General features: G+C 63.5%; 56 protein-coding genes and 1 tRNA gene (1 of these 57 running past the window's edge). 24 read left to right on the top strand and 33 right to left on the bottom strand.

The annotated features are described in order from the left end of the window. The 8 genes from RBB31_RS17725 to fabD all read right to left on the bottom strand — a co-directional run. Nucleotides 1–1003 carry the 5' portion of a glycoside hydrolase TIM-barrel-like domain-containing protein gene (locus tag RBB31_RS17725; RefSeq protein WP_306130587.1) on the bottom strand. Its footprint begins 1469 nt before the window's first position, so the window shows 1003 of its 2472 coding nt (coding positions 1–1003); it begins with the start codon at nt 1001–1003; the stop codon falls past the left edge of the window. After that, nucleotides 897–1289, bottom strand: coding sequence for a hypothetical protein (locus tag RBB31_RS17720; RefSeq protein ID WP_306130586.1), 393 nt, complete (start codon nt 1287–1289; stop codon nt 897–899). The genes RBB31_RS17725 and RBB31_RS17720 overlap by 107 nt, the downstream gene beginning before the upstream one ends. 115 nt (nt 1290–1404) lie before the next feature. Then, nucleotides 1405–2574, bottom strand: coding sequence for an endolytic transglycosylase MltG (gene mltG / locus RBB31_RS17715; protein ID WP_306130610.1), 1170 nt, complete (start codon nt 2572–2574; stop codon nt 1405–1407). Then, entirely contained in the window at nt 2574–3833 is a 1260-nt protein-coding gene (gene fabF / locus RBB31_RS17710) for a beta-ketoacyl-ACP synthase II (RefSeq protein ID WP_306130585.1), read from the bottom strand. The genes mltG and fabF overlap by 1 nt, the downstream gene beginning before the upstream one ends. A 120-nt stretch (nt 3834–3953) precedes the next feature. Then, a complete protein-coding gene (locus RBB31_RS17705) occupies nt 3954–4697 on the bottom strand; it encodes a 1-(5-phosphoribosyl)-5-[(5-phosphoribosylamino)methylideneamino] imidazole-4-carboxamide isomerase (RefSeq protein WP_306130584.1) in 744 nt (247 codons plus the stop codon). A 191-nt stretch (nt 4698–4888) separates the two neighbouring features. Further along, nucleotides 4889–5122 (bottom strand): acyl carrier protein, encoded by a 234-nt coding sequence (locus tag RBB31_RS17700; protein ID WP_057794165.1) that lies wholly within the window; start codon nt 5120–5122, stop codon nt 4889–4891. A 229-nt stretch (nt 5123–5351) separates the two neighbouring features. Beyond that, on the bottom strand, nt 5352–6089 hold the full coding sequence (fabG, locus tag RBB31_RS17695) for a 3-oxoacyl-[acyl-carrier-protein] reductase (RefSeq protein WP_306130583.1): 738 nt from the start codon (nt 6087–6089) through the stop codon (nt 5352–5354). A gap of 79 nt (nt 6090–6168) precedes the next feature. After that, nucleotides 6169–7113 (bottom strand): ACP S-malonyltransferase, encoded by a 945-nt coding sequence (fabD, locus tag RBB31_RS17690; protein ID WP_306130582.1) that lies wholly within the window; start codon nt 7111–7113, stop codon nt 6169–6171. Nucleotides 7114–7288: 175 nt separating this feature from the next. Between fabD and RBB31_RS17685 the strand changes: the two genes are divergently transcribed. Then, nucleotides 7289–8563 carry a cytochrome b/b6 domain-containing protein gene (locus RBB31_RS17685; RefSeq protein ID WP_306130581.1) on the top strand — a complete coding sequence of 425 codons (1275 nt, stop codon included), beginning with the start codon at nt 7289–7291 and terminating at the stop codon, nt 8561–8563. A gap of 126 nt (nt 8564–8689) precedes the next feature. Here RBB31_RS17685 and RBB31_RS17680 read toward each other — a convergent pair whose 3' ends face one another. After that, the gene (locus tag RBB31_RS17680) at nt 8690–9268 is read right to left on the bottom strand and encodes a YceI family protein (protein WP_306130580.1); all 579 of its coding nucleotides are present in this window, start codon (nt 9266–9268) and stop codon (nt 8690–8692) included. A gap of 133 nt (nt 9269–9401) precedes the next feature. Further along, entirely contained in the window at nt 9402–9887 is a 486-nt protein-coding gene (locus tag RBB31_RS17675; RefSeq protein ID WP_306130579.1) for a hypothetical protein, read from the bottom strand. 258 nt (nt 9888–10145) lie between these two features. Between RBB31_RS17675 and rpsF the strand changes: the two genes are divergently transcribed. From rpsF to rplI, 3 genes are read left to right on the top strand one after another with little or no spacing between them, the layout of a single operon-like run. Further along, on the top strand, nt 10146–10502 hold the full coding sequence (gene rpsF / locus RBB31_RS17670; protein WP_306130578.1) for a 30S ribosomal protein S6: 357 nt from the start codon (nt 10146–10148) through the stop codon (nt 10500–10502). Between the two features lie 25 nt (nt 10503–10527). After that, nucleotides 10528–10755 carry a 30S ribosomal protein S18 gene (gene rpsR / locus RBB31_RS17665; protein ID WP_057794178.1) on the top strand — a complete coding sequence of 76 codons (228 nt, stop codon included), beginning with the start codon at nt 10528–10530 and terminating at the stop codon, nt 10753–10755. A gap of 12 nt (nt 10756–10767) precedes the next feature. Next, the gene (gene rplI / locus RBB31_RS17660) at nt 10768–11412 is read left to right on the top strand and encodes a 50S ribosomal protein L9 (RefSeq protein ID WP_306130577.1); all 645 of its coding nucleotides are present in this window, start codon (nt 10768–10770) and stop codon (nt 11410–11412) included. Nucleotides 11413–11876: 464 nt separating this feature from the next. Here the strand turns inward: rplI and tig are convergent, their stop codons facing one another. The 4 genes from tig to RBB31_RS17640 all read right to left on the bottom strand — a co-directional run bounded on the left by tig (nt 11877) and on the right by RBB31_RS17640 (nt 15117). Further along, complete coding sequence (gene tig / locus RBB31_RS17655) at nt 11877–13205, bottom strand: trigger factor (protein WP_306130576.1); 1329 nt, start codon at nt 13203–13205, stop codon at nt 11877–11879. A 234-nt stretch (nt 13206–13439) separates the two neighbouring features. Next, complete coding sequence (locus RBB31_RS17650; protein ID WP_306130575.1) at nt 13440–14069, bottom strand: SCO family protein; 630 nt, start codon at nt 14067–14069, stop codon at nt 13440–13442. Further along, the gene (locus RBB31_RS17645; RefSeq protein WP_306130574.1) at nt 14069–14638 is read right to left on the bottom strand and encodes a hypothetical protein; all 570 of its coding nucleotides are present in this window, start codon (nt 14636–14638) and stop codon (nt 14069–14071) included. Before RBB31_RS17645 ends, RBB31_RS17650 begins: the two co-directional genes overlap by 1 nt. Before the next feature lie 11 nt (nt 14639–14649). Further along, nucleotides 14650–15117, bottom strand: coding sequence for a hypothetical protein (locus RBB31_RS17640; RefSeq protein WP_306130573.1), 468 nt, complete (start codon nt 15115–15117; stop codon nt 14650–14652). Between the two features lie 358 nt (nt 15118–15475). Between RBB31_RS17640 and RBB31_RS17635 the strand changes: the two genes are divergently transcribed. The 6 genes from RBB31_RS17635 (at nt 15476) to RBB31_RS17610 (ending at nt 19781) form a co-directional block, all read left to right on the top strand. Further along, nucleotides 15476–16684: a site-specific integrase gene (locus RBB31_RS17635; RefSeq protein WP_306130572.1), complete on the top strand. Its 1209-nt coding sequence runs from the start codon at nt 15476–15478 to the stop codon at nt 16682–16684. After that, on the top strand, nt 16677–17357 hold the full coding sequence (locus RBB31_RS17630; RefSeq protein WP_306130571.1) for a hypothetical protein: 681 nt from the start codon (nt 16677–16679) through the stop codon (nt 17355–17357). Before RBB31_RS17635 ends, RBB31_RS17630 begins: the two co-directional genes overlap by 8 nt. A gap of 146 nt (nt 17358–17503) precedes the next feature. Further along, nucleotides 17504–17677, top strand: coding sequence for an AlpA family transcriptional regulator (locus tag RBB31_RS17625; RefSeq protein ID WP_306130570.1), 174 nt, complete (start codon nt 17504–17506; stop codon nt 17675–17677). 112 nt (nt 17678–17789) lie between these two features. Continuing rightward, the gene (locus tag RBB31_RS17620; RefSeq protein WP_306130569.1) at nt 17790–18098 is read left to right on the top strand and encodes a hypothetical protein; all 309 of its coding nucleotides are present in this window, start codon (nt 17790–17792) and stop codon (nt 18096–18098) included. A gap of 94 nt (nt 18099–18192) precedes the next feature. Further along, nucleotides 18193–18630, top strand: a complete 438-nt coding sequence (locus tag RBB31_RS17615; protein WP_306130568.1) for a hypothetical protein — start codon at nt 18193–18195, stop codon at nt 18628–18630. Continuing rightward, a complete protein-coding gene (locus tag RBB31_RS17610) occupies nt 18627–19781 on the top strand; it encodes a helicase RepA family protein (RefSeq protein WP_306130567.1) in 1155 nt (384 codons plus the stop codon). Before RBB31_RS17615 ends, RBB31_RS17610 begins: the two co-directional genes overlap by 4 nt. A gap of 124 nt (nt 19782–19905) precedes the next feature. On the opposite strand, the gene RBB31_RS17605 is transcribed toward RBB31_RS17610, so the two are convergent. After that, the gene (locus tag RBB31_RS17605; protein ID WP_306130566.1) at nt 19906–21021 is read right to left on the bottom strand and encodes a hypothetical protein; all 1116 of its coding nucleotides are present in this window, start codon (nt 21019–21021) and stop codon (nt 19906–19908) included. A 997-nt stretch (nt 21022–22018) separates the two neighbouring features. Between RBB31_RS17605 and RBB31_RS17600 the strand changes: the two genes are divergently transcribed. Then, a complete protein-coding gene (locus RBB31_RS17600; RefSeq protein WP_306130565.1) occupies nt 22019–22603 on the top strand; it encodes a hypothetical protein in 585 nt (194 codons plus the stop codon). A gap of 587 nt (nt 22604–23190) precedes the next feature. Here the strand turns inward: RBB31_RS17600 and RBB31_RS17595 are convergent. Next, a tRNA-Thr gene (locus tag RBB31_RS17595) sits at nt 23191–23266 on the bottom strand. A gap of 136 nt (nt 23267–23402) precedes the next feature. On the opposite strand from RBB31_RS17595, the gene RBB31_RS17590 reads away from it, so the two are divergent. Further along, nucleotides 23403–24278, top strand: coding sequence for a hypothetical protein (locus RBB31_RS17590; RefSeq protein ID WP_306130564.1), 876 nt, complete (start codon nt 23403–23405; stop codon nt 24276–24278). Between the two features lie 147 nt (nt 24279–24425). Here the strand turns inward: RBB31_RS17590 and RBB31_RS17585 are convergent, their stop codons facing one another. From RBB31_RS17585 to RBB31_RS17570, 4 genes are all read right to left on the bottom strand, one after another. Beyond that, a complete protein-coding gene (locus tag RBB31_RS17585) occupies nt 24426–25940 on the bottom strand; it encodes a tripartite tricarboxylate transporter permease (protein ID WP_306130563.1) in 1515 nt (504 codons plus the stop codon). Between the two features lie 19 nt (nt 25941–25959). After that, complete coding sequence (locus RBB31_RS17580) at nt 25960–26466, bottom strand: tripartite tricarboxylate transporter TctB family protein (protein ID WP_306130562.1); 507 nt, start codon at nt 26464–26466, stop codon at nt 25960–25962. Between the two features lie 77 nt (nt 26467–26543). After that, on the bottom strand, nt 26544–27512 hold the full coding sequence (locus tag RBB31_RS17575) for a tripartite tricarboxylate transporter substrate binding protein (RefSeq protein WP_306130561.1): 969 nt from the start codon (nt 27510–27512) through the stop codon (nt 26544–26546). Between the two features lie 137 nt (nt 27513–27649). Further along, nucleotides 27650–28840, bottom strand: a complete 1191-nt coding sequence (locus RBB31_RS17570; protein ID WP_306130560.1) for an alanine--glyoxylate aminotransferase family protein — start codon at nt 28838–28840, stop codon at nt 27650–27652. A 122-nt stretch (nt 28841–28962) separates the two neighbouring features. Here RBB31_RS17570 and RBB31_RS17565 point away from each other — a divergent pair, with 122 nt between their 5' ends. Both RBB31_RS17565 and RBB31_RS17560 read left to right on the top strand, forming a co-directional pair. Next, a complete protein-coding gene (locus RBB31_RS17565; protein ID WP_306130559.1) occupies nt 28963–31863 on the top strand; it encodes an FAD-binding and (Fe-S)-binding domain-containing protein in 2901 nt (966 codons plus the stop codon). Further along, complete coding sequence (locus tag RBB31_RS17560) at nt 31860–32546, top strand: GntR family transcriptional regulator (protein WP_306130558.1); 687 nt, start codon at nt 31860–31862, stop codon at nt 32544–32546. Before RBB31_RS17565 ends, RBB31_RS17560 begins: the two co-directional genes overlap by 4 nt. A 55-nt stretch (nt 32547–32601) precedes the next feature. On the opposite strand, the gene RBB31_RS17555 is transcribed toward RBB31_RS17560, so the two are convergent. Beyond that, a complete protein-coding gene (locus RBB31_RS17555; RefSeq protein ID WP_306130557.1) occupies nt 32602–32874 on the bottom strand; it encodes a DUF2312 domain-containing protein in 273 nt (90 codons plus the stop codon). Nucleotides 32875–33020: 146 nt separating this feature from the next. Here RBB31_RS17555 and RBB31_RS17550 point away from each other — a divergent pair, with 146 nt between their 5' ends. Beyond that, complete coding sequence (locus tag RBB31_RS17550; protein WP_306130556.1) at nt 33021–33236, top strand: hypothetical protein; 216 nt, start codon at nt 33021–33023, stop codon at nt 33234–33236. Here the strand turns inward: RBB31_RS17550 and RBB31_RS17545 are convergent. The 7 genes from RBB31_RS17545 to RBB31_RS17515 form a co-directional block, all read right to left on the bottom strand. Further along, nucleotides 33229–35277: an enoyl-CoA hydratase/isomerase family protein gene (locus RBB31_RS17545; protein ID WP_306130555.1), complete on the bottom strand. Its 2049-nt coding sequence runs from the start codon at nt 35275–35277 to the stop codon at nt 33229–33231. The two genes, RBB31_RS17550 and RBB31_RS17545, sit on opposite strands and share 8 nt — an antisense overlap. 94 nt (nt 35278–35371) lie before the next feature. Further along, entirely contained in the window at nt 35372–35581 is a 210-nt protein-coding gene (locus RBB31_RS17540) for a hypothetical protein (protein ID WP_306130554.1), read from the bottom strand. 292 nt (nt 35582–35873) lie between these two features. Beyond that, nucleotides 35874–37073: a FliM/FliN family flagellar motor switch protein gene (locus RBB31_RS17535; protein WP_306130553.1), complete on the bottom strand. Its 1200-nt coding sequence runs from the start codon at nt 37071–37073 to the stop codon at nt 35874–35876. Nucleotides 37074–37213: 140 nt separating this feature from the next. Next, nucleotides 37214–39907 carry a sensor histidine kinase gene (locus RBB31_RS17530; protein WP_306130552.1) on the bottom strand — a complete coding sequence of 898 codons (2694 nt, stop codon included), beginning with the start codon at nt 39905–39907 and terminating at the stop codon, nt 37214–37216. Continuing rightward, nucleotides 39908–40207: a hypothetical protein gene (locus RBB31_RS17525; protein WP_306130551.1), complete on the bottom strand. Its 300-nt coding sequence runs from the start codon at nt 40205–40207 to the stop codon at nt 39908–39910. It abuts the gene before it with no gap. Then, entirely contained in the window at nt 40204–40572 is a 369-nt protein-coding gene (locus tag RBB31_RS17520) for a response regulator transcription factor (RefSeq protein WP_057794204.1), read from the bottom strand. Before RBB31_RS17520 ends, RBB31_RS17525 begins: the two co-directional genes overlap by 4 nt. A gap of 83 nt (nt 40573–40655) precedes the next feature. After that, the gene (locus tag RBB31_RS17515) at nt 40656–41963 is read right to left on the bottom strand and encodes a helix-turn-helix domain-containing protein (protein WP_306130550.1); all 1308 of its coding nucleotides are present in this window, start codon (nt 41961–41963) and stop codon (nt 40656–40658) included. A gap of 216 nt (nt 41964–42179) precedes the next feature. Here RBB31_RS17515 and RBB31_RS17510 point away from each other — a divergent pair, with 216 nt between their 5' ends. From RBB31_RS17510 to RBB31_RS17480, 7 genes are all read left to right on the top strand, one after another. After that, nucleotides 42180–43532 carry a substrate-binding protein gene (locus RBB31_RS17510; protein ID WP_306130549.1) on the top strand — a complete coding sequence of 451 codons (1353 nt, stop codon included), beginning with the start codon at nt 42180–42182 and terminating at the stop codon, nt 43530–43532. A 134-nt stretch (nt 43533–43666) separates the two neighbouring features. After that, entirely contained in the window at nt 43667–44698 is a 1032-nt protein-coding gene (locus RBB31_RS17505) for a branched-chain amino acid ABC transporter permease (RefSeq protein WP_306130548.1), read from the top strand. 3 nt (nt 44699–44701) lie between these two features. Then, nucleotides 44702–45901, top strand: a complete 1200-nt coding sequence (locus RBB31_RS17500) for a branched-chain amino acid ABC transporter permease (protein WP_306130547.1) — start codon at nt 44702–44704, stop codon at nt 45899–45901. A gap of 12 nt (nt 45902–45913) precedes the next feature. Beyond that, entirely contained in the window at nt 45914–46669 is a 756-nt protein-coding gene (locus RBB31_RS17495) for an ABC transporter ATP-binding protein (protein ID WP_306130546.1), read from the top strand. A 115-nt stretch (nt 46670–46784) separates the two neighbouring features. Continuing rightward, nucleotides 46785–47540: an ABC transporter ATP-binding protein gene (locus tag RBB31_RS17490; protein WP_306130545.1), complete on the top strand. Its 756-nt coding sequence runs from the start codon at nt 46785–46787 to the stop codon at nt 47538–47540. 165 nt (nt 47541–47705) lie between these two features. Continuing rightward, complete coding sequence (acs, locus tag RBB31_RS17485; RefSeq protein WP_306130544.1) at nt 47706–49655, top strand: acetate--CoA ligase; 1950 nt, start codon at nt 47706–47708, stop codon at nt 49653–49655. A gap of 103 nt (nt 49656–49758) precedes the next feature. Then, nucleotides 49759–50310 carry a hypothetical protein gene (locus RBB31_RS17480; protein ID WP_306130543.1) on the top strand — a complete coding sequence of 184 codons (552 nt, stop codon included), beginning with the start codon at nt 49759–49761 and terminating at the stop codon, nt 50308–50310. Between the two features lie 61 nt (nt 50311–50371). On the opposite strand, the gene RBB31_RS17475 is transcribed toward RBB31_RS17480, so the two are convergent. Continuing rightward, complete coding sequence (locus RBB31_RS17475; protein ID WP_306130542.1) at nt 50372–51358, bottom strand: DMT family transporter; 987 nt, start codon at nt 51356–51358, stop codon at nt 50372–50374. Between the two features lie 109 nt (nt 51359–51467). On the opposite strand from RBB31_RS17475, the gene RBB31_RS17470 reads away from it, so the two are divergent. Both RBB31_RS17470 and RBB31_RS17465 read left to right on the top strand, forming a co-directional pair. Beyond that, nucleotides 51468–52514: a DMT family transporter gene (locus RBB31_RS17470; protein ID WP_306130541.1), complete on the top strand. Its 1047-nt coding sequence runs from the start codon at nt 51468–51470 to the stop codon at nt 52512–52514. 57 nt (nt 52515–52571) lie between these two features. Next, nucleotides 52572–52835: a glycine zipper 2TM domain-containing protein gene (locus RBB31_RS17465; protein ID WP_306130540.1), complete on the top strand. Its 264-nt coding sequence runs from the start codon at nt 52572–52574 to the stop codon at nt 52833–52835. A 72-nt stretch (nt 52836–52907) separates the two neighbouring features. Here the strand turns inward: RBB31_RS17465 and queF are convergent, their stop codons facing one another. From queF to queC, 4 genes are read right to left on the bottom strand one after another with little or no spacing between them, the layout of a single operon-like run. Beyond that, a complete protein-coding gene (gene queF, locus RBB31_RS17460) occupies nt 52908–53372 on the bottom strand; it encodes a preQ(1) synthase (protein WP_306130539.1) in 465 nt (154 codons plus the stop codon). Nucleotides 53373–53383: 11 nt separating this feature from the next. Further along, the gene (queE, locus tag RBB31_RS17455; protein ID WP_306130538.1) at nt 53384–54112 is read right to left on the bottom strand and encodes a 7-carboxy-7-deazaguanine synthase QueE; all 729 of its coding nucleotides are present in this window, start codon (nt 54110–54112) and stop codon (nt 53384–53386) included. Then, nucleotides 54109–54465 (bottom strand): 6-carboxytetrahydropterin synthase QueD, encoded by a 357-nt coding sequence (gene queD / locus RBB31_RS17450; protein WP_306130537.1) that lies wholly within the window; start codon nt 54463–54465, stop codon nt 54109–54111. Before queD ends, queE begins: the two co-directional genes overlap by 4 nt. Continuing rightward, nucleotides 54465–55157, bottom strand: coding sequence for a 7-cyano-7-deazaguanine synthase QueC (queC, locus tag RBB31_RS17445; RefSeq protein WP_306130536.1), 693 nt, complete (start codon nt 55155–55157; stop codon nt 54465–54467). Before queC ends, queD begins: the two co-directional genes overlap by 1 nt. Nucleotides 55158–55331 lie beyond the last annotated feature (174 nt).

The following is a 55331-nucleotide window of genomic DNA, read 5'->3' as shown; positions in this document are numbered from 1 at the left end:
CGTCGAACCCATAGCGGAGCATCAGCGGTTGCATGCCGCTGCGGGCTTCGGACACCTGATCGACCGTGTAGCCCCGCACCAACCCGTGGGCGCGGGACGTGTCACAGGAGTCGAGGCCGGCGCGACGACAGATTTCCTCGATAACCGAGGCCAGCGTGCGTGCCGAGATGCGCCCGTTCAGCCAGTGACCGCGGGTATAGTTCTCTCCGTCGCTCCAGAGCGCGCGATTGTTGGGGAAATGGGGATAGGGCCGCATGTCCCAGGCCCAGGCATAGGCGTGATCCATATCCAGCATCGCGCCGTCGTAGACATCCGATTGCGGGTTGTTGGCGGGATCGTTCCAGTACCCTAGGAAAGCGCGCAGGTATTGCTGCTGGATCAGTTCGTCGCGACGCCCATCCGAGAAATGCGGCAGCGTGGATTCCGAGGATTTCGGATCGAGAAACTTGTTGGGCTGGTTGGTGCCCTTGTCCACGGCGGCACACCCGTACTCATCCACCCAGGCTCCGTCGAACTGGGGTCCGCGCAGGCTTTCGGGGTCATGGGCAGAGAACACCTGTGCGGTCGCGCCATTGGGCCACATCAGGCGTTTGCGCGTGGCCTGCCAGACCGGGCGGCGGTCGGGCGGCGAACAGGCCAGGATCCCGCTTTCGCCAAAGATCATCACGTCACGCACCTGATCGAAGGTCTCGCCCACCAGCGCCAGGCGCTTGCACCGTCCTTCGTCCAGCGGCCGCGCGCCTTCGACCTGGGCCCGTACCCATTCGGCCCCGGCCCGCGTCTTGCCTGCGCCGCGCCCGCCCAGGATCACCCAGGCGCGCCAGTCACCTTCGGGCGGGCGCTGGTGGTCCATGGCCCAGAACTCGAACAGGTAGGGCAGCGCCAGAACTTCGCCGTCACTCAGGCTGTCCAGAAACTCTTTCTGCGTCTCGGGCCCTTCGGAGACGAGCCAGTCGACATCCGATACTTTCCCGGGCTTCGTCGAGATCGACGGCGTATCCATCCGCGACGCCAAGCTCTTTTTCTCTTCGTTTTTCAAGTTGTGCCTCCGCTTCTATCGCGATCTTCAGCCATTGCCGGATGTCCGACGTGGCCCGTCTGGCGTCTTTCAGCTCACAGAATTGGCCCTGCCTGATCTGGACGTAGATCGCCTCCAGGTCGGCACGCATCGCCGACAGCTGCTTCTCGAGCGCGTCTATCGACAGCGAGACCTGGGAAGGGGTCCGATCGTGCGTGATCAATGGCATGCGGGCCGGCACCTCGAAGTTTTTGCATCGCGGAAGTTTCATCTCAAAAGGCAAACAGGCGACCGATGGTCGTGCCACGGGTCGCCTGCAGTTTCAGAGATCTCGGTTAAGCATTCGTCGCGGCACCGCGCGGTGCCGGCGGGTCCGCTTTGTGTGGCTACTGGTTGGCGCGCTCCGCCTCCAGCGCGCGATACGCCGCGACGTTGCGGTTATGCTCTTCCAGCGTTTCCGCGAAGAGGTGGCCGTCGCGCGGATCCAGCGTGCGGGCCACGAAGAACACATAGTCCGTGTTCTCGGGGTTTACCGCCGCCTCGATGCTGGCACGGCCCGGGTTGGCGATGGGCGTGGGCGGCAACCCGTCGATAACATAGGTGTTATAGGGCGTCTCGGCGCGCAGCTCGCTCTGGCGCAGGCCCCGGCCCAGCACGCCCTCGCCGTTCGTGATGCCATAGATCACCGTCGGGTCGGTCTGAAGACGCATCCCCTGCTGAAGACGGTTGGTAAAGACGCTGGCCACCTGCCCGCGCTCGGTGGGCACGCCGGTTTCCTTTTCGATGATCGAGGCGAGGATCAGTGCCTCTTCGGGCGTTTGCACGGCAATGTCCGACGCGCGGTTCTGCCAGGCTTCGGTCAGGATCAAGTCCTGCGCCTCGCGCATCCGGTCAAGGATGCTGAGACGCGTGTCGCCAACGCTGAATTCATAGCTGTTCGGCGCCAGGCTGCCCTCGGCCGGCACGGCCTCGACCTCGCCTTCCAGCGCATCCACCGCGTTCAGCGCGTCGACCACCTGCCAACTTGTGACGCCTTCGGCCACGGCCACGCGGTAGCGCGTGTCGGCCTGCTGGCGCACCTCGGTGAACTCGGCCGGCGGCGTGACCTCCTCGGCTTGCGGATTGAAGGCCGCAACCTCGACAAAGCGGTTCGTCGCCGGGTCCAGCTCGCGCACTTCGACCTCGCTGGCGTTGACGCCGATCCGATACACAACCTCGGTGCCACAGGTGCTGGCACCGCCGCGGGTCACGATATCGGCGATCTCGCCCATGCTCGATCCTTCGGGAATCAGCCAACTGCCCGCTTTCAGAAGCTCGGTCTTGTCGGAGTAGTCCGTACCGATGCGAAAGATCCGCTCGCTGGTGATCGCGCCCTGCTCGGCCAAGTCAGAGGAGATACCGCGCATGGAACTGCCGCGCGGCACCTGCAGGCAAATCGGATCTTCCAGCGGCCCGGTCGCCTGGTACTCGTTCTGGCCCCACAGGATCACTCCACCCAGCAGGAAGACCACCACCACCAGAAACGTCAGGAAATTCGAGGCAACGTGCCGCCACATCAGCGCACGGCCCCGATGCACAGACACGCATTGGTGCCGCCAAAGCCGAAACTGTTTGAAATCGCTATCTTGATCTCGCGCTCTTGCTTGGCGTTGGCAGCCAGATTCATCGGGGTTTCCACCGCCGGGTTGTCCAGGTTGATCGTGGGCGGTGCGACCTGGTCGCGGATGGCCAGGATCGAGAATATGCCCTCGATCGCACCTGCCGCGCCCAGAAGGTGCCCGGTCGAGGATTTGGTCGAACTCATCGTCGCCTTCGAAGCCGCGTCGCCAAGCAATTTCTCAACCGCCTTCAGCTCGATCGTGTCAGCCATGGTGCTGGTGCCGTGAGCGTTGATGTAATCGACGTCAGCAGGCTCGATCCCGGCGTTGCGCAGTGCACCCTGCATGGCGCGGAAGCCGCCATCGCCATCCTCGGCGGGCGCGGTGATGTGATAGGCGTCGCCCGACAGGCCATAACCCAGCACCTCGGCATAGATCTTGGCGCCGCGCGCCTTGGCGTGCTCGTACTCCTCCAGCACGACCATGCCCGCACCCTCGCCCATTACGAACCCGTCGCGATCCGCGTCATAGGGGCGGCTGGCAGCCTGCGGGTTGTCGGCGCGCTTGGTCGACAACGCCTTGCAAGCGTTGAACCCGGCGATGCCGATTTCGCAGATCGCCGCCTCGGCGCCGCCGGCAATCATCACGTCGGCGTCGCCATGCACGATCAGACGCGAGGCATCGCCGATGGCATGCGCCCCGGTCGAACAAGCGGTAACAACTGCATGGTTCGGCCCCTTGAAGCCGTAGCGGATGCTGACCTGCCCGCTAATGAGATTGATCAGCGCGCCCGGGATAAAGAACGGCGACACCCGCCGCACGCCACGGTCGCGAATGAGCAGCGTCGTTTCCTCGATCGAACGCAGCCCGCCGATGCCGGACCCGATCATCACGCCAGTGCGCAACCGGCTTTCCTCGTCCTCGGGAAGCCAGTCGGCATCGCGGACCGCCTGTTCCGCCGCCGCCACGCCGTAGAGAATGAAATCATCCACCTTCCGGCGTTCCTTGGGCTCCATGTAATCGTCCGAGTTGAACGTGCCGTCGCTGCCATCGCCCAGCGGCACTTCGCAGGCGTATTTCGTGGCCACGTTCACAGGGTCGAACCGCGTGATGGTGCCCGCCCCGGACTTGCCCGCCAGGATGCGGCTCCAGCTTTCTTCCACGCCAGACGCAAGCGGGGTCACCAGACCCAGACCTGTCACGACCACTCGACGCATGATACCTGCCCTCTTCTCCTACCTTCGACGCTGCTCATACCGTGCCTTGCCTACCGGGGGCAAGGCTAACGGCAACGGAGCGCGGTGATCCGCGCCTCTTTTTCCGGCGTCATCCGGTGCTTATTGGAATGCCGCGATCGGCTCACGTTCGCCCTGCGCCACCTCCAACGCCGCTTCCAGCGACACATCGCGCGATAACAGGGCCCGCCCGATGATGGTGCCCGAAATGTTCGGCACGTATTTCAGTCGGGACACATCGTCGACGCTGCGCACGGTGCCGCGGGCGATGACGGAATGACGGGTGAGCCCGGCCAGCCCGCTGATGACGCCCAGCGTTCCGTCACTGTCCTCGATATCGGCGTCGATATCGGTCAGGATGATGCCCGCCAGCGGCGCATCGTCGAAGGCGGCGATATAGCTTTCGGGCGTAAAGGCGCTTTTCGTGCGCCAGCCTTCGGTCATGACCGACCCTTGGAAGATATCGACAGCCAGCACGATCTGGTCGGGATAGAACTTCGCCAGTTCGCGCAGCGTGTCGGGGTCATAGGCAGCCATGGTGCCAACAACGATCCGGCCCGCGCCCTTGTCGATCCATTTCTCCACGCCGTCACGTGACCGGAAACCACCGCCAAGTTGCACGGGGATACCGACAGAGCGAATGATCTCCTCGATCAGGGCGCTGTTGTCGCCGTCTCCGGCCAGCGCGTCGATGTCGGTCAGATGCATCCAGGAGGCCCCGGCAGCAGCGAAGGATTTCGCGGTCTCGACCGGATCGACATGCCAGATCACGGGTTCTTCGAGGCGCCCGCGCGTCAGCGACACGCATTTGCCTTTGTGCAGTTCGATGGTGGGGTAGATGATCATGCGACAGTCACCTTCTGATTCGGGCTGATCCCGCCTTGTTTTGCAGGGTCTGGCCTGTTTAGACCCGCGGCTGGGTCACGCTGGTCTCAAATCGGCATGATACAGTCTGTTCCCGAAGTTTTCGACAGTGCAAACGAAAAGACCCCGCCGATCCGGCAGGGCCTTTCCAGAATTCTTTCGCGCCTCGGGGCTTACGAGGCTTCCTTGATGAACTTCACAGCGTCGCCGAAGGTCTGGATGTTTTCGGCGGCGTCGTCGGGGATCTCGATGCCGAATTCCTCTTCGAACGCCATGACCAGTTCGACCGTGTCCAGGCTGTCGGCGCCCAGGTCGTCAATGAAAGAGGCGTTCTCGGTAACCTTGTCCTCTTCGACGCCCAGGTGTTCCACCACGATCTTCTTCACGCGGTCTGCGATATCGCTCATGTTTCGTTCCTCATCTTCAGCCGGGTCATTCGCCCGTTTTATGTGCCCTCGCCCTCGTGGACAAGCAGCTAAGTATGCCCCTTGACCGGGCGGCTTGCATGACCCGTATAACGGGTAATTTCGGAGTAATACAGTATCACCCTCGTTTAAACTGCGCCGCCTATAGCATATGGGACGCGATTGGCAAATGGATTCCCCTGCCCTTGTTTGCTTGCGACCCCGCAGGGGCTTAGAGCATCGCCATGCCGCCATTGACGTGCAGCGTAGCCCCTGTGACATAGCCCGCCTCGGGGCTCGCCAGATACAGCACGGCGGCGGCGATTTCCTCCGGCTTGCCCATGCGGGCGGCGGGGATCTGCGCGTTGATCTTGTCCTTCTGGTCGTCGGTCAGCTTGTCGGTCATCGCCGTGGCGATAAAGCCGGGCGCCACGGCATTGGCGGTGATCCCGCGGCTCGCAACCTCATAGGCGATCGACTTCGTCATGCCCACCATTCCGGCCTTGGAGGCCGCATAGTTCACCTGCCCCGGATTGCCCGTGGCGCCGACGATCGAGCTGATGTTGATGATACGCCCCCAGCGCGCCTTCATCATCGGGCGCATCACGCCCCGGCACAGGCGCATGGTGGCCGTCAGGTTCACGTCGATCACGTTCTGCCATTCCTCGTCGGACATGCGCATGAAGATCTGGTCGCGGGTGATCCCGGCGTTGTTCACAAGGATATCGACCCCGCCCATGGCCTCCATTGCCTGCTTGGGCAGCGCGTCCACGGCCTCGGGATCGCTCAGATTGCAGGGCAGCACATGCGCCCGCTCGCCAAGTTCACCCGCCAGCGCTTCCAGCGGCTCGACCCGCGTGCCCGACAGGCCCACGGTCGCCCCCGCGCCATGCAGTGCCTTGGCGATCTCTCCGCCGATGCCTCCGGATGCGCCGGTTACCAGCGCTGTCTTTCCCGTCAGGTCGAACATGTGTCTTGATCCTTTCGTCAGGCGCCAAATTTCTTTGCAAAGAAATTTGACAAGAAAATCCCATTTTCTTGGTCCCGGCTCAGCCGGCCATCGACTCGGCGGCCGCCTTTACGTCCTCCGGCGTGCCGACCGCGCGGGTGGCGATATCGCGATTGATCCGGCGGACCATCCCGATCAGCGCCTTGCCCGCGCCAATCTCCCACACGTCGTCCACGCCCTGCGTGCCCATGTATTCCACCGACTCGCGCCAGCGCACCGATCCGGTCACCTGCTTCACCAACAGGTCGCGGATTTCCGCCGGGTCCTGCACCGCGCTGGCCAGAACGTTCGCCACCACCGGCACGCGCGGCGGAGCGATCTGAACCTCCGACAGCGCGGCGGCCATCTTATCGGCCGCAGGCGCCATCAGGGCGGAATGGAACGGCGCACTTACCGGCAGCAGCATGGCGCGCTTGGCGCCCTTCTCCTTGGCCAGTTCCACCGCCTTTTCCACCGCGGCGGCGTGGCCCGAGACCACCACCTGCGCCGGGTCGTTGTCATTGGCTGCCTGCACGACGCCGCCATCCGCCGCGGCAGCCTCGGCCACTTGGGTCACGGTGGCGAAATCCAGTCCGAGGATCGCGGCCATCGCGCCCTCGCCAACCGGCACGGCCGCCTGCATCGCCTGCCCGCGCGTCCGCAGAAGGCGAGCGCAATCACTGACGCTCAGCGCTCCGGCGGCGGCCAGCGCCGAATACTCGCCCAGCGAGTGCCCGGCCACCAGAGACGCGGCCTCGATGCTCACGCCCTCGGCCTCGAGTGCCCGAACAGCGGCCAACGACGTGGCCATCAGCGCCGGCTGCGCGTTCTGCGTCAGCGTCAGCGTCTCCTGATCGCCCTCCCAGATCAGGGCGCTCAGCTTTTCGCCCAGTGCCTCGTCGACCTCGTCGAACACCGCCCTGGCCGCCGGATAGGCATCGGCCAGAGCCTTGCCCATCCCGATCGTCTGGGCCCCCTGCCCGGGAAATACGAATGCCTTGCTCATGGTACGTGGACCCTCCCATTCATTGCCCTCGGATAGCGTGACGCGACGGGCGGTGCAATGTCGAGCACCGAAAAACCGCCGCTGCCGCACGTACACTGTGCGCGGGCGGCCATTGCTCCTGCCCCGCGGTCGGCTAGATTGCAGCCGAACCTTCCACCACAGCAGAGCCTGCGCCATGCCCCTCACCAATTCGCCCGACCGCTACGGTGCCGTCACCAAGACCTTCCACTGGCTGACCGCGCTGCTGATTCTCTCGGCCATCCCGCTGGGTCTTATCGCCAACGACCTCGCGCACGCGGTCCGCAACCCCGACATCGCCACGACCGAAGCCGATGTCTCTCGCGCCGCGTTCCTGTTTTCGTTGCACAAGACCATCGGCGTGACAGTCTTCTTCGTGGCACTTCTGCGCATCCTTTGGACCATCGGTCAGACCAAACCCGGCCTGCTGAACGGCGACAAGCCGCTCGAGGCGCGGGCCGCCGAAACCGTGCACTGGCTGCTTTACGGCTCGCTTGTCGCGGTGCCGCTGACCGGCTGGATCCACCACGCCGCGACCACCGGCTTTGCGCCCATCTGGTGGCCCTTCGGCCAATCGCTGCCCTTCGTGCCCAAGGATGACGGGCTGGCCCACACATTCGCGACGCTGCATCATATCCTGAACTGGGTGCTGTGGCTCAGCCTCGCCGCTCATGTCGCCGGGGCGCTCAAGCACCACGTCATCGACCGCGATGCAACCCTGCGCCGAATGCTACCCGGTCGCACCACGGCAAAGCCAACCGCGCATCAGCCCGGTCACGCCTTCGCCGCTTTTGCAGCCCTCCTGATCTGGGCCGCCGCACTCGGCACCGGCGGCGCCCTGGGGTATTTCTCTCACGACACCGAAACCGCGCAGACCGCCGAGGCCGAGACCGCAGAACCCATCAAGGAAACCGCGAGCACAGAGACCGATACCCCCGCCCCGACCGAGACCGCAGAGAACGCCTGGACCGTCACCGACGGCACGCTCGGCCTCACGGTGGTCCAGATGGGCTCCGAGGTCGAAGGCCAGTTCGAGGACTGGACGGCCGAGATCGTATATGACGAGGATGCCGACAGCGACGGCAAGCATGGCACGGTCGCCGTGACCGTAACCATCGCCTCTCTCACACTTGGGTCGGTCACCAGCGACGCCAAGGGGGCGGACTATCTCGCCGCCGAGACCCATCCCACGGCCACCTTTTCCGCCGACCTCGTGTCGCGCGACGGCGGCCATGTCGCAATCGGCACGCTGACGATCAAGGGCAATTCGGTCCCCGTAGAGATGCCTTTTGACCTGAACATCGACGGCGACAGCGCCACCGCCTCGGGCGGGTTGACTGTGGACCGGCGCGATTTCGGTGTGGGCGGACAAAGCGAAGGCAATGTCGGCGCTTCCGTCGAGATCCGGTTCGACCTGACGGCAGAGCGCTAAAGTCGGACTGCTCGGCTCACCCATCCCGGGCTTGACCCGGGACCTCCGACCGCCAAGCACACCACGCACGAAAAAGGCCCGCATCTCTGGATACGGGCCTTTGAATTCAACGAACGTCGCTCAGGCTTACTCCGCCTTTTCGGCCTCGATCGAGATCATCACCTGAACCTCGTCGCTGACCGCAGGCGCGGCATAGTCCAGCCCGTAATCCGACCGCATCAGCGTGGTCGTGGCATCGAAACCCGCCCATTGCTTTTCCTGCATCGGGTGCGCGTCGGCCTTGTTCAGTTCAGCATCCAGCACGACCGACTTGGTCACGCCGTTCATCGTCAGGTCGCCGGTGATCTCGGCGGTGGTGTCGCCCGTCACCTCGATGCCGGTCGAGGTGAAGGTGATCATGTCGCCCTCTTCCGCGCCGAAGAAGTCATCGCCCATGAAATGCTCGAACCGCTTTTCCCAGCCGGTGTACATCGACATGACCGGAATCGAGACCGACACGCTGGAATTCGCCGGGTCTTCCTGGTCGAACATGATCTCGCCCTCGAAGCCGGTGAAGACGTTGTAGGTCGTCGAAAAACCCAGGTGCTCGTAGGTGAACACCACTTGGCTGTGGCTGGGGTCGAGGTTGTATTGTTCCGGCGCGGCCAGGGCGGCGGTGGAGAGGCCGGCCAGGGCCATGGAGGTGGCGAACGCGATGGATTTCATGAATGTGCTCCTTTCGTGGTGCATTGATCGTTCCCGACCGAACATGATGCATTCCACGCAACGAACAAGGTGCAAGAATTGAACACTTCGTGTGGAGCGATGAACAGCCCGCGGCGTGCGGGCCTGCCTTGGTTCAACGGGTGCGGGGCATCACGCTGCGGATGGCACTGGCCTCCTCGTCAGAGCCAAGCGGCATGTCCAGCACCAGCACGCCGGCCGCGTCCCTGGCCCTCAGGCTGCGCTTGTGCACCGACAGCTCCTGCAACGCGTCGATGTCGTGGCAGGCCTTCAGGGTCGATCGCCCCTTGGCGTCGTACTCATAAACCCGAAGCTGACGCTTGACCGGGTCAATCTGCACTTCGGGGGCTGCCTCGTCGCGGTTCAGGCCGTTGAACATGATGAGCCCTCCCAAGAGCAGCAGCACCGATGCCAGCAGCTTGATCAGCTGCATTGCCGCGTCCTCGGACGGTACCAGCCACAGCCCGCCGGCCGACATGCAGAGCGCCGCTCCGGCGCAGGCGATCAACGCCCGGCGCGGGGCGCTCGGTGCGAACTCGGCTTCGGAGTCCCCGTCGGTCAGCGCCGTGCCCTGGAAACGCGTGTCGTATGCATGTGCCATCGATCAGTCCTCGCCCATCTGGTCGTTGGTTCGAGACTGCGCAGCAATCGAGACCAAAATGCGGCAGGCCGCTGGCCGCATCAGGGCAGTGCGCGGGCAATTTCACGGCCCCCCAACGCCCCTTGCCAAGATGCCGGATGCGTCGTATACGCCCACTTCCTTTCGCATGTATATCGAACCGCGCAGTCTCTCGTGGACGGGCCGCGAAAGGATCTCAGGCCCGCCTTTGAAATGCGCCCAGACAGAAGTGGAACCCACATGCCGCTCTACGAGCATGTTTTTATCTCGCGTCAGGACTTGTCCAATACGCAAGCCGAAGGCCTTGTCGAACATTTTAGCACCGTGGTTACGGATAACGGCGGCAAGATCGTCGAATCCGAGTACTGGGGCGTCAAGACGATGGCCTACAAGATCAACAAGAACCGCAAGGGCCACTATGCCTTCCTGCGCACCGACGCCCCGTCGGAGGCCGTGCAGGAAATGGAACGCCTGATGCGCCTGCACGAGGACGTCATGCGCGTTCTGACCGTCCGGGTCGACGAGCACGAGGAAGGCCCCTCGGTCCAGATGCAGAAACGTGACGAGCGTGGCGACCGCCGCGAACGTCGCCCCTGATCGCTTGAAGAAAGGACACTAACCCATGGCTGCGAAACCGTTTTTCCGTCGTCGCAAGGTCTGCCCGTTCTCTGGCGAGGACGCGCCCAAGATCGACTACAAGGACACCAAGCTGCTGCAACGCTACATTTCCGAGCGTGGCAAGATCGTGCCCTCCCGTATCACCGCCGTCTCGGCCAAGAAGCAGCGTGAACTGGCCCGCGCCATCAAGCGCGCCCGCTTCCTCGCCCTGCTGCCCTACGCCGTCAAATAAGGAGAAAGACCCATGCAAGTCATCCTTCTCGAACGCGTGGCCAAGCTGGGCCAGATGGGCGATGTGGTCGAGGTGAAGCCCGGCTTCGCCCGCAACTACCTGCTGCTGCAAGGCAAGGCGCTGACCGCCTCGAAAGAGAACATCGCCTCTTTCGAAGACCAGAAAGCCCAGCTCGAAGCGCGCAACCTGGAATCCAAGAAAGAAGCCGAGGCCCTGGCGGCCCGTCTCGACGGACAGAAGTTCATCGTGATTCGCCAGGCCTCCGATGGCGGCAACCTCTACGGCTCGGTCTCGACCCGTGACGCCGCCGCCGTCGCCACAGAGGAAGGCTACTCGGTCGACCGCAAGCAGGTCCTGATCCGTCAGCCGATCAAGACGCTGGGCCTGCATGACGTCGAGGTGCACCTGCACCCCGAGGTCGAGGCCCATATCGTCCTCAACGTCGCCCGCTCGCCCGAAGAGGCCGAGCTTCAGGCGTCGGGCCGCACCATCCAGGACGTGGCCGCCGAGGAAGAGGAAGCCGCCGATTTCGAGATCGCGGAACTGTTCGAAGATATCGGTGCCGCCGCCTCCGAAGACGAGGACCTGGCCGAAGCCGTCGAGGAAGAGTCCGCTTCGGACGACGCCGACTCGGACGACGAGAGCGAAGACAAGTAATCGCGGGCTTATCGCCGCGAACAAGGGTCGCCCACCGCGCGTGGGTGGCCTTTTTCTTTGTCTTCGGGCTCTGCGAATGTGCGTGCGGCAGGAGATCCCGGATCAGGTCCGGGACGGGTCTGCTATGTGGGACAAAGCGGACGTTATGTTCTGACGGTGAGGAGACGCGCATCGACGGGCCGTGGTGCGGCGAGCCGACGATGGTGATGGGCAATTTATCCCTGCCAAGCACATCCAACCTGATGTCGTGGCACTTCACCTGCGAAATCGCCGTGCCGGAGGACGGCCCGGCGATGCGCGGCGGGCTTCGCCCTTGCTCCGCGCGGGCGCTTTGTGAGTGTGGCAATTATGGGGTCAAAGCGAACATTCCGCTCCGCGCCTTCGTCCCCCTCGCCTTCATCACCACAACAAAAAAAGGCCGCCCTCGACGGACGGCCCTTCCCTGATCCTGAAACCGGCAAACCTCAGTCTTCCAGCTTCTCGACCTCTTTCTCCAGCTCGTCCTTGGACACCTCTTTCTCGGTGATCTCGGCCTGATCGGCGATGTGGTCGATGACCTTGTCCTCGAAGATCGGCGCGCGCAGTTGCTGGCGCATCTGCGGGTTCTTCTGCACGAACTCGAAGAATTCACGCTCCTGCCCCGGGTATTGCCGCGCCTGCTCCATGACGGCCTGCGTCATTTCCTGGTCGGTCACCTGCACCTCGGCCTTCTGGCCCAGGTCGGCCAGCAAGAGGCCCAGACGCACGCGGCGCTCGGCCAGCGTCTTGTGCTCGTCCGTCGGCTCGATCTCGGGGTGGTCGTGGCCCTGCACGTCGGGGTTTTCCTCGTGCCACAGCTGATGGGCGATCTGGTTGGCCTCGGCCTCCACCATGCTCGGCGGCAGATCGAAGCTGACCAGCCCGTCCAGTTGGTCGAGGATGCCGCGCTTCATCACCGCGCGGGCGGCACCGGCATACTCCGCTTCGAGCCGCTCGGCGATCTGCTCCTTCAGCGCGTCCAGGCTCTCGGCCCCGAACTTCTCGGCCAGCGCGTCGTCGATCTCGGCCGCCACCGGCTCCTTCACCGCCTTCACGGTGCAGGTGAACTCGGCGTCCTTGCCGGCGAGATGCGGCGCCTGGTACTCCTCGGGGAAGCTGACCTTGACCACCTTCTCCTCGTCGACCTTCACGCCGACCAGCTGTTCCTCGAAGCCGGGAATGAAGCTGTTGGAGCCGAGCGTCAGCGGGTAATCCTCCGCGCTGCCGCCCTCGAAGGCCTCGCCGTCGACACTGCCCACGAAATCGATCGTGACCTGGTCGCCGTCCTTGGCCTTGGTGCCCTTCTTGCGGTCCTTGAAGTCCTGCGCGCTGGACGCCAGATTCTGCAGCGCCTCGTCGACTTCCGCATCACCGGCCTTCACGACCAGCTTCTCGGCCTTCACCTTGGAAAGGTCCACCTCGGGGATGTCCGGCAGCGCCTCGTAGGTCATCTCGACCTCGACATCGTCGCCCGGTTTCCAGTCTTCGTTGACCATCTTGACGGCCGGCTCGGCGGCGGGGCGCTCGCCCTTGTCCTCGAAGTGCTGGCTCATGGCGCCGTCGACGGCTTCCTGCATGGCCTCGCCCATGACACGCTCGCCGAACTGCTTTTTCAGCAGCGGCAGCGGCACCTTGCCCTTGCGGAACCCCTTCATCTCGACATCGGGTTGCGCTTCTTTCAGCTTGTCCATGACCTTGTCGTCCAGCTCCTTGGCCGACAGTGTCATCTTGTAGCCGCGTTTCAGCCCTTCATTGAGCGTCTCTGTGACCTGCATGTTCGTCCTTCCATTGCAAAAAGGCCGCGGAGGCGTCCGCGGCGGTCAAAATCACTCCGGCTATCTATTGATGGTGGCTGGGGCGTGCAAGCGGAGTCTTGGCGCATCCGCGCCAAGACTCCGTCCCGGGCTTGACCCGGGACCTCCCAGCCACCTCGCGCCACCCGTCCCGAACCTGATCCGGGACCTCCCCGCCACGTCGCACTCCCCGTCCCGGGCCTGACCCGGGACCTCCTACCCCTCCACGTATTTCCGCACGATCGCACTCACCTGCTCCGGCGGCAGGACGGGCGGCATCTGCGTCAGCACTTCGCCCGCAGGGTTCAGCACGTAGATAAAGCTCCCATGGCTATAGATCGGCCCGTATTCCGGGTCGTCGAACAGGTGCTCGAACTCCACCCGGAACCCGTCATAGGCCATGTCGAGCGCCTCAGGCGTGCCGGTGAGCCCCAGCAGATCGTCCGACACCTCAGCGAGCGACGGCCCCATCGTCTCCACCGTGTCGAGCTTGGGGTCGATCGTCACCACCAGCGCCGAGATCTGCACCCCGTCCGCCTCCAACTGCGCCACCGCATCGGCCATCAGCGGCAACGCCGCGCTGCAGATGCCGGGACAGTTGGCATAGCCGAAAAAGAGCAGCTGATGCCGACCCTCCGGATCGGCCTGCGTGCGCGTTCGGCCCAAGTGATCGGTCAATTCGAACGGCCCGCCAACCTGCCATGGCAGAGCGGTCGGCGCATCCTTCAACGCGGCCTCCAACCGCTCCTCGGGAACCGCCGGCGCGGCTTGTCCATGATCCTCGCCGTCATGAGCCAGCGCCGCCCCCGCCACCAGGCACGCCGAAACAGCAAGCGCTCTCCTCATCAGAACCACTCCTCGATAAAGGCCGCGTCCGCCTCCAGCCCGAGGCCAAGATAGCCGCTTTTCCCGATCATGCCTTTCACGCGCGGATCGCGGCGGAACCACGGGCCTTCACCTTCGGCATTGGGGTGCGCCTCGGCCCATTTTTTCGTCCAGCTATTGGCAGTCACCCATTCGCTCTCCCCGACCTCCCGGATTTTCTGCACGAGATAGATGTTCGTGGCGCCCAGTTCCGGGTCCTCGATCATCAGCCCGTCCACCTCGACCTCCGCACCGCAGTACGGCGCCAGCTCCAGCGCCGCGCCGGTAAAGGCGGGCTGGCTGTTCTTGTTGGGATAGACCAGCACGCCATCGGCCGTGCGCACCAGCCCCAGTTGCCGCTTGCCACTGCCGCAATTCTCGGCGCAGTCGCCCGTCAGTTCGCAAAGGATATCCACCACTGTCGCCTCGAACCGTGCTGGTGTCTCGGCCGCAAGGTTCCAGGATTTCGCCTCGGAGCCCTCCGAGAAATCCTGCGCCGCCGCCGGCAGGCCAAGGCCAAGCACGGCCACCGTCATCGCAATCCGCTTCATGCTCTCGCTCCTCATTCTGTCGGTTCGGGGATGGCAAAGGGCGGCACGGGGCCGTAGATGTCGTGGCTCAGGTTAATGATCCCGTGGTCGGTCACCACCTCCTCGACCACGAGGTAATTCAACCCGTCCCGCCGATAGAGCATCCCGTCCGCCGTCACCTCGTGGCTCGCGAGCCGCAGCTGCGTATCGCCGCTGGCCGAGGCGCCGTCCCCCTCGATCTTCAGCACCATGTAGACCTCGCCATCGTCTCCCAGGAGGCCCACCGGTATGCCGCCCGCCGAGCACCACAGCGCGCAGGTGTGATGCGCCGTGCCCACCACGGCGTCCGGCCCGCCCATGACGCCGGAATAGTAACACCAGGTGTCGATGATTTCTCCCCTGACCTCGACCCGCTCGCCCTCGATCGCCAGCGCCGCCCCCGGCAGCAGGCAAGCCAGCGCCGCCAGCCCTGAAATCCGCCCCATCACGTGATCCTCCATGAAATGACTTGTGCATCAGATGCCGCGATTAAGCCCCGGCCTGCGATCACAGGTCCAATCACGTTTTTTTGGGGGGCAGAAGGCAGGGGATGCCGGGGACAACCCTGGCGCACGCGCGCTTCGTCAATCTGAGGGCGGAGAAGACAAGCGCCGCGTCAGACGGCCTCAAGCAGCCGGAGTCGGCAGGCCGGGCAGAAATGGTGCCCCCACACGGCATCGTAAACCTATATCTTGATGCACCACTACGAACCGCACCTGTCTAAATTCCCCTATTTTAAAAGATTTTCCTGTTTCACCCCATTCCAATTCGTTCCACAGTACCCCATATCTTGAGGGTGGACATAAAGGTGGACAGGACATGGCGCGCGCCAGGCACAAACTGACCAACGCAGAACTCAAAAACAAACCCCCTGGGAAGTATTCGGATGGTGGCGGACTATGGTTGCACGTCCGGGGCAATGGCGTGGCAACTTGGTTCCTGCGCTACACCAGTTTTGGCAATCGGCACGAAATGGGTCTGGGCGGTTATCCGGCTGTTTCGCTCAAAGCCGCGCGGCTGGAAGCTGAGAAATGGCAGATCGTGGCGCGTGAAGGGAAAGACCCGATCAAAGAGCGGGAACGTCGGGCGCGCGAAGCCGAACGCAACATGCATATACTGAGCGATATCGCCCTCGACGCTTTTGAAAGCCGCAAGGCGGAACTGAAAGGCGACGGCAAGGCGGGCCGATGGTTCACCCCTCTTGAACTGCACGTATTGCCCAAGCTGGGAAAAATGCCTGTCTCCCAGATTGACCAACGCGATATCCGCGACACGCTGGCCCCTATCTGGCACGAGAAAGCCGATACCGCGCGCAAGGCAATGAACCGCCTTAGCATCTGCCTGCGACATGCGGCGGCGCTGGGTTTGGAAGTAGACTTGCAAGCGACCGAGAGGGCAAAGGCGCTGTTGGGCAAACAACGCCACAAGGCGCAACACATTCCCAGCCTTCACTGGCAGGACGTGCCCGGCTTTTATCAATCGCTCGACGGCGGTTCCACTACGGAACTGGCGCTGCGCCTGCTTATCCTGACGGCGGTGCGCAGCTATCCCCTGCGTCACATGCATCTTGACCAGATCGACGGCGATATCTGGACCATTCCGGCAGAGGCGATGAAAGGCCGCGTGGGCGCAACAGCCGATTTTCGGGTGCCACTGTCGCAAGAAGCCCAGCGCGTCATTGCAGAAGCCACGCCCTTTGCTCGTGACGGCTTTCTTTTTTCTGGCGTCAGAAAAGGTGTCATTTCTGACATTACGATGAGCAAATTCATGGAACGGCGCGGCATGGCTGAGCGCCCGCACGGATTCCGGTCCAGTTTCCGCGATTGGGTCGCAGAGGCGACAAACACGCCGCATGACGTCGCAGAGACGGCGCTGGGCCATACCGTTGGAAGCGCGGTGGAGCGAAGCTATCGGCGCACGGATTACATCGAACAAAGGCAAGCGTTGATGGAGCGTTGGGCTGGTCACGTGAAGGGTACAACTACCGAAATCGTTCAGATGGCTAACCGGACGCGAGCCAATGGCTAGAGGAAAGGAAGTGTTGCCGGCAGCCGCGTCGATCGAGTTTAGGTATCATCACGTGGCCGATATGCCTTGGGCGAAAATTGAAGCCGCCTCCGGAAAATCTTTTAACAGTGAAGAGCGCAAGGAAATCTTTTTTTGTGCCGAAGGCTTTGACTGGGAATATAGCTACTTGTCAAAAGCACCGCCGCTCAAAGAGGTGAATGCATTGCGCGAGAAACTCCTGAGGTTTTGCGGAGCACTGGTTGAATTGGGAGAACAGTACCCCGCCGGCTCTTGCGGCGATGAACAGGAAGCTGCCCGAGACACTGTCTCCGCTGTTCAAATATATTTTGGTACCGACAAGTTTTGCTTTCGCGATGAATACAAAGCATTAGCGCGAGCCGCGCATCGGATGCGTGAAGGGTTAGAGAAAAGGCCACCCTTAGAGGCCGACACCCTTTCTTCCACCCCCGAAACGGCTGGCCTTAGAGCGTTCCTAAGCAGGGTTCTCGACGAAGCGGAAGTATCTCAAGCGCGGGCCACTCCACCTGGAAGCTGGGTCGAACCGGGTTACGAATACAGGCGCTGGGGTCTTGCCATTGGGCCCCGTGCGAAACGGTTCCCTGAATTTGTCGGTGCGGTATTGGGCAGGAAAGTGACCGAGGGGATGCTCAGGAAAGCTTGGCCCCAACCGTAGCCGTCAGCGGCTCAATTCGGGAGCCGATCAGACCTGAAAGGTGCCTTAAAGACGGCACGGCGTTTCAGGGTGTAGTGATTCGCCAACCACGACCCATCGGTGCGCAATGTGGTCAAACGGGTAGCGCACCGCATCAACGGTGTCACATGAAACGCTACATCACCTTCCGGGACCTGCAAGCCAAGCTAGGCGGTCGAGGCCGCACCACCATCTATCGCGATTTTGAGCAGGGTCGCCTGCCTAAGCCGGTCAAAATCGGGGGGCGCCTGTATTGGGTCGAAGCCGAAATCGACGCCGCTATCGCGGCACATGCGGAATAAGACCCGCTCAACCCTTCCACGCGGACGCGGGCAGAGTGAGCGGGAATATATCTTTCCGGATACTCCCCACACATACGCCCAGCGCCTTCGTGGATCAAGCATGGAGGCCGACATGGCTCATACGACCGATTGGGGCGAAGCCCTGTTCACCATTTATCACGATAACGCCGAACCGCTGCAAATCCCGGTCGCTGGCAGAGACCGCTGGGCGCTGGAATGCCTGATAGCGGCGGGGCGCAAAGGCTGCACGCCCATCGACAGGCCCGGCCCGCGTTGGTCGGCATATGTCTTCAACCTGCGCGGCCTGGGCTTCGATATCGAGACCGTCCACGAGGCGCATGACGGCCCGTTCAAAGGCACACATGGCCGCTACGTTCTCAGAAGCCGCGTGCAGCGCGCCAACGGCGCGGAGGCGGCCTGATGACCCGGCTTCAAATCTTGTATCTGCGTCGCTTGCACGGGCTGACCGAAGCGCAAGCCAATGCCTTGGCCGTCATAATTTGGGGGAATGGCGGATGAAGGACTTCAACAGCAAGAACATGGAGGGTCGGGCGTCTCGCCCGGCCCCCCGGTCGAGGATGGCGCGCTATGCCAAGCCTGCGCACAAGAAGGCCGCGAAGGCGCTGGGCTATGCCCTGACGCTGGACTCGCGCGATGCATGGTTCGCAGCCTCCGTGGTTTGGCAAGCGCGCCTGACGCCACAGGAGGCCGCCACGGCGGCTTGCGCGGCCTTGCGAGCCGCAGGCCCCGATTTTGTCCATTTGGTCGCCACAGAGGCGCCGGGCGACGCTGGAACACCCTTGGCCCCTTTCGGTGACATCATGGACGATGCCCGGTGGTGGGCTGATCTGGCAGCGCCCGAAGAACGTGCCGCGTACGCGGTGGCTTGCGTCAATCGGTTCACGCCGCTGGAGCGTGACCAGTTTCTTGAATTTTTGAAGGGTCAAACATGAACAAGCAGGCAAACCCTTTCGAGCAGATAGCAAATAAGGACCGCAAGAAGACAGAAAGCGAGGTAGAACGTCTGTCGGGCCGCGCCGGAGACTTGCAGGCGGCGCTGCGCCCTCTGGACAGTATCAAGCCGGTCCTGTCCTCGCGCTACCTGGTGAAAGCCTGGATCGACCGGGGCGCGACGTCCGTGGTCTATGGCGAAAGCAATGTGGGAAAGACGTTCTTTGCCCTGGACCTTGCCATGCACGTCGCGGCGGGCGAGTCTTGGCACGGGGCAAAGGTGCCGCCTGCGACTGACCCCTTTGGCTGCGTCGTCTATGTCGCGGGCGAAGGCGGATCGGGGATGCACAACCGTATCGAGGCAATACGCAAAGACAACGCGGACCTGATCCGGCAGGCTGAAAAGCGGCACGGGTTCACCTTGCTTCCCACCATGCTGGACCTGTGCGGCGCAACCGATGCCGCAGAACTGGTAAAGGTGTTCTCGACCCTTCCCGCGCGGATCGGCCTTGTCGTTGTCGATACCCTCGCCCGCACGATGGGCGACGGCGACGAAAACACGGCCCGTGACATGGGCGCATTCGTGCGCAGCCTGGACCATATCCGCAACGCGACCGGCGCACATATTATGGTCATTCATCACAGCGGAAAAGATGCGTCGAAAGGCGCGCGTGGCAGCTGCAGCTTGCGCGCGGCGGTGGATACCGAAATTCAGCTGACCCGTTCCGGGCCAGTCATCATGGCTGAGACGCGTAAGCAGCGCGACATGCCGACCGGCAGGGTTTTCGCGTATGTGCTGCGCGATGTGGCAATTGGGGAAGACGAAGACGGCGAACCTGTGACATCTGCCGTGGTCGAGCCGACAGAACCGATCAAGCAGGCCCCGCGCCTGAGTGCCCAGCAGAAAATCGCCATGCAGGCCTTGGACGATGCCTTGGCCGCCAAGGGCAAGAAGATGCACAGCGACCAGTTTCCGTCCAACCGACGTTGCGTGCCGCTGTCGGTCTGGCGGGAACTCTGCGACCGGCACGGTCTGTCTGATGGCCAGAGCGACAGCGCCCAGCGCCGGGCTTTCCACGCCGTCAAGAAGGCCCTGCACACCAAGGAAGTGGTGCGAATCTTCGATGACCACGTTTGGCGCTGCGATGAGTGACCGTTACGTGCGTTACGAGCCGTTACCATTCACGGCCTGTAACGCGGTCATGCTGTCGTTACGTCCGTTACCACCCCCTATAGGGGGTAACGGTGGTAACGCTGACCTACCCGGTAGAAGATAGTTATTTTACGGCTTGGACGTCCATGACTTCGAGATAACCGTCAGAACGTCGTTTCAAGTGCACTATCGCAGGCACGGAAAGGCTGTTGTAGAACGAGCAGATCGTGCTTCCGACCGCTTCGCCGCCAAGTGTGGATTTATGATTGCAAGAGAGCCTCATCTTTATTTGGCATTTTTGAGTTTCCGCCGTTTCACTACAATTCCCAGGGTCAACTGCTCGAACAGAGTAAGAGAAGGTTTCTGAGCCAGTAGTCGTCGCGCAAGCCCTGCCGGATTTTTTAAAGTCGGAAAAAAGTATACCGGCACCGGGGCTGTTCTCGCCGGTGGACTGACTAATAACGCCCATACGGCTGCAGTTAGCCAAATACCAGTCATTCAACGCTTCTCTGATGTTGGCAGGGAAATTGATTTGCACTCGCCCAAACTGCTCTAAGTCCTCAACAATCCCAGAGGCAGCAGCCATGTGAGCATCGTTACTCATATCGAAAATGAAAATATCAAGCTCAGACGACTCCCTCAGGCCGAGTTCGACGAGCCCATACATTTGTTGTGAAAGCATGTATTTTGGAACTTCTGGAAGCGCATCGAGCAAGCTGTCGAAGCTATCACGGTCTAACGTTATGCCGGTTTCTGGAACAAGCTTTGCGGTTTCGTCGAGAATACCCCTGGCTTCCAGAAAGCCGCGAAATCCGCTGGGCTTCTCCCACCAAAAGTTTTTATGCTTAACCTGCAGAAGTTTACCAATGCTTCTTCCGAGGTGGACCGCTTCTCGGTCGCTGAATTGTTGACCGACTATATAGTAGGTACGTCCCGAGGATTTGTGCGTAGCTTGCACAAGCAATGTCCTGAATAATCCACCGTAAGCTTCTTCCTTCTTTTCGTCGGCTATGCTCAAAAAAACGATATTGTCGAACTCGTCGGACACGTAAGTTTTCTCGTACCCGGATTTCAACGAAATCACCTGCACGAAATCAGCAAATGAAACTAAAGACTTCTCCGGTAGGACAGCCACGGTGTTTGGAGAGTTTTCATCCAAGAAAACTGATTTTGACGAAAAGCATCCAGCCATGGGAAAAAGAAGAAGAAGAATTATCAGTACCTTAAGCGCCTTAAACATCGAGAGCTATCCATTCCATTCTTGGTTTCTGTCAAACAGCTAAAGTTTTCCAAGTTATTAGAGTCCTATGCGGGCAAATACTGAGCGGGCTTCCTGCAGAGTAAACCAAAGGCTTCAAAGACCTGCCCGTTGCAAACTCTAGCGCGTTTTTCTTGCTGAGTCCGCAACAACAAATATTGGCGTGGGTACTGGCCTTTAGCGTGAAGTCTCCTTCCAGAAAGTGACTTGTCCGATTAGCTTTGGAATACCTCGTCGCAACATCCGGATAGTTCGAAAAAATCAATGAATCCAACGGCAGAACCCGTATAATGTAGCGGGAGGTGCCGAGTTGCCGAATTGGGAAGACTGTTCAATCTGGATCGAAGACCTGGACCCGCCATATGTACGCGTCGCGTGGTCGGTATATTCCTGGCAAAACCCGACGCATGTTCGACGGCGGGCTAAAAAGTTGGCGCTTAACTATGCCAGAGGATGGAATTGTGTCAGTTGCGGCGACGTGATGCCGGTCTGGAAGCGCGTGGATGCCGTGTATTGCAGTGAAACCTGCCGGAAGCGGTCTGCGCGGCAACGCAGGTCAAAGATTAGCTGATATGCAACTTACATCTCCACAAGCTTGATGCCACCGGCAAGATATCGAGTATAACCGCCTCCGAAGTCAGCAGAAGCGGGATTGTGTAGTCCATCTTTGGAAGAAACGCTCGGCGCAACCGGCTGGGCAGTCCGCCTGAGCCCTTGAACCGGAGCTTTTGGCCGAGGCTGGGCTTCCAGCAGCCTTTCAGAATGACTTCCCCGAGACCCAAAAGACTGTCCACATGCTGATTGCATCACGACATAAATTGTATAGTTTTTAACCTTGATGGTTAAGCTCGGTGACGAAGATCAAGCGCAAAAGCGACCAGCTGATTGCTAGAATTGAAACAGATCGACGCTGGCGCACATCTAGCGGCGCTAGCCAACGACGCTCGCAAGGCCTTTGTGGTAAAAAGATTTTGTGGCAATGAGTGACAAAGAGAAATCATGGCTAGGGGCGTTGTGCACCGCAATATTCTTCACGGTGGTCACAGGGCTTTATCTATGGGTTTGGCTTTTCGATGGTTTGGACATGGAAAATCCGTGGATCGACCCATTGGGCACAATGCTTTTTGGCACGTTTTGTGTTTTAAGTTGGGCAATCCTCTTCGTAAAGCTCCCGGAAGAAATTCGGGCACAACTGACGCCCGTTATCACAGGCGCTGGCTACGTTCTGGGGTTTGTATGGCTAATTGTCGCAGCCATGATGGTTTTTCTTCCGCTGTTTCATCAAGCACAGCACTGGCTTAAGTTTGGTGAAATACCGCACCGCGATTTGTATTGGTTGTTTGCGGATGTCTCCTGCGCAGAGACAAATTGGCAAGCTCGTGGATGGGTTGGGATGGACACATGTCGTGACCCATCAATGTTCACTACCGGTTGGATAGGCTTTGATAAGATTACGTCGTTCATCTTGGACTTGCACACCGCGATAGTGTTCATCGGGGGCTCGATAATACTTTGGATGCTAGGTATTTGGTTTCTTAACGAACTAGAAAACGAAAGACCGTAGAAGAGTGACCTATCTTGCTTAACAGCGAACCATGGAATTGTACTGTTCTGCAGCTTGCTTGAGCACGAAGCTGAGCGTATCTCCACGAAACGAAGATTGATAGAAGCCGGGTTCAAATTGATAAGTACAATCAAAAGCCAAGTGTCCGACTTTGAAAAATAAAGTTTACCTCGCGCTGTTTGTTCCCTTCCTTCTTGCTTCTTGCTTCTTGCTTCTTGCTTCTTGCTTTGAGAGTGAAAAAAACTGCTATGAGCGATTGAACCAAGATTTTAAGGAGAGCCTTAAATACGCGGATAGTGTTTCCTGCAGCAAATCACTTGGTCGATTGCGTTGTATAGAGTACGCCGTTGATGCGAGTACTTCGCGATTAAGATTAGCCAGCATCTACATCGACGATGACCAATCCGCTTGTGATTACATAAGTGACGGTCCCCACCTCAGACTCAAGCCTTAGCTTAAATTAACTGCATCGACTGAGACACCTAGCTGAACCACTGAAACAGAGCGCCCTAGGTGGACAAAAAGGTGGACATGCAAGCGCTTAGTTGAATTAAAATCAATTAAATCAATAATATAAAAGATTTAAATGGTGCCCCCACACGGACTCGAACCGCGGACCTACTGATTACAAATCAGTTGCTCTACCAGCTGAGCTATAGGGGCACTGGCCGCCTGATTACGCATCCCGCGCACAATCCGCAAGATGAAATCTGAACGCGCGCCGCGACGCCCGAAAGCGGTTTAACTGCCTGCGAAAGCCTCTATATTGCGCCCGCAGACACGAGACGGGGAAAACGGAATGCAGGTGGTCATCCATGCCGGCGCGCATATGACGGACGAGGATCGTCTGATCAATACCTTGCTGGCAAACCGCGACCCGCTGGCCGAGATCGGCACCGACGTGCCCGCCCCTTCTTCCTACCGCAAGCTGCTGCGCGATATCCTGAACGCCGTGGCCGAAAACGGGATCACCGAGGAAACCCGCGCGAACGTGTTGTCCGCGATCGACCACGATGCGGGCAGCGACCGGCTCGTGCTGTCCAACCAGGCCTTTTTCGGCACGCCAAAGATGGCCGTTGGTCAGGGCATGTTCTATCCCGCCGCCGAGACGCGGATCGAGGCGTTCCGCCAGATCTTCGCCCATGATGAACTGGAGCTTTTCCTGGCCCTGCGCGACCCGGCCACCCTCCTGCCCGCGCTCTTTGCCAAGACGCCGCACGAGACGATGGCGGACTTCCTGAACGGAGTCGACCCGATCCAGTTCCGTTGGTCAGAAACCGTCGCCCGCTTCCGCCACACCTTTCCCGACATGCCGATCACCATCTGGTGCAACGAGGACACCCCGCTGGTCTGGGCGCAGGTCCTGCGCGAGATGGCCGGGCTCGACCCGCATGCCGCGTTCGAGGGCGAATTCGCCCTGCTGCAGGAAATCATGACCTCCGCCGGCATGAAAAGGTTCGAGACCTACCTCGCCTCACATCCCGGCATGACGGAAACGCAGAAGCGCCGCGTGATCTCGGCCTTTCTCGACAAGTTCGTCAAGGACGAGGAAATCGAGGAGGAGCTCGACCTGCCCGGCTGGACCGAGGACCTGGTCGAAAGCCTGTCCGAGGCCTATGACGAGGACGTCTATGAGATCGAGCGCATCCAAGGCGTGAATTTCATCGCGCCCTGACATCACCGTAGGATGGATTTGTAACCCGTCCGAGTCTTCCCACGCGCTGAGCGCTTGTCAAAAAAAGGCAGGCGCAGAGTCCTCCCGCGCCTGCCGTGTGGTTTCGCGCTGCGGGCCGGGAGGGCGGCCGCAACCAGCGCAAGCGGCTCAGTCGGCCGTGTCGGCCAACGGTCCGTCCTTGCGGCGGTCGCGGGCCAGTTTGTACTGCCCATAAAAGCCGTAAAGCAGCGATGCAAGGCTCAGCAGCAGCAGGGTTGCGGTAATCGGACGGGCGGCGAATTCCAGATAGCTGTGATCGGCGATCATCAGGCCCTGGCGCAGGCTCTTCTCGGCAATGGGACCAAGCACCAGGCCGATGATGAACGAAGCCACGGGGTATTTCATCACCCGTAGAAGCACGCCCACCACGCCGAATGCCAGCATCACGCCGATATCGACCATGTTGCCGTTGAGCCCGTAAACGCCGGTCATGCACATGACGATGATGGCGGGGCCGACATAGGCATAGGGCACCGTCAGGATCAGCGCGAAATAGCGCGCGGCGCGGACACCGAAGGCGAGCATGAGAACGTTGGCGAGCATCATGGCAATGAAGACCGAGTAGACCAGCCGCGTATTCTGTTCCATCAGCAGGGGACCGGGAATGATACCGTGCACGGTCAGACCACCCAGCATGACTGCGGTGGTCGCGCTGCCCGGGATGCCGAGCGCCAGAAGCGGAATCATCGAGCCGCCCACGGCCGAGTTGTTGGCCGACTCGGGCGCGGCGATGCCCTCGGGCACGCCGGTGCCGAACTTCTCGGGGTGGCGCGACCAGCGGACGGCTTCGGAATAGCTGATGAAGGAGGCCGTGGTGGCCCCGACGCCCGGCAGTGCGCCAATGATGGCGCCGATGACGGACGAGCGGGCCAGCGTGCCGGTGCTGTCCTTCATTTCCTTGCGCGACGGCAGCTTCGTCGAGACATCGGTGATCGCGGTCGAGGACTTGTTGCCTTCGCCCACGCGGGTCAGAACCTCTGCCAGGGCGAAGGTCCCGATGATGACGGGCACGAAGCTGATACCGGTCAGCAGCATGTTGTTGCCGAAGGTATAGCGGCCCATGCCGGTGATGGGGTCAAGGCCCACGGTGGCGATGCCGAGGCCGATGAGGCCGGCGGTGAGGCCCTTGAGAACCGACCCGCCGCCGATCGAGGCAATCGCCGAGATGCCCAGCACGGCGAGGGCGAAATATTCAGGCGGGCCGAATTCCAGCGCCAGTTGTGCCATGGGCGGGGCCAGAAGCATCAGCACCAGCGTGCCGAAAATGCCCCCGATCGCCGAGGAGGCGAGCGCGATGCCCAGGGCCTTGCCCGCCTCGCCGCGCTTGGCCATGGGATAGCCGTCGAGCGCGGTGCAGGCGGCCTCGGGCGAGCCGGGCGTGTTGAAGAGGATGGCGGAGATCGACCCGCCGAACGTCGCCCCGACATAGACGCCGCCGAGCAGCAGAAGGCTTTGCTCGCTCTCGAAAGCGTAGGTGAAGGGAATCAGCAGTGCCACGCCGACGATGCCGGTCAGGCCCGGGACAGACCCGAAGGCGATGCCCCAGATCACGCTGAAGACGATGAAGAAAAGGTTGGTCGGGCTGCTCACGATATAGGTGAGCGCGTCGAGATATTCGGCCATTGGCGCAGGTTCCCGTGGATCAGTAGAGAAGCAGGCTGAAGTCGTAGAACGGGCCGACACCCCGCGGCAGCGGAAGCGACAGGCCGTAGGAGAACAGCAGCGTCAAAAGAATGGTGAAGACAGGTGCGAAGACGACCTTGATCCAGAACTTTCCACTCGGGATCATCGCCGAGGCGGCCCACAGGAATATCACCGTCGACAGCAGGAACCCCACCTTGCCGAATGCGATGAAATACACCAGCACGAGAAGACCCATTGCCACCATGCGTCCGATTGCGCCCCAATCCGCCGGGTTGACCGAGGTCGAAGCGGGCGCGCGGCGCGCCGCCAGCCAATCACGCAGGCTGCCAAGTGCGACAAGACCAGAGGCGACCGCCATCAGGCCGAAGGTTATCTTGGGCCAGAAATCGGTGTCGATGCCTTCGTAGCGCGGCGAGACGGGAAACCCGTCCGCTATCAGCCAGAACCAGACCGAAATCGCGCATAATCCGAAGGCGAACGAAAATTCTATGACGTTTTTGGACATGTCCGCTCCTGCCGAGACATTCATTGGTCGAGGGGGCGCCAGGCGGCGCCCCCCTTTTTCGGTGGGTAGAGCCGATACTACTCGATATAGCCGAGTTCGCGCAGCACGGTCGTATAGGTCTCGATCTCGCCTTCGATGAAGGTCTGGAATTCATCGGGGCCCAGCAGTTCGGAACGGTATTGAAGTGCGTTCTGCTCTTCGAACTTCTTGTAGCTTTCCGCCGCGACCGCTTCTTCGATATCGGCATAAAGCGCCTCGGCGTTCTCCTCGCTGTCTTCGGCCTGCATGGCAAAGGCACGCCAGCGGCCCAGCGTCACGTCCCAGCCTTTCTCGGTTGCGGTGGGCACATCCTCCAGCACCGGCAGGCGCTCTTCGGAGAACACGACCAGCGGGCGCATGTCTCCCGAATCGTAGAGACCGCGTGCGGGGCCGTATTCCTCGAACATGGCATCAACCTGGCCGCCGAGGGTGTTGGAGACCATCTCGGACGACGAGAACGGCACGGTGACGAATTCAGCGTCGGCTTCCAGACCGAAAAGACCCACGGTGATCTCGTCAAAGCCGGCCGCGCCGGAAAGTGCGATCTTCAGGTCGCCTGGATTGTCCTTGGCATGCTGGACGAACTGGTCGATCGTCTCGAACTCGCTGTCCGCGGGCACCCAGATCAGGGCCTGGTCGTACTGGACGCGGGCCAGCGGTTTGAAATCCGCCATGTCGATACGGCCCTGGACGTGCGCGATGATCTGCGCCGGGCTGATCGCCATCAGCGAGTGACCGTCGGCGGGACGCTGGGTGAAGTTCACGACAGCGGGAATGCCGCCGCCACCCTGGACCGAGATCGACACCATGCTTTCGCCGGTGATCTCCTCGAACGGTTGCGCCACGGCGCGCACGAAACGGTCGGTCCCGCCGCCGGGGCCGTACTGGTGCACGACCTCGACGCTGCGCGACGGGTAGTCGTCCTGCGCCAGCGCCGGGGCCGCGATCATGCTGGATCCGAGCAGGGCCGCGATCGCAGTAGGTTTGATGATTGAATGGAACGTCATTTGGTTCTCCTCCCTTGGGTTCCTCGTTTCACTCCGGATGTCCGAAGCGGTTTGCGTCTTGGTGACTTGCCGGTGTTTCCTTTCAATTGGTCGACAAGTTAAGGCCCGGCGCATCGCAGCGTCGGGCCCAGAGTTCGTCATGCGGCGACCAGCGTGGCCACGTCCGTTTCGTCAAGCACCTGCATCGCTGCGTCAACGCCGCCTTTCTCATGCGGGATGCCCGCCTTTTTCAGGCCCATCTCGACGCCGGACAAGGTGCCCATAAGCATGGCATCGTTGAAATCGCCGAGGTGACCGATGCGGAACACGCGGTCGGCAACCTTCGACAGGCCGTTGCCCAGCGAGATGTCGAAATGCTCCAGCGTTGTGGCGCGGAAGGCGTCGGCACTGTGGCCGTCGGGCACGACCACGGCAGTCAGAACGCCGCTTTCCTGGCCCTGCTGGCGGCACAGCACCTCCAGCCCCCAGGCCCGGACCGCCGCGCGGGTGGCCTGACCGTGGCGCTGGTGCCGGGCGAAGACATTGGGCAACCCTTCCTCGTGCAGCATCGCGATGGCCTCGTTCAGACCGTAAAGCAGGTTGGTACCCGGCGTGTAAGGGAAATAGCCGGTTTGGTTGGGGCCGCGCATATCCTGCCAGTCCCAGTACGACCGGCGCATCCCGCCGCATTCCGAGATCTTCATCGCCTTGGCGCTGACCGCGTTGAACGACAGGCCGGGCGGCAGCATCAGGCCTTTCTGCGAGCCCGACACGGCGACGTCCACGCCCCACTCGTCAAAGCGGAAATCGACCGAGGCGAGGCCGGAAATCGTGTCGACCATCAAAAGCGCGGGGTGGCCGGCCTCGTCGATGGCCCGGCGCACCTCGGCGATGGGGGATACCGAACCGGTCGAGGTCTCGTTATGCACGACGCAGACCGCTTTGATCTCGTGTTTGGTGTCCTCGCGCAGGCGCTGGCCGATGGCCTCGGGGTCGGCGCCGCCGCGCCAGTCGCCCTCGATGAACTCGGCCTCGATGCCAAGGCGCTTGGCCATCTTGTTCCACAGCGTGGCGAAGTGGCCGGTCTCGTACATGACCACGCGGTCGCCTTCGGACAGGACGTTGACGAGCGCGGCTTCCCACGCGCCAGTGCCGGAGGACGGGAAGATGAACACGTCCTGCTCGGTCTTGAAGATCGTCTTCATGCCTTCGAGCGCCTGCAGGCCGACCGTGGCGAAATCCGGTCCGCGGTGGTCCATCACCTGGGCCGAAATGGCGCGCAGAACGCGGTCAGGCACCGCACTGGGCCCGGGAATCTGCAGAAAATGGCGGCCAGCTTTGTGCGTCATGGTGTCTTGTCCTCCTCCCGGATGCGGCCCTGTGTCACCGAACCCGATTGCATTTTTAATTTTGAATTATGTATCACGAAGCTGTATCACGATGTCAACACCGCAGCAGGGAGGAACGGGAAATGCTTGAAGAGGCGCTGAAAAAAGGCTTTCGCGGCGACATCATGTTCGACACCGCGTCACGCGGGCGCTATTCGACCGATGCGTCCTTCTACCAGATCACCCCTAAAGGGGTGGCGGCGCCGACGGGGCGCGAAGACGTGGAGATCGCGCTGGCGGCGGCCGCCGAATCGGGTGTGCCGCTGACGGGCCGGGGGGGCGGCACCTCGCAATGCGGGCAGACGGTCAACTCGGGCCTGATTCTGGACAACGCGCGGTATTTCAACGGTATCATCGAGCTGGACGTGGAGAATCGCCGCGTGGTGGTGGAGCCCGGCATCGTGCTGGACGAATTGAACCGGGCGCTGAAGCCGCACGGGCTTTGGTACCCTGTGGATGTCTCGACCAGTTCGCGCGCGACCATCGGCGGGATGGCGGCGAACAATTCCTGCGGGGGGCGGTCGCTGCGGTATGGCACGATGCGCGACAATGTCCGGTCCATCGACGCGGTGCTGCATGACGGCAGTTTCGCGCATTTCGGCCCCGTCACCCGCGACGGGCTGCGCGGCAACGGCACCTTTGACCGGATCGCGGCGGACATGCTGGATCTGGGCGCGGAGCACACGGCGCTGATCGACGCACGGTTCCCCAAGCTGACGCGGCGGGTGGGGGGCTATAACCTCGATTCGCTGGTGCCCAATGGCGAGGACGTGAACCTGGCGCATCTGCTGGTTGGCTCGGAAGGGACGCTGGCCTATTTCACCGCCATCGAGCTGGACCTGTGGCCGCTGGTGGGCGACAAGGTGCTGGGCATCTGCCACTTCCCCACCTTCTACGAGGCGATGGACGCCACGCAGCACCTGGTCAAGCTGGACCCGTTGTCGGTGGAGCTGGTCGATTCGACGATGATCGGGCTGTCGCGGCAGATCCCGATGTTCCGCCCGACGATCGAGCAGGCGGTGCGCGGAGAGCCTGCCGCGCTCTTGCTGGTGGAATTCGACGAAGGCAGCGCGGAGGGCAATGCCGCCAAGCTGAAGGCGCTGCACGAGACGATGGGCGACCTTGGATTCGCCTGGTCCAATGAGGGCAAGGGCTGGGGTGGAGTCGTGGACGTGACCGACCCTCGCCTGCAGGCGCAGGTGACAGAGGTGCGCAAGTCGGGCCTCAACATCATGATGTCGATGAAGCAGGAGGGCAAACCCGTCTCCTTCGTCGAGGATTGCGCGGTCGAGTTGAAGGACCTCGCGGACTACACGGCCGGCCTGACCGAGATCTTCGAGAAGAACGGCACGCAGGGGACGTGGTACGCCCACGCGTCGGTCGGGTGTCTGCATGTGCGGCCAGTCTTGAACCTGAAGCTGGACGAGGACGTCAAGAAGATGCGGTCGATCGCCGAGGAGGCATTCGACCTGGTGGCGCACTACAAGGGCTCGCATTCGGGCGAACACGGCGACGGGATCGTGCGGTCGGAGTTTCACGAAAAGATGTTCGGGCCCGAGATCACCACACAATTCCTGCGGGTGAAGGACCAGTTCGACCCCGACCGGAGGTTCAACCCCAACAAGATCGTCGAAGCGCCGAAGATGGATGACCGGTCGCTGTTCCGCTACACGCCGGACTACGAGGTGAAGCCGCTGAAGACCGCCTTTGACTGGTCGGCCTATCCCGGCGCGGGCGGCGGTTTTCAGGGTGCGGTCGAGATGTGCAACAACAACGGGGCCTGCCGCAAGCTGGCGGGCGGGGCGATGTGCCCGTCCTACCGCGCGACCCGCAATGAGCGCGACGTGACGCGAGGCCGGGCCAACACGCTACGGCTGGCGCTGTCGGGGCAGTTGGGGCCGGATGCGCTGACCTCGGACGCGATGGCCGAGACGCTGAAATTCTGCGTGTCGTGCAAGGCGTGCAAGCGCGAATGCCCCACGGGCGTCGACATGGCCAAGATGAAGGCCGAGGTGACGGCGGCCCGGGTCGAGAAACACGGGCTGGGCCTGCACGAGCGGCTGGTGGGCTACATGCCGGATTACGCGCCCTACGCCGCGAAGGTGCCGTGGCTGATCAACATGCGAAACAGCATCCCGCTGCTGGCCCGCCTGATGGAAAAGCCCACCGGCTTTGCCGCTTCGCGGAAGCTGCCGCATTGGTCGTCGAAACCCTTCCGCGACAGCGAGGCGCAGGACGAGAACCCGGATGTCATCCTCTTTGCCGACATCTTCAACCGGTATTTCGAGCCCGAGAACCTGCGCGCCGCCCTGCGGGTCTTGCGCGCCGGGGGCAAGCGCGTGGCGGTGGCGACAGATGGGCGGTCCAAGCCATTGGACAGCGGCCGGACCTACCTGTCGACCGGCCTGATGGACAAGGCGCGCAAGACCGGCCAGCGCCTGCTGGATGCGCTGGCGCCGCACGCCGAGAAAGGCCTGCCCATCGTCGGGCTTGAGCCGTCCTGCCTGCTGACCCTGCGCGACGAGATTCCGGCGCTCCTGCCCGGTGCGCAGGCAGATACCGTCGCGGACCGGGCCAGAATGCTGGAGGAATACATCGCCGAAGCCACCGAGGCCGGCACCCTGACCTTGCCGCTCAAATCGCTGGGCAAGCCGCTGAAGCTGCATGGCCACTGTCATCAAAAAGCCCACGATGTCATGCCTGCCGTCCAGAAAACGCTGGCGCTATTGCCTGAAACCGATGTCGACATTATAGAATCCAGCTGCTGCGGCATGGCCGGTTCCTTCGGCTATGGCGTGGAAACGGAAGAGGTGTCGCGCAAGATGGGAGAGATCAGTCTCTTCCCCGCGATACGCGAGGCGGGGGATGCGATCATTCTGGCCGACGGCACGTCCTGCCGTCACCAGATCTCCGACGGAACGCGGCGCGAGGCGCTGCACGTGGCGCGGGTACTGGACATGGCCCTGGAGGAGCGGCGAACATGAACGTGCAGAACAAGGGCGTTCAGACATTGCGGCGGACATCGCTGCACCAGGAACTGGCCGACGGCGTGCGCGAGTTGATCGTCAGCGGCCAGCTGGCGCCCGGCACGAAGGTCCCCGAGCGTGAACTCTGCGAGATGTTTGGCGTGTCGCGCACCCCTCTACGCGAGGCGCTCAAGGTGCTCGCCTTCGACCGCCTCGTCGTGCTGGAACCCAACCGCGGCGCCTGGGTCAGCCAGATCACCCTTGGCGATCTCGAGGAGGTTTTCCCGGTGATGGGCGCGCTCGAGGCGCTGTCCGGCGAACTGGCCTGCGAACGCATCACCGACGAGGAGCTCCGCGAGATCCGCAAGCTTCACGATCAGATGGTCGGCCATTTCGAGGCGCGGCGGCTGGCCGAGTATTTCGACCTCAACCAGCAGATCCACGAAGCCATCCTGGCCGCCGCCCGCAACGAGACGCTGACGGTGCAGTACCGCTCGCTGGCCACCCAGGTCCGGCGCGCGCGGTTCGTCGCCAACATGACCGAGGCGCGCTGGAAGAAAGCCACCGAAGAGCATGAGGTGATCATGGCCTGCCTCGAAGCCCGCGACGGCGACGGGCTGGCATCGATCCTGCGCAAACACCTTCAGAACAAGCTTGAAACCGTGCGGGACTGGCTGATCGCCAACGGCGCGACAAAATAGTTGTGCCAACCGCCGCCTGATCGCACCATCGCTTCCGGCGGCGCCTGCCTATATTTCACGCCATTCCAAGGGCTTCCTTGTACATCTCCAGAACCGCCTCTTCCTCGGCGATATCGTCCTTGTCGCGCTTGCGCAGCGCGATGACCTTGCGCATCACCTTGGTGTCGTAGCCGCGCGCCTTGGCCTCGGCCATCACCTCTTTCTGCTGCTCGGCAATGTCCTTTTTTTCCTGCTCCAGCCGCTCGAACCGTTCGATGAACTGGCGCAGCTCGTCGGCGGTCACGCGATAGCTGCTGTCGGGGCCGGGTTGCGGGGTCTGGTCATCCATGAAGGCTCTCCAAGGTCAGGGCTGGACCCCTTGACTACAAGCGCGCCAGCCCCCCCGCAAGCCCGTTTTCGCGCCCTGCCGCTTGCGATGCGCGGCGCGATGCGCTACCCGCAGCCGCACCGATAAAGGTCGATTGGAGGCGTCTGATGGAAATCCTGATCTGGCTCGGAGCGGCGGTCACGCTTGCCGGTCTCGCTCTGCTCGTCTGGTGCATCTTGCGCGTCATCCGCGCCCGGCGCGCCGGCCTTTCCGACGACGACCTGCGCGCCACGTTGCAAAGGATCCTGCCGGTCAATACCGGCGCACTCTTCCTGTCGGTGATCGGCCTGATGCTGGTGGTGCTGGGCATCGTGCTCAGCTGACAGCACCGCCAAAAAACCGCCGGCCGAACTTGACCATCTCTTCCAGCAACGCGGGCGGCGTCCACAGGTCCTGCCCCAACGGCGCCAGCACCTTCATCGCCCGCACCAGGCCCAGCAGACCACCCCTATCGGCCCCGAAATCGGCCCACAGCAGCGGCCCGCCGCGCGCAGGGTCAAAGCCGTAGCCCCGCACCATGCACAGGTCCATGTCCGAGGCCCGCGCCACTGTGCCCTCGCCAAGCATCCGTCCGGCCTCGGCCACCAGCGCCGCGTGCAGCGCCCGCTCCAACGTCACATCGGGCACCTCGGGCAGGTCGCGTTGACCCTCGCGCCATGCGTCCATCCAGCCCGCCAGTCCCGGATCGGGCGCCAGCGCCTGTCCATGCGACGCGTAAAATCCCTGTCCCGGCGTCTTGCCGGCGGCCACCGCATCGGCCCGCGCGTCCAGCAGCGCCAGTTCCGGCACGCTGCCGAAGACCCGCCGCAGACGCGCCACCGTCACGCCGATCCCGTCCGTCTCGATCAGTTCCAGCGGCCCGCGGGCAAAACCCAGTCGCCGCGCCGCATCCTCGACCGCCTGCGCGCCGGCCCCGGCCCGCATCAGCGCCAGCGCGGCCCGTTGCACCGCCCCCATCAGGCGATGCCCGATCATGCCGGGCCGGTCGGCACTGCGCAACACGACGCGCCCGGACCCCGCGAAATACCGCATCACGGTCATCACGGCATCGGGTGCCGCACCTTCGGGGACGGCCAACTCGACCAGCGACAACACATGCGCCGGGCGATAGGCCCGCAGCGCCAGAACCTCGACCGCCTCGCCCAGCTGCGCACGCCGCGCAGACGCGCCGTCGCGCCCCGACACCAGGCACCAGACCGTGCCTTTGCGCACCGCCGCCGCGCCGGGATCGCCGCCGCCACCGTCCAGCACAAGGTCGGCAGCCATCAGCACCACCGGATCGCTGCCATGGCTCAGCCGGGCCAGCCGCGAGTCGCGCTCGTCCGGCGTCATCCGCTTGCGCGCCACCGCCCCTTCGTAGACCGCGCGCGCCCGGGCCGCCAACGCGGCACCCGCGGGACCGGGTGACAGCACCGCCACCCGCTGACCGCGATCGAGGCAATAAACCGCCAGTTCCGCCAGCACCGGGTCCGAGCCTGTCAGCACCACGGTACCGATCTCGCGCGCCCTGCCCTCCTGCGCCTCGGGCCAGGCCAGTGCCCGGCGCTCTGCGGCGTAAAGATGTCGCGACGCGCGGGCCTCGGGCCGCACCAGACAGGCCTCGAACGCCGCTTCCTCAAAGCGCAGCCCCTGTTCATAGGGCAACAGCTGCGCCGCCTCGACGCAGCGCAGAATGTCGCCCTCGGCCGTGTCGGCGGAGCGCAACCGGGCGGCCACCTCCGCGACCGCGCCACGATACGCGGCCGGGTCGGAAAACCCGCGGTCGATCTGGCTGGTCCGTGGAAAATCCGGCGCCTGGGCAAACCTTCGGGCCGTGGCCAGCGCTGTGGCCAGCGGCGGTTCTTCGGTGACGGCGGCGAACAGCTTGGCAAGGCGCGGCTCGCTCGCATCGAGCGGCCGTCCCGACAAAAGGATCTCAAGGGCCGCCTGCGCCCCCAGAAGCCGCGGCAGGCGCTGCGTGCTGCCGCCGCTCGGCATCAGCCCCAGGCTGACCTCGGGCAGCGCCACGCGGCAGGTTTTGTGCGCCACCCGCGCATGTGCCGCCAGCGCCAGCTCGAAGCCTGCGCCCAACGCCGCGCCTTCCAGCGCGGCCACCACAGGCTTGGGGTGGGTTTCGATGCTGCGGGTCAGTGCCCCGATCCACGGCTCGGCCAACTCTCCGTCGAATTCCGACAGGTCGACGCCGGAACAGAAAGTGCCCCCGGCCCCGGTCAGCACCACGGCGCGTGCGGTATCATCTTCCGCGGCCCGCTCCAGCGCTGCGGCCAGGTCGCGCCGCATTCCGGGCGACAACGCGTTCGCCTCGCCCCGCGCGAGACGCAGGACGGCCACGCCGTCTGTCAGCTCGTAAATGACTTCGGACACTGCTCTTTTGCGCCCCGGCATACCTAAAATCACAGGCGGATTAGACCCTTACCACGGGCCCTTGCGCAAATGTTTTGAGCGGCCGCGGCAGCGATCAGACCGGCATATTCTCGAACTGTGCCTCGATCGCCTCATCCAGAAGCGTCTCGTTCAGGCGCTGCAGTTGCGACGGCACCGGCTCGCCGGCATGACGCATCTGGCCCAAAAGCCCCGCCAGCCGCGGTTGAAGCCGATAGCGTTCGGCCTCTTCCAGGTCTAGGATTTGTCGGTGCAACTGTTTGATTTCCTGTGTCAAACTTGTCATGGCATCTCCTCCCAGGGGGCGACCTGCCGCGTCCGGTCGAAATGACCGCAGGGCCCGCGCTACAACCATAGCATGAGACAGCACAAAAACAGAAGCATTGCGCCCCGTAAAAGACGCTTTTCGCGGCTTTCCGCTCGAATTGCGCGGCTTTTGGGCAAACCCGCGCAAAACGGCGTCACCGGGCGTGTGCAAGACCGCCGTCGCGACATCCGGCACAATGGTCGAAACACCAATTCAAATGCCGCACCGCACGCCGCTGCCTCCCCGGGTGCAAAACCCCCTTGAGCACCAGCTAGCCAAGGCTCGGGCCGCCGGGCATGGGTAACTCGTCATCCGCACCCTCGGCCTCGAACCGGGCGGCGGCACGCGCCAGTTCCTCTTCCACCAGCGTGTCCAGGCCCTCCTCCCCGTCACCGTCGCTTGACGGCAGATCCGGCAGGCCCGCGCCCGCCATGTCCAGATCCGGCAGGCCCGGCACATCGCCCGCCCCCTCGGGCGGCGACAAATCAGGAAGGTCGCCGACATCGTCGATCTCGTCCAGCGCGGGCAAGTCCGGCCCCGCGGCGCCCCGCGCCTCGGAGGCATGGCCCCGCGCCCCATCTGCCACCGCGTCTTCCGCTTCGCTTTTCAGAACCATGCGCACCGCGCGGAACCCGTTCAACTGTCCCAGCCTGGCCGGGGCCACCTTGTGCCCCTTGGCACCGATCACCCGCGCCTCGGTCACCGTTTCGCGCGAGAGTTTCAGGACCGTACCCGGCACCCAGCGGCAGATATCGCGAAGTGGCAGGCGGATGGGCGCCAGCACCGCGTCCAGCATCACCGGCGCGTTCATCGCGTTCTCTTCCAGCTTGCGGGCCAGCGTGTTGCCGTCCGACGCTTCGACCTCCGGCGCGGGCGGCGGCTCGGGCAGGATCAGCTCCATCATGCCGGTCTTGGCACCGGGACCGAAATCCACGCTCAGCCGGTAAAGGTCGTAATCCGGCGCCCAAAGCGCCAGTGCCAGCGCCCGCCCGTTCTCTACCCGGTCGCCGAACCGGAAGCGGGCCGCGTCCGCCATCCGGTCGCAAGCGTTAACCTGCTCGGCATAACTGTCCAACACCGCATCCATCAACGGCTGCACGATTGCTCCGTCAGTCGGCGTGAAGGGGCGCGGTTTCGCGTCGCCCTGCCGCACCTCGCCCATAAGCTGCACCTCGATCAGAGCCATCACGAACTGCAGGTCCAGCTTGATCGCGCCCGGCGGCCCGTCCAGCCCGTCCAGCAGGATCAGCAGGCCATCCTCGCCCGCCAGCGCCTCGATGCCGGTCAGGGTAACGCTTTCATGTTCGACCATGCGCACGACCAACGGCAATTCGAACTGCGCCGCCGCCGCCTTGGCCAGCGCCAGGCGCAGCGCCTTAGAGGGCGACATCTCACGCGCGTCGAACTCGTCGCGCGCCACTTTGGCCTTGCGATGGATGACAGATGCACTGCTGGCGGGCTCTGCGCTCATGACCTTTTTCTGCCCCTCCTGCTATGGCGGTCGCCGGGTTCGACGCGGCGCACCGGGACGCCCGCCCGCCGGGCCGATCCGGACCGGGCGATTTTGCGGCAGTTAACCGCAAGAAGGTTACGATAGGATTTATGCCCGCTCTACTGCGCCGCCTCGACAGCCGCGCCCTGCACCGCCGGCAGATAGACCCGGAACGCCCCGCCCGCCTGCCCCGGCAGATATTCGATCCCGCCGCCCAGCCGGGCCATGATCTCGCGGCAGATGGCCAACCCCAGCCCCGCGCCACCGGCCTTGTTTTCGCTCACCCGCGAGAATTTCTCGAACACCGTGCCCTGTTGGCCGGCCGGAATCCCGTTGCCGTTGTCGATGAAATCCACCTGAAGCATCCCGTCACGCTCGGCCACACGAATATCCAGACGCGGCTCGGCGGCATCGCAATACTTGCGCGCGTTCGACATCAGGTTGATGAACACCTGCGCCAGCCGGTCGGTGTCTGTATGCAGACGGATCTGGTCGGCGCGCGCGTCACGGCGGACCGCCATTTCCCCCTCCGACAGCCCTGCCGCCACCTCGGCCCGGTCCAGGAGCGGCCCCAGCGTTCCTTCCTGTAGGTTCAGCACGATCTGCGCGTTCTCCAGCACACTGAGATCCAGAAGATCGTCCAGAAGCCGGGTCAGGCGCACCGCCTCGTCATGGATGATCGACGCATAGCGGCTCTGCTCGTCGGGGCGGATCCCGGCACCGTCGCGCAGGATTTCCGAGAACGCCCGGATCGACGTCATCGGCGTGCGCAACTCGTGGCTGATCTGGCTCAGGAAGGCGTCCTTCTGCACCGAGATCTGGGTCAGCTTTTCGTTCGCCTGCCGCAGTTGCCGTGCGGTCCGCGCCTGCTCCTCGGTCTTCATTTCCAGCTGGCTGGAATATTCCATGATCTGCGCGGTCTCGTCGGCCACCGCCATCAGGTCCTGCACCGACACGCTGGCGCCGCCCACGATCTGGCTGATCATCGCATGTGCCGTCGCCGCCCCGACCGAGCCCGCCAGCGACCGTTCCAGCCGGCCCAGGAAATCGGGCGTGGGTTCCGGCAGATAGCCGCTGACGCCCTGTTCGCGTGCCGCCTCGGCAAAAAGCGCCTGCGCCTCCTGCGCGCCCATGATCCGCTGTGCCATGATCATCAGGTCCTCGCTCTGCGCCAGCCCGCCGGTCCAGCCGCCCGATGGCGTCGAATGGTCGAACACGTTGACGAACTGCGCGCCCTGCAAGCGCTCCACCGGCTGCGGGAAGCTGACCAGCGACACCACCGCGAACACCACGATGTTGAGCGACAGGCTCCACATGAAGGCATGGATGACCGGGTCCATGCCCTGCGCCCCGAACAGCGCCTGGGGCCGCAGCCAGGACAGGCCCATCAGACCGTTCTCCAGCACCCCTTGCGGCATCACCGCCGAGGCGCCGAAGCTGGGCAGGAACAGGCTGTACATCCAGACGGCAAAGCCCACGGCAAGCCCTGCCAGCGCCCCGCGCCGGTTGGCCCCGCGCCAGAACAGCCCGCCCAGAAGCGCCGGCAGGAACTGCGCCACGCCGACAAAGGAAATCAGTCCGATCGCCGCCAGGGCCGCGCCACCGCCCGAGACGCGGAAATAAAGGTATCCCAGGAACAGGATCACCATGATCGACAATCGCCGCGCCCGGATCGCCACCGTCCGCACGTCGCCGGAGATTACGGCGCTGCCCCCGGTCATCCACAGCCACACGGGCATCACCACGTGGTTCGACACCATCGTCGACAGCGCGATGGCCGCCACGATCACCATCGAGGTGGCGCTGCTGAACCCGCCCAGGAACGACAGGACCGCCAACCCCTCCTGCCCGTTCACCAGCGGCAGCGTCAGCACGAAGAGATCCGGGTTGGCGCCCGCGGGGCTGAGGTCGAGGCCCACCGCCGCGATCGGCACCACGAACAGGCTCATCAGCATCACATAGGTCGGAAACGCCCATGAGGCGGTGCGCAGATGCGCCTCGTCCTCGTTTTCCACCACCATCACCTGGAACATCCGCGGCAAGCACATGAAGGCCGCCGCCGACAACAGCGTCAGGCCCACCCAGCGGCTGCCCGGCACCTCCCACCGCGCGATGGCGCTTTCGTCGATCCGCGACAGGGTCTCCTCGACGCCGCCCGCCAGGCCCCAGACCACGAAGATTCCGACGGCCAACAAGGCGCAGAGCTTCACCACCGCCTCCAGCGCGATGGCCATAACCAGGCCATGATGCCGCTCATTGGCGTCAAGGTTCCGGGTGCCGAACAGGATCGTGAACACCATCAGGCCGAAGGCCACCCACAGCGCCACGCCGGTCTCGCTGATCTCTCCGGTATGGGTGGGGTCGACGGCGGCGAAGGCGGCAAAGGAAATCGTTACCGACTGAAGTTGCAGCGCGATATAGGGCGTCGAGCCGATCACCGCCAGGATCGTGACGAAGACCGCCAGCGCGTTCGACTTGCCGAAGCGGCTGGAAATCAGGTCGGCGATCGAGGTGATGCGCTGGCTGCGCCCCACCCGCACCATCTTGCGCAGGGTCCACCACCAGCCGATCATCACCAATGTCGGGCCCAGGTAGATCGTCAGGTACTCAAGCCCCGACCGCGCCGCAAAGCCGACCGCGCCATAGAATGTCCAGGCCGTGCAGTAGATCGACAGCGACAGCGTGTAGACGATGGGCGAACGCAACCACGTGCCTCGTCCCCGCGCCGCCGCCCGGTCCGCCGCGAAGGCCACGCCGAACAGCAGCGCCACGTAAAGAAGACTGACAAGGACAATGGCGTTGAGCGCGCCCATTCATCCCTCCCGGGAGACACGCACCTGCTCGTCCGCATCGCCTTTCGCACCGGCCGGGTCAGCCGTCTCCGGCCCCGACAACCGCCGCGACACGATCCAGCCCAGCCCGATCAGCGCGCTCCAGCTGAGAAAGATGTAGAACATCACCACGACCGTGCGCGCACCCTCACCGGACTTCCACAGAAGCGGCAGCACGAACATTCCCGCGCCCAGCACCGGCAGCAGCCGCGCGGCATCCATCAACCGGCGCTGGAAATACGCCCGCCGCGCCAGAAATACATGCCCCCGCTCGGGGCTCATGACGGCACCAGCGCCCGCACGGCGTCCAGCACCTCGGCATTGGAAAACGGCTTGGTCATGTAGCGATTGGCCCCGGCCCGCTCGGCCATCTCGAGGTCCTTGGCCTGGCCCCGCGCCGAGAGCATCAGCACGGGCAGGCTTGCAAACTGCGCCTCGGCCCGGATCTCGGACAGGATGTCGAACCCGCTCTTGCCCGGCAGCATCACGTCCAGGATCACCACGTCCGGTTCGCGCGCGCGAACCGCCTCCATCGCGTTCTGGCCGTTGGCGTGGGTCTTCACCTCCCATCCGTCACGGGACAGGATAAAGCTCACCGCCTCGATGATATTCTGTTCATCCTCGATCAGAAGTACGGTCTTCCCCATCTAACCGGCCTCCCCTCCGATCAAAGTCCTCTCCCGTCCGATGACTATTGCGAAACTCGTCGGCCCTGTCAAAAGAACATCGCTCATAACCGGTCCCGCAGGACCGATCCCTCGCGCCGCGCAAGGCAGCCCTCGATCGGACAGATCCGGCAGGTCACTCCCACGGGCCGGCCTTGCTCGCGCTCAGGCCCGCGCCGTTCGGGCAACAACAGCATGTAGGCCCGCGTCAGCGGCGGGTGGTCGAACCCCGCCGGCACCGTCTCCTCGGCAACCGCCAGCGCCCGCACCCGCAAATCGCCCTGAACCAAAACGGCCTGCACCGGGCGCGCCGGCTGGCCCAGTACCTCGTAAAGTGGCCACATGGCACAGCCCGCCCCGCTGCGCGGCGTGGCGAACCCCATGACCGTCTTGCGCAGGATCAGCGCCCCGGCACCGTCCACGACGATCAATCCAACCGGCCCCACCATCTCTTCGGGTAGCATCGCCAGGCGCCGGAACACCTGCGCCAGCGATCTGCCGGTGGCGCGCGCGATGGCGTCGGGCGCCGGGCCATGTGCTGCCAGCTGCGCCTCCATCTCGTCGCGCGGCAGCGCCCGCGCATCCTCAAGCACCTGTGTCAGCGCCACCCGGGCCAACGCCCGCGCCGCCCGGTGCTCGATCTCCGCCACCAACGGCTCTACCCGCGCGACCGCACCCCAGCCTTCCAGCTGCGGAAAATGAAATCCGTGGCGCTCCAGGAAGGCATGCATCTCGTCCTGCGGCGAGGTCACCTCCGCGCCGGCCTCGGGCGCGGCCTCGAGGTAACGCATCAGCGCCTCGGCTCCTTCGGCCAGCCGGGCGCCATCCTCGTTGATGTTGCGGTGAAAGCGCATCTGCCATTCGGGCTCCAGCTCCCGCGTCTCGGCCAGGATCGACGCGGTCGACCGGATCGACGTCACGGTGGAAATCACCTCGTGCAGCGTCGCCGACAGTTCCGGGTCGTGCGCCAGTCGCTCGCTCAATGCCTTCACCGTGCGTTCCAGCGCGTCGCGCTGCCGGCCCAGGTCGGCCAGCCGCCCGGCCCAACCGGGAAAGCGCCCCACGAACTCCTCGACCCGGTCGAGTTCGGGCGCGACCTCGGCATACGCCCCGCCCGTCTTGGTCTCGCCCGCCGCCTCCTGCAAGGCCGCCAGAAGCTGCGACTGCACGCCCTCGGTCAACGTCGCCGGCTCCACGCCCAGGGCCTCGGCGATCTGCAACAGGGTGCGCCCGCCGATTCGACGCCGGTTATGCTCGATCAGGTTGAGGTAGCTGGGCGATATGCCCGCAGCCGCCGCCAGCTCGGCCTGCTTCAGGCCGGCCACCAGCCGCCGCTGGCGAATGCGCGTGCCTGCCATTCCGGTCTCGCTCATGCCGATAGTCCCTTTCCACTCAGGCCTTCGCCACCTTTAGAAAACAAATTTACAGATTTCTGCGCTGCATTGAAGATTTTATTTACAAAAAAGGCGTTTGCCACAAGGCGCTTGTTGAACGGTTTTCAGTGGCGCCCAATAATGCCGACAGCACATTTGTGCGTGCGGCCCGGCTTGAGGAGGCCCGGCCGCAGAAACACTCAAGGGAGGGATTCAATGTCCAAAACTGACCTCACGCGTCGTGGCCTTCTGAAGACCAGCGCCATCGCGGGCGCCGGCGTCGCACTGCCGACCATCTTCACGGCAAGCTCCGCCGCAGCGTTCACCAACGAACCCACCGGCGACACCGTCACGCTGGGCTTCAACGTGCCGCAGACCGGCCCCTACGCCGATGAGGGCGCGGACGAACTGCGCGCCTACGAACTGGCGGTCGAGCACCTGAACGGTGGCGGCGACGGCGGCATGATGAACACCTTCTCGTCCAACGCCCTGCAAGGCAACGGCATCATGGGCAAGAAAGTCGAATACGTCACCGGCGACACGCAAACCAAGGCCGACGCGGCCCGCGCCTCGGCCAAGTCGATGATCGAGAAAGACGGCGCGGTGATGATCACCGGCGGCTCGTCCTCGGGCGTGGCCGTGGCCGTGCAGGCGCTCTGCCAGGAGGCCGGCGTCATCTTCATGGCCGGTCTGACCCACTCCAACGACACCACCGGCAAGGACCGCAAGGCCAACGGCTTCCGCCACTTCTTCAACTCCTACATGTCGGGCGCGGCGCTTGCGCCGGTGCTGGCCAACGCCTACGGCACCGACCGCAAGGCCTATCACCTGACCGCAGACTACAACTGGGGCTACACCACCGAGGAAGCCGTGCGCGCCTCGACCGAGGCCATGGGCTGGGAAACCGTCGCCGCCGTGAAAACGCCGCTGACGCAGACCGACTTCTCGTCCTACATCGCGCCCGTGCTGCAATCGGGTGCCGACACGCTGGTCCTCAACCACTACGGCGGCAACATGGTCAACTCGCTGACCAACGCCGTGCAGTTCGGCCTGCGCGACAAGCAGGTCAACGGCAAGGACTTCCAGATCGTGGTTCCGCTCTACAGCCGCCTGATGGCCAAAGGTGCCGGCGAGAACGTCAAGGGCATCTTCGGCTCCACCAACTGGCACTGGTCGCTGCAGGACGAAGGCTCCAAGGCATTCGTCAAGTCCTTCGGCACCAAGTACGGCTTCCCGCCGTCCCAGGCTGCACACACCTGCTACGTTCAGGCGATGCTCTACGCCGACGCCGTGGAACGCGCCGGGTCGTTCAACCCCTGCGCAGTGGTCGAAGCGCTCGAAGGCTTCGAGTTCGACGGCATGGGCAACGGTCCGACGCTCTACCGCGCCGAGGATCACCAGTGCTTCAAGGACGTGCTGGTCGTGAAAGGGAAAGAGAATCCCGAAAGCGAGTTCGACCTGCTCGAGATCGTCGAGGTGACCCCGGTCGACCAGGTGACCTATGCCCCCGATCACCCGCAGATGGGTGGCGCGGACGCGACCCTGGGCGAGTGCAACGACGGCGCCTGATCATACGGGCCTGACCTGACAGAAACCGACGCGGGCGCCCCGGCTGCGCCCGCGTCCACCACCAAGCCGGACCACGCGCCCCGCGCGCGTCCGTGATCATAACCGGTATATCTGCAAACCCGAGGGGCACTCCGATGGAAGCCATCATCCTGCAAGTTCTCAATGGGCTGGACAAGGGCTCGGCCTATGCGCTGATCGCGCTCGGCCTGACGCTGATCTTCGGCACTCTGGGCGTCGTGAACTTCGCGCATGGCGCGCTGTTCATGATCGGTGCGTTCTGCGCCGTCACGCTGAGCCGCATTCTCACGCTCTCCCGCACCGTCGTCGACGAAACGCAAACCGACTTCCTCGGCAACCCGCTCCAGGTCCAGGTGCCTTACGTGCACGACTGGTTCGGACAGGCCACGGGGGACGCCATCATCGACTGGGCCGTGCCGCTGTCGATCCTCTTCGCCATCCCGGTGATGATGCTGATCGGCGTCGTCATGGAACGCGGGCTGATCAAGCATTTCTACAAGCGCCCCCATGCCGACCAAATCCTCGTGACTTTCGGTCTGGCGATCGTGCTGCAGGAAATCATCAAGTATTACTACGGTGCGAACCCGATTCCGACTCCGGCCCCCGAGGCCTTTACCGGCTCGTTCGACTTCGGCGCGATGCTGGGGCTGGATCCAAACGTGGTGATCTACCCCTACTGGCGGATCATCTACTTCGCCTTCGCTGCGGTGATCATCGGCGCCGTCTTCGCCTTCCTGCAATTCACCACCTTCGGGATGGTCGTACGCGCCGGCATGGCCGACCGGGAAACCGTGCAGCTTCTGGGCATCAACATCGACCGCCGCTTCACCATCATGTTCGGCCTCGCCGCCGCGGTGGCGGGCCTTGCGGGCGTCATGTACACCCCGATCAACTCGCCGAACTACCACATGGGCATGGATTTCCTCGTGCTCAGCTTCGTGGTCGTCGTCGTCGGCGGCATGGGATCGCTTCCGGGCGCCGTGCTGGCCGGGTTCCTTCTGGGCATCCTGGAAAGCTTCGCCTCCATGCGCGAAGTGCTCGAGGTCCTGCCCGGCATCAACCAGATCATCATCTACCTGGTTGCCATCATCATTCTGCTGACACGTCCGCGCGGCCTCATGGGCCGCAAGGGCGTCATGGAGGACTAAGCCATGCTCGGTCTGGACAAGAAAGACTTCCGCCTGCTGCTGATCGTCATCGCGATCACCCTGCTGGCGCCATTCATCCTCAACCCCTTCCCCGAAGGCTCGGGCATGGCGCAGTTCAACGCGGGCTATCCCGACCTGATGCAGCGCTTCGTGATCTACGGGATCTTCGCCATCGGCTTCAACATCCTCTTCGGCCTGACGGGCTACCTCTCCTTCGGCCATGCCGCCTTTCTCGGGGTGGGCTCCTACGCCGCGATCTGGATGATGAAGCTGGTCACGCTCAACGTGATCCCGGCCATCATCCTCGGCGTGATCATTGCGGGCCTCTTCGCACTGGCGGTGGGATACATCTCGCTGCGGCGCTCGGGAATCTACTTCTCGATCCTGACGCTCGCCTTCGCGCAGATGTCCTACGCCCTGGCCTATTCGGTCCTGACGCCGATCACCGGCGGCGAGACCGGGTTGCAGATCAAGGCCACCGACAGCCCGCTCCTGTCGAACCTTGAGCCGGGCCAGATCGGCCGCGCCAACCTCTTCGGAATGGACATGCGCGCGGGCTTCGATCTGTCGTTCGGCGACTGGCTCTTCACCATCAACGCGGGCTACTACATCGCCGCCGTGTTCATGATCCTCGCCTTCTACCTGTCGATCCGCATCTTCCGCTCGCCCTTCGGCACCATGCTGCGGGCGGTCAAATCAAACCAGACGCGGATGTACTACACCGGCCTCAACGCGCGGCCCTACACGCTGGCGGCCTTCGTGATCTCGGGCATGTATGCCGGTCTCGCCGGTGGCCTGCTGGTGGCGATGGACACCCAGGCCGGTCCCGAACGCATGTTCTGGACCGCCAGCGGAGAGGTCGTCCTGATGACCATCCTCGGCGGCGCGGGCACGCTTATCGGCCCCGTCCTCGGCTCGGGCGCGATCAAGTACATGGAAAACATCCTGTCGAAGATCAACAAGGACATCCTGCACGAATGGTTCGCCTTTATGCCCGATGGCCTCGAGGACTTCATCATCGCCATCGTCTACCCTTTCATCGGCAAGGGCTGGCACCTGACGCTGGGCCTGATCTTCATGGCCGTCGTCATCTTCCTGCCCGGCGGCCTGGTCGAGGGCGGACAGCGCATCGGCCGTCTGCTCCGGGGCAAAAAGGCCAACCCGAACGACGACAAAGCCACCCAATCCACCCCGGCCGAATAAGGAGCGACGACAATGGGAATTCTTGAAGTCAAGAACGTCAACAAGCGCTTCGGCGGCCTTCAGGCCCTGGGTGACGTGAACCTCAGCGTGGCGGAAAACAGCTGCCACGCCATCATCGGCCCCAACGGCGCGGGCAAGTCCACGCTCCTGAACTGCCTCATCGGCAAGCTGATCCCCGACACCGGTTCCGTCATGTTCGACGGCCAGTCGGTGCTGGGCCGCAAGCCCTATCAGATCAACCAGATGGGCATTTCCCGCGTGTTCCAGACGCCCGAGATCTTCGGCGACCTCACGGTTCTGGAAAACATGATGATCCCGATCTTCGCGCGACGCGACGGCGCATTCCGGATGCACGCGCTGGAGAGCACGATGGACGAAAAACACATCGTCGAGCAGGCCGAGGACATGCTCGAAAGCCTCAACCTCGCCGATTCCCGTCATGACCATGCCGCGGCCATGTCTCGCGGCAACAAGCGGCGGCTGGAAATCGGCATGTGTCTCGCGCAGGAACCGCGCCTCCTGCTCCTGGACGAACCCACCGCAGGCATGGCCCGTGCCGACACCAACAACACGATCGACCTCTTGAAACAGATCAAGGATGAGCGCGACATTACGATCTGCATCATCGAACACGACATGCACGTGGTCTTCTCCCTGGCCGAGCGCATCACGGTCCTGGCCCAGGGCACCCCCCTGGTCGAGGACACGCCGGACAAGATCAAGGGCCACCCCAAGGTCCGCGAAGCCTACCTGGGCGAAAGCGCCTGACCGCCATGCCATCGACGCCCCGGACGTGATCCGGGAGCCTGCCCCGGACCTGATCCGGGGCCTCGCCCCCACAGCAAGAGGTCCCGGATCAGGTCCGGGACGGGAGGACCCGAAAATGAACGTCAAACCCGACTTTTCCAAGCACCGCAACCACGCCGAAACCGCCCCCGCCTTCCTGTCGGTCTGGGGGATGCAGGCCTATTACGGCGAAAGCTATATCGTGCAGGACATCTCCTTCAACGTCCACGAGGGCGAGATCCTGGCGCTGCTGGGCCGCAACGGCGCGGGCAAGACCACCACGCTGCGCGCCATCGCCCGGATGGACAACCCACAGCTCGCGCATGGTGAGATCTGGCTCGACCACCAGCCTCTGCACAACATGAAAAGCGCACAGGCCGCCACCTCCGGCATCGGTCTCGTCCCCGAGGACCGCTGCGTCATCCCCGGCCTCACCGTGGAAGAGAACCTGCAACTGGCCCAGATCACTCCGCCCGTCGGCTGGTCCCTCGATCGCCTCTACGAGCTTTTCCCGCGCCTCAAGGAACGCCGCCGCCAGGAAGGCGTGACCCTCTCGGGCGGAGAACAGCAGATGCTCGCCGTTGCCCGCGCGCTGGCGCGCGACATCAAGGTCCTGCTTCTCGACGAACCTTACGAGGGCCTCGCTCCGGTGATCGTCGACGAGATCGAAAAGACCCTGCGCATCATCAAGGAACAGGGCATCACCACCATCCTCGTCGAACAGAATGCCGTGCGCGCCCTCGAACTCGCCGATCGCTGCATCATCCTGGATACCGGCAGCATCGCCTTCGACGGCACCGCGTCCGAGGTGCTGGAAAACGAAAGCCTGCGGGCCGAATATCTGGCCATCTGACGCGGACATCCGCCACGGCACGTCGATGACACTCCGACAAGCCGGCCCGGGAAATCTTTGATTCAGGTTTTCGGCGAAACGCTCTAGGTTGCCATCCGGAGAAGGCCCGTCCCGCAGGGGCTGGGCGGGCCTGAGAGACACGCAAGACCAAGTAAGGGAGGAACCATGTCCGACAAAACCTATCCGCCCAGTGCCGATTTCGCGGCGCACGCGCATGTCGACGCGGCGAAGTATGACGAGATGTACGCCGCCTCGATCAAGGACCCCGAGGCGTTCTGGGGTGAGCAAGGCAAGCGCATCGACTGGATCAGGCCCTACTCCCGCGTGAAGGATGTCGATTACACCTACGGCAACGTTTCCATCAAGTGGTTCGAGGACGGCACGCTCAACGTCGCCGCCAACTGCATCGACCGCCATCTGGCGGACCGCGCCGACCAGACCGCCATCATCTGGGAACCCGACGATCCCTCCGAGGACGCCCAGCACATCACCTACCGCCAGCTCCATGCCGAGACCTGCAAGATGGCCAATGTGCTGAAGAACCTCGGCGTCGGCCGCGGCGACCGCGTCGTGCTCTACCTGCCGATGATCCCCGAGGCGGCCTATGCCATGCTCGCCTGCGCGCGCATCGGCGCCATCCATTCCATCGTCTTCGCCGGCTTTTCCCCCGACGCGCTCGGCGCCCGGGTCGACGGCTGCGACGCCAAGCTCGTCATCACCGCCGACACCGCCCCGCGCGGCGGCCGCGTGACCAAGCTCAAGGACAACGTCAACCAGGCGCTCCGCCGCGACTTCGACGAGGTCAAGTGCCTCGTCGTCAAGCGCACCGGCGACCAGATCGCCTGGCGCGACGGGCTGGACTTCTGGCTGCACGAAGAGGCCGAGCGCGTCGAGGATACCTGCGAGCCCGAGGAAATGAACGCCGAGGACCCGCTCTTCATCCTCTACACCTCCGGCTCCACCGGCCAGCCCAAGGGCGTCGTGCACACCACCGGCGGCTATCTCGTTTACGCCGCCATGACGCATGAGATCACCTTCGATTACCACGAGGGCGACGTCTACTGGTGCACCGCCGATGTGGGCTGGGTCACCGGCCACAGCTACATCGTCTACGGGCCGCTCGCCAACGGCGCCACCACCCTGATGTTCGAGGGCGTGCCGACCTATCCCGATGCCTCCCGCTTCTGGCAGGTCTGCGAAAAGCACAAGGTCAACCAGTTCTACACCGCCCCCACCGCCATCCGCGCGCTGATGGGCCAGGGCGACGAATACGTCACCAGGTGCGACCTCAGCGATCTCAAGGTGCTGGGCACCGTGGGCGAGCCGATCAACCCCGAGGCCTGGAACTGGTACCACAACGTGGTCGGCGGCGGGCGCTGCCCCATCGTCGACACCTGGTGGCAGACCGAGACCGGCGGTCACCTGATGACCCCCCTGCCCGGCGCCCACGCCACCAAGCCCGGCGCGGCGATGAAGCCCTTCTTCGGCCTGAAGTTCGAGGTGCTGGACCCTGAATCGGGCAAGACGGTCCAGGGCAACCCCGCCGAGGGCGTGCTCTGCATCGCCGACAGCTGGCCCGGGCAGATGCGCACCGTCTGGGGCGACCACGAGCGCTTCATGAACACCTATTTCCAGCAATACAAAGGCTACTACTTCACCGGCGACGGCTGCCGCCGGGACGCGGACGGCGACTACTGGATCACCGGCCGCGTCGACGACGTGATCAACGTCTCGGGCCACCGCATGGGCACGGCCGAAGTGGAGAGCGCCCTCGTCGCCCACTCCAAGGTCTCCGAGGCCGCCGTGGTGGGCTATCCCCACGACATCAAGGGCCAGGGCATCTACTGCTACGTCACGCTGATGGCCGGCGAGGAACCCTCCGAGGAGCTGCGCAAGGAATTGCAGGACTGGGTCCGCCAGGAGATCGGCCCCATCGCCAAGCCCGACCTGATCCAATGGGCCCCCGGCCTGCCCAAGACCCGCTCCGGCAAGATCATGCGCCGCATCCTGCGCAAGATCGCCGAGGACGATTACGGCGCATTGGGCGACACCTCCACCCTCGCAGACCCCTCCGTCGTCGACGACCTCATCGACAACAGGATGAACAAGAGCTGAGCTCGTAGGGTGGGCATTCTGCCCACCTCCTCGAAGGGCCGGTGCCACGCGCATCGGTCCTTTCACGTGGCTCGTCACCATCGCGTCGGTCAAAGCCCGCAGCGTGAACGCACAGCGCACAACTGGAAAAGCGGCAGGAACGGGACTATCCTTTGTCCCCAGAAAACCCGTCGGAGGATCCCCCATCGCCCAGCCCATCCGCGCCCTGATCTCTGCCGCCCTCGTTTCCGCGACACCCGCGCTGGCCGAACAGCCGGTCTCGGGTCAGCTGGGCGAAGGCAAGCCCAACGACATCCGTCTCGAGATGTCGCGCAATGACGACGGAACCATCGCGCTTTCGCAGACCGAGTTCCGCCTGGCCCATGGCGGCTATTACCGCCTCAACGTGATCTGCCCGCAGGCGGTCACGCCCGAGACCGGCTTGCACTTCGAGTCCCCCCAACTGATGGAAAACGCGCATATCAGGGTCCTGTCGGTCCTCGAAAGCGAAATGGAATTCTACGCCCAGGGCCTCAGCTTTCGCGCCATCCAATGCGACGGCAAGGGCGGCGCGAGGTTCAGCTTTCACCCCATGCGCAAGGGCGAATATCCGTTCCTGGTCAAGGACCATTCCGACCCGCCGGTCAAGGCACGCGGGCGGTTCATAGTCGACTGACTCAGCCCAAGGCCCGCGGGACCGCCGCGGCCTCACCCGGCTTCGGGCCGCCGCCTGATGGCTAGCCGGCCTTGCGCGTCGCCAGCACCACGCCGAGCCCCGCCAGCACCATGCCGCTCCAGGCCACGGGCGGCATCACCTCGCCCACCATGGCCCACGCGATCACCGCCGCAAGTGGCGGCACCAGGAAAAAGAGCGCCGACACCCTGGCCACGTCGCCCACCCGGATCATCGCCAAGAGCAGTCCAACCGCGACCAGCGAATTGCCCACCACCAGGTAGAAGAGCACGCCCACAAAGGGCCAGCTCCATGTGACCGACAGGTCGTCCTGCATCGCCAGCAGCGGCAGTACGCCCAAGAACCCTGCGGCATATCCGATCAGGTTCGAGGTCACCGGATGATGCCGCAGCCCGAACCGCTTTTCCCAAAGCGACGCCGCGACGATCCCCGCAAGGCCGATCATCGCAAAGACAAAGCCCATGAAGCTCGGCGGCTCCACCGCCGAGCGTGCGCCGATCACCACCGCGGCTCCGATCAGCCCCAGGATCAGCCCGCCCCACTGCCTCCAGCCCACGCGCTCGCCCGTCCAGCGCGGCGCGATCAGCGCCACCAAGACCGGTTGCAGCGTCATCAACAGCGCCAACGTCCCCACTGCCACACCCGCGTCCAGCGCGCAGTACGACATGCCGAAATAGACCGACTGGATCAGAAGGCCGACGATGGCCAGATGCCCCCATTCCGCCCGGCTTTGCGGCAAGGGCGGACGCAGCGCCGCCCACAGCACCGCCATGGCCACCACCACCAGCGCGAACCGCAGTGCCAGGATCGTCATCGGCGCGGCATAGTCCAGCCCGACCTTCGCCACGCCATAGCCTCCCGACCACAGCAAAAGAAAGATGACCGGCGCGAGCCGCAGCCAGACGGGGCGGTCTGATAACATGAACGGGGCGAGGTCCTTAGGGTTGATCCGCAAATCGTTATGGGCCGATAGCGCCCCGAGGGACAGCGCTTTCTGCCTGCCGGCCACGAACGGGGGCGGTCGCTGCATGGCTGTCCCGTTCACGACACCGGGTCGCGAACAGGCCAGACAGGACACACCCTTCGCCACAAGCTTTCCCTCGGCCAGCCCTGGGCCGCCGGAAAGAGGGAACAATCCGATGCCGACAGACATGTCCTCTGCGTCGCGGCGCGCGTCTCTGCCGTTGGCGCCGGGCGCGGTGCAGGGCATCCTCTGCGTCGAGATCGGCATGCTGTTCTTCGTCGGACAGGACGCGCTGATGAAAGTGCTTCTGTCCAGTTACCCGATATGGATTCTGCTCTTTGCCCGCTCGCTCATCTCCGTCGCCGTGCTCGTGCCGCTCATCCTGTGGCTCGGCGGTCCGCACCGCCTGCTGACGCCGCTCTGGCCGGTCCACATGCTGCGCGGCGGGCTCTTCGCCGCGGGTTTCGCGCTGTTTTACGCGGCCTTTCCATTCATGGGCCTGGCCGAGGTCTCGACCATCTTCTTTTCCGCGCCGCTGATCGTCGCCGTTCTGGCCGCCCTGTGGCTGCGCGAGCAGATCGGACGACACCGTATCGCGACCCTGGGCGCTGGCTTCGCCGGTGTCGTCATCGCGATCAATCCCACCACCCAGGGCCTCTCCTGGGTCTCGGTCCTGCCGCTGGGCTGCGCCATGTTCTATGCCGTGGGTCAGGTCCTGGCGCGAAAGATCGGCGATCGCGAAACCTCGCTGACGCTGGGTCTGCACACGCTGCTCTTCGCCGGCATCTTCATCCTGCCGTTGGGTGGGCTGGTCAACCTCTTGTTGCCCGAGGTCGCCACGCATCCGCATCTCGCGATGCGTCTGCCCGCCACGGTTTCGGTGGACTGGCCGATGATCGCCCTCCTGGGCTTGGCCGGCATGCTGGGCTATATCTTTCTATCCCGCGCCTATCAGGTGGCCTCCGCCAGCCTCGTGGCGCCCTTCGACTACAGCTACCTGCCGATCGCCACCTTCTTGGGCTACCTCGTCTGGAACGAGGTTCCTCCCGTGGCCACCTTGTGGGGCATGGGCCTGATCGTCGGCTCCGGTCTCTATCTCGGCTACCGCGAGTTGCGCGCCACCCGGCACAGCGCGGACCCGGCCCTTGTCGGCGAAAGCGTTTTTCCGCCGACAGCCGTGCCCCTTACGCAGATTCACGCGGATGAAAATGATGTGACCTGAAATGGAACCCTTGGGCTCTAAACTCGTTATGGGTACAGCAAAAGGAAGAGGACCCACATGAAAACCAAGATTACCGCTTTTGTCACCGCAGCCGCTCTGACCGTGACCGCCTGCGACACGATGACCGAAGAAGAGCAAGGCGCCCTGATCGGTGCCGGTGCCGGCGCTGTCGCGGCACAGGCGTTTGACGCCAACCTCGGCTGGACCGTGGTGACCGCCGCAGCTGGCGCAGCTGCCGGTGCCCTTATTGCCCGCAACCAGCGCACCAATCAGTGTGCCTATGCGGACGGCCGTGGCGGCTACGTGACGCGCCCCTGCTAACCACCAGAAAATTCTAAGAAACGAATTTTCCGGCCCCACATTCTTCACACGAAGAATGTGGGGTTTTCCGTTTCAGCCCCGCCCACGATAGGGCGGCACTCCCTGGTCGGGCACCCAGACGCCTGTGGGCTTCTCGCCCGTCTGCCAGAACACGTCGATGGGGATGCCCCCGCGGGGATACCAGTACCCCCCGATCCGCAGCCACTGCGGCGCGAGAAAGTCCACCAGCCGCCGCGCGATCGAGATCGTGCAATCCTCGTGAAACGCCCCGTGGTTGCGGAAGCTTGTGAGAAAAAGCTTCAGCGACTTGCTTTCCACCAGCCACTTGCCCGGAACATAGTCGATGACCAGATGGGCGAAATCCGGCTGTCCGGTCATCGGGCACAATGACGTGAATTCCGGCACCGTGAACCGCACATTGTAGGCCACGTCCGCCTGCGGGTTCTCGACCCGCTCCAACTCGGCCTCTTCCGGGCTTTGCGGCACTTTCGTTTCACCGCCCAGCTGCTTGAGATCCTTGTAAATATCCTCGGCCATTTCGTCCTCTTTCAGACCCCGCGCATGTTGCCCCACAGGGTCACATGCAATTGCGGCAACACCCGCGCGTCATACCATTTCTCTTCGGTCACACGGGCAACCAGCCAGCGCATCCGCGCCTCCAGCCCCTCGCGATCGACCGTCGCTGTGTCATCATCGGGTGGCGGCGGCGTATGGTTGCCCGGCTGCAGGTAGACGGGCAGCTGCGGAAACATCGCCGCGGCCTCGCGGGCATAGGCAAAATCCGCCTCGTCGAACACGACCAGCTTCAGGATCGTCTGCGTGCCCTGTCCCGCCTCGACGCATTCGGCCACCAGCCCCCAGTCGGTCAGCATCCCGCTCGACGGCGGCTTGGGCGACAGCACCAACATGTCCAGCGCCTCGAACCAGCCGCGCACGACCGAGCCTTGGGTTTCCATGGCAAAGTAACAGCCCTGTTGCTGCCCCAGCCGGATCAGCTCGGCCATCGGCTGGATCGCCGGATTGCCGCCCGACAGCGTAACCAGGATCGGCTTGCCCCCCGACAGGCGCGCCACCTCCTCCATAATCGCCTCGGGCGTCATTGCCTTCCACGTGTTGCGATAGTCGTTGTCCACCGCGTGCATGCTGTCGCACCACGAGCACCGGAAATCACAGCCCCCCGTGCGCACGAACACCGTCGGCTGCCCGATCAGCGCGCCCTCGCCCTGGATGGTCGGCCCGAAAATCTCGGACACGCGGATTAGATGCTTTTCGCTCACGGCCGATACTCCGCCCACGTCTTCGGCGTCTCGCTGACCTTCGCAGCGGTGACTTCCGGCCAGCGCGCACGACACCAGTCGTACAAATGCTTGGCCAAACGCTCGGCGGTCACGCAATCGTCTCCCAGCACATCATTCAGGTGTCGGTGATCCAGCGCCTCGTCGACATACCGCTTGAACGCGCCCAGATCGTGGTAATCCCGCACGAACCCGTGCGCGTTCAACGCTTCAGCCCGCAATTCGATCACGACCACATAGTTATGCCCATGCAGCCGCGCGCATTGGTGATCCTCGGGCAACCCGTGCAACTGGTGCGACGCGGAAAAAGGAAACTCCTTGGTGATCGTGTACATCACGCCACCCCTGTCGCCGCTTTCCAAAACGCCTTATCCGCATAGGCGGTCGGGTCCACGACACCCGCCAAATGAAACGCCTCGCGCCGCTCCACGCAGGTGCCACAGCGCCCGCAATGCACGTCCCCGCCCTTGTAGCACGACCATGTCTCGGCAAAGGGCGTTTCCCATTTCGCGCCCTCGGTCACGATATCCGCCTTCGAGCCATTCAGGAACGGCGTGTAAAGCTGCACCTCGGCCACGCCCTCCAGCGCCCGGTCCTGCATCGCCTGAAACGCCTCGACAAAACCGGGCCGGCAATCGGGATAGATGAAATGATCCCCGCCATGCACGGCGGCCGCCACCGCCTCGGCCTTCTCGGCGGCGGCCATGCCAAAGGCGATAGCCAGCATGATCGCGTTGCGGTTCGGCACGATGGTGATCTTCATCGTCTCTTCCGCGTAATGCCCGTCCGGCACGTCCACATCGTCGGTCAGCGCCGAGCCCGACAGCGCCGCGCCCACGCCCGAGATGTCCACAACCTTGTGCGGCACGCCCAGACGGCGCGCACAGGCCGCGGCGAATTCAACTTCCTTCACATGCCGCTGGCCATAGTCGAAAGACAACAGCCCCCGCAGCGTGCCCTCGCCCGCCACCTTGTGGGCCAGCGACACGGAATCAAGCCCGCCAGAGCAGATCACGATCGTATCCATAGATTTGGTCCTTGTTTTTTAACGCGGGTAGGCTGCGACCGCAGGGCGCTCACCTAGCGGGTTCGGCATCTTCTTGCAAGACCCGCGCCGCCACGTTGCGCGCCGACCACCACCAGAACCGCCACATCAGGAACACGCCCGCCAGCGCCAGCCCCACCGCCAGCCCCAGCCAGA

Source organism: Roseovarius sp. MMSF_3350 (genome assembly GCF_030733425.1).
In the GTDB taxonomy this organism is placed as follows: domain Bacteria; phylum Pseudomonadota; class Alphaproteobacteria; order Rhodobacterales; family Rhodobacteraceae; genus Roseovarius.
This window is presented reverse-complemented; position numbering and strand designations above follow the sequence as displayed.

Bases quoted from the DNA above. Each gene is read 5' to 3' on its own strand.
- RBB31_RS17720 (WP_306130586.1), bottom strand. From the start codon at position 1,289: ATGAAACTTCCGCGATGCAAAAACTTCGAGGTGCCGGCCCGCATGCCA.
- mltG (WP_306130610.1), bottom strand. From the start codon at position 2,574: ATGTGGCGGCACGTTGCCTCGAATTTCCTGACGTTTCTGGTGGTGGTG.
- fabF (WP_306130585.1), bottom strand. From the start codon at position 3,833: ATGCGTCGAGTGGTCGTGACAGGTCTGGGTCTGGTGACCCCGCTTGCG.
- RBB31_RS17705 (WP_306130584.1), bottom strand. From the start codon at position 4,697: ATGATCATCTACCCCACCATCGAACTGCACAAAGGCAAATGCGTGTCG.
- RBB31_RS17700 (WP_057794165.1), bottom strand. From the start codon at position 5,122: ATGAGCGATATCGCAGACCGCGTGAAGAAGATCGTGGTGGAACACCTG.
- fabG (WP_306130583.1), bottom strand. From the start codon at position 6,089: ATGTTCGACCTGACGGGAAAGACAGCGCTGGTAACCGGCGCATCCGGA.
- fabD (WP_306130582.1), bottom strand. From the start codon at position 7,113: ATGAGCAAGGCATTCGTATTTCCCGGGCAGGGGGCCCAGACGATCGGG.
- RBB31_RS17685 (WP_306130581.1), top strand. From the start codon at position 7,289: ATGCCCCTCACCAATTCGCCCGACCGCTACGGTGCCGTCACCAAGACC.
- RBB31_RS17680 (WP_306130580.1), bottom strand. From the start codon at position 9,268: ATGAAATCCATCGCGTTCGCCACCTCCATGGCCCTGGCCGGCCTCTCC.
- RBB31_RS17675 (WP_306130579.1), bottom strand. From the start codon at position 9,887: ATGGCACATGCATACGACACGCGTTTCCAGGGCACGGCGCTGACCGAC.
- rpsF (WP_306130578.1), top strand. From the start codon at position 10,146: ATGCCGCTCTACGAGCATGTTTTTATCTCGCGTCAGGACTTGTCCAAT.
- rpsR (WP_057794178.1), top strand. From the start codon at position 10,528: ATGGCTGCGAAACCGTTTTTCCGTCGTCGCAAGGTCTGCCCGTTCTCT.
- rplI (WP_306130577.1), top strand. From the start codon at position 10,768: ATGCAAGTCATCCTTCTCGAACGCGTGGCCAAGCTGGGCCAGATGGGC.
- tig (WP_306130576.1), bottom strand. From the start codon at position 13,205: ATGCAGGTCACAGAGACGCTCAATGAAGGGCTGAAACGCGGCTACAAG.
- RBB31_RS17650 (WP_306130575.1), bottom strand. From the start codon at position 14,069: ATGAGGAGAGCGCTTGCTGTTTCGGCGTGCCTGGTGGCGGGGGCGGCG.
- RBB31_RS17645 (WP_306130574.1), bottom strand. From the start codon at position 14,638: ATGAAGCGGATTGCGATGACGGTGGCCGTGCTTGGCCTTGGCCTGCCG.
- RBB31_RS17640 (WP_306130573.1), bottom strand. From the start codon at position 15,117: ATGGAGGATCACGTGATGGGGCGGATTTCAGGGCTGGCGGCGCTGGCT.
- RBB31_RS17635 (WP_306130572.1), top strand. From the start codon at position 15,476: ATGGCGCGCGCCAGGCACAAACTGACCAACGCAGAACTCAAAAACAAA.
- RBB31_RS17630 (WP_306130571.1), top strand. From the start codon at position 16,677: ATGGCTAGAGGAAAGGAAGTGTTGCCGGCAGCCGCGTCGATCGAGTTT.
- RBB31_RS17625 (WP_306130570.1), top strand. From the start codon at position 17,504: ATGAAACGCTACATCACCTTCCGGGACCTGCAAGCCAAGCTAGGCGGT.
- RBB31_RS17620 (WP_306130569.1), top strand. From the start codon at position 17,790: ATGGCTCATACGACCGATTGGGGCGAAGCCCTGTTCACCATTTATCAC.
- RBB31_RS17615 (WP_306130568.1), top strand. From the start codon at position 18,193: ATGAAGGACTTCAACAGCAAGAACATGGAGGGTCGGGCGTCTCGCCCG.
- RBB31_RS17610 (WP_306130567.1), top strand. From the start codon at position 18,627: ATGAACAAGCAGGCAAACCCTTTCGAGCAGATAGCAAATAAGGACCGC.
- RBB31_RS17605 (WP_306130566.1), bottom strand. From the start codon at position 21,021: ATGTTTAAGGCGCTTAAGGTACTGATAATTCTTCTTCTTCTTTTTCCC.
- RBB31_RS17600 (WP_306130565.1), top strand. From the start codon at position 22,019: ATGAGTGACAAAGAGAAATCATGGCTAGGGGCGTTGTGCACCGCAATA.
- RBB31_RS17590 (WP_306130564.1), top strand. From the start codon at position 23,403: ATGCAGGTGGTCATCCATGCCGGCGCGCATATGACGGACGAGGATCGT.
- RBB31_RS17585 (WP_306130563.1), bottom strand. From the start codon at position 25,940: ATGGCCGAATATCTCGACGCGCTCACCTATATCGTGAGCAGCCCGACC.
- RBB31_RS17580 (WP_306130562.1), bottom strand. From the start codon at position 26,466: ATGTCCAAAAACGTCATAGAATTTTCGTTCGCCTTCGGATTATGCGCG.
- RBB31_RS17575 (WP_306130561.1), bottom strand. From the start codon at position 27,512: ATGACGTTCCATTCAATCATCAAACCTACTGCGATCGCGGCCCTGCTC.
- RBB31_RS17570 (WP_306130560.1), bottom strand. From the start codon at position 28,840: ATGACGCACAAAGCTGGCCGCCATTTTCTGCAGATTCCCGGGCCCAGT.
- RBB31_RS17565 (WP_306130559.1), top strand. From the start codon at position 28,963: ATGCTTGAAGAGGCGCTGAAAAAAGGCTTTCGCGGCGACATCATGTTC.
- RBB31_RS17560 (WP_306130558.1), top strand. From the start codon at position 31,860: ATGAACGTGCAGAACAAGGGCGTTCAGACATTGCGGCGGACATCGCTG.
- RBB31_RS17555 (WP_306130557.1), bottom strand. From the start codon at position 32,874: ATGGATGACCAGACCCCGCAACCCGGCCCCGACAGCAGCTATCGCGTG.
- RBB31_RS17550 (WP_306130556.1), top strand. From the start codon at position 33,021: ATGGAAATCCTGATCTGGCTCGGAGCGGCGGTCACGCTTGCCGGTCTC.
- RBB31_RS17540 (WP_306130554.1), bottom strand. From the start codon at position 35,581: ATGACAAGTTTGACACAGGAAATCAAACAGTTGCACCGACAAATCCTA.
- RBB31_RS17535 (WP_306130553.1), bottom strand. From the start codon at position 37,073: ATGAGCGCAGAGCCCGCCAGCAGTGCATCTGTCATCCATCGCAAGGCC.
- RBB31_RS17530 (WP_306130552.1), bottom strand. From the start codon at position 39,907: ATGGGCGCGCTCAACGCCATTGTCCTTGTCAGTCTTCTTTACGTGGCG.
- RBB31_RS17525 (WP_306130551.1), bottom strand. From the start codon at position 40,207: ATGAGCCCCGAGCGGGGGCATGTATTTCTGGCGCGGCGGGCGTATTTC.
- RBB31_RS17520 (WP_057794204.1), bottom strand. From the start codon at position 40,572: ATGGGGAAGACCGTACTTCTGATCGAGGATGAACAGAATATCATCGAG.
- RBB31_RS17515 (WP_306130550.1), bottom strand. From the start codon at position 41,963: ATGAGCGAGACCGGAATGGCAGGCACGCGCATTCGCCAGCGGCGGCTG.
- RBB31_RS17510 (WP_306130549.1), top strand. From the start codon at position 42,180: ATGTCCAAAACTGACCTCACGCGTCGTGGCCTTCTGAAGACCAGCGCC.
- RBB31_RS17505 (WP_306130548.1), top strand. From the start codon at position 43,667: ATGGAAGCCATCATCCTGCAAGTTCTCAATGGGCTGGACAAGGGCTCG.
- RBB31_RS17500 (WP_306130547.1), top strand. From the start codon at position 44,702: ATGCTCGGTCTGGACAAGAAAGACTTCCGCCTGCTGCTGATCGTCATC.
- RBB31_RS17495 (WP_306130546.1), top strand. From the start codon at position 45,914: ATGGGAATTCTTGAAGTCAAGAACGTCAACAAGCGCTTCGGCGGCCTT.
- RBB31_RS17490 (WP_306130545.1), top strand. From the start codon at position 46,785: ATGAACGTCAAACCCGACTTTTCCAAGCACCGCAACCACGCCGAAACC.
- acs (WP_306130544.1), top strand. From the start codon at position 47,706: ATGTCCGACAAAACCTATCCGCCCAGTGCCGATTTCGCGGCGCACGCG.
- RBB31_RS17475 (WP_306130542.1), bottom strand. From the start codon at position 51,358: ATGCAGCGACCGCCCCCGTTCGTGGCCGGCAGGCAGAAAGCGCTGTCC.
- RBB31_RS17470 (WP_306130541.1), top strand. From the start codon at position 51,468: ATGCCGACAGACATGTCCTCTGCGTCGCGGCGCGCGTCTCTGCCGTTG.
- RBB31_RS17465 (WP_306130540.1), top strand. From the start codon at position 52,572: ATGAAAACCAAGATTACCGCTTTTGTCACCGCAGCCGCTCTGACCGTG.
- queF (WP_306130539.1), bottom strand. From the start codon at position 53,372: ATGGCCGAGGATATTTACAAGGATCTCAAGCAGCTGGGCGGTGAAACG.
- queD (WP_306130537.1), bottom strand. From the start codon at position 54,465: ATGTACACGATCACCAAGGAGTTTCCTTTTTCCGCGTCGCACCAGTTG.
- queC (WP_306130536.1), bottom strand. From the start codon at position 55,157: ATGGATACGATCGTGATCTGCTCTGGCGGGCTTGATTCCGTGTCGCTG.